Source organism: Jiella marina, assembly GCF_024359545.1.
Lineage (GTDB): Bacteria > Pseudomonadota > Alphaproteobacteria > Rhizobiales > Rhizobiaceae > Jiella.
This window is the reverse complement of sequence record NZ_JAKQZG010000013.1, coordinates 112570-164824: the sequence shown is the minus strand read 5'-3', so window position 1 is coordinate 164824 and position 52255 is coordinate 112570. Positions and strand designations below refer to the sequence as shown.

Sequence of the window (52255 nt, the reverse complement as noted above, 5' to 3'; positions counted from 1 at the left end):
CAGAAGGACGGAGACGGTCTTGCCCGCGTCGTTGAGAACGGTGATCTTGGTGCTAACGTTCTCGCAGATCTGCGTGCGCCGACCTGCAGCCAGGGGAGAGCCGAGGAATACCCGTTCGCCGCCGACGCTGCCGGCGATCCCTTCGCCCGGAATGGCTTCGGCGTCGAACGCCGGCGGGAGCGGCGCCTTCCTGGCCTTTGCCTCCTGCAGAATTGCCATAGCCAGCGGGTGGCTTGATCCCTGTTCCAGCGACGCGGCCAAGGAAAGTATGTCCCGCTCCGCTCGGCCGATCGCGATCACGTCGGTGACCTCGGGCTTTCCCATCGTGATTGTCCCGGTCTTGTCGAGCGCGACAGCGGTCACTCTGCCGAGGTTCTCCAGTACCGCACCGCCCTTCATGAGGAGACCTCGGCGGGCACCGGCGGACATTCCGGCAGCGATGGCCGCAGGGGTCGAGATGACGAGCGCGCAGGGGCAGCCGATCAAGAGGATGGCCAGACCCTTGTAGATCCAGTCGTTCCAAGGCTCGGCGAAAAGGAGCGGAGGCAGGATCGCCGTCAGCGCCGCGAATACCAGGACGCCAGGGGTGTAGTAACGGGAGAACCGGTCGATGAACCTCTCGGTTGGGGCCTTTGCCTCCTGGGCCTCCTCCACCAGCCGCACCACACGCGCGATGGTATTGTCGGAAGCGGCGGCAGTGACCTTGATCCGCAGCACACCGCTTGCATTGATCGTGCCCGCGAACACCGTGTCGCCGACGCTCTTGCGCTTTGGTACGCTCTCTCCTGTCACGGGCGCTTCGTCGACCTCGCCGGCTCCCTCGGCGATGACGCCGTCCGCCGCAACGCGATCGCCGGGGCGCACCAGAATTATGGAGCCGACGGCCAGTCCGTCGGCGGCTACCGCGACCGTCTCGCCGTCCCGCACCAGAAGCGCCGTCTTCGGCACGAGGTCCGTCAGGCCCTGAATATTCTTCCGTGCCCGACCGGCGGCCACGCCCTCCAGCATCTCGCCGATCAGAAACAGGAGGACCACGGCCGCTGCTTCTTCCGTCGCGCCGATGATCACCGCGCCGACGGCGGCAATCGTCATCAGCATCTCGATGGAAAACGGCGAGCCGTAGCGAGCTGCTGCGGCGGCGCGCCTTGCGATCGGAACGAGGCCAACGGCGAGTGCTAGCAGGAAGGCCCAGCTCTCAAACGCTGGAAAAGCCACGCCCGCCAGATAGGCAATTGCCAATGCGAGGCCGCACGTCAGCGTCAGAACCGCCTTGGGCGTTCTCCACCACGCTTCATCGCCAGCATGCTCGTGGGCATGCGAATGATGGTTCGGATTCTCGCCATCAGTGGGAGCCGCCGCATTGCCGGTTCCTCGGACGCCGCGGCTAACTTCTCCGATTCCGTAACCGAGGTTCTTTACCTGGCGGATGATTGCTGCCGGAGTGAGCGCCTTCTCGTGTGCCACCGTCATCGTGCCGGCCGCGACCGACACGGCTACGTCTCCGACGCCTTCCAGACGTCGCACAGCCTTGTCGATCTTCGACGCGCACGAGGCACAATCCATGCCGCTGACGCGGTAGCGTGTCTGCTGGAGTTCTGCCGCCATCGGTGGGTCCCATCTTCTGCCACCGGATGGCTACAACCTCCAGCGGCTAGAGGAGCAAGCCCCTGATCGTAGAAATGTTTCACAAGATATCAGCCGACCATCCCGGTGTGCATCAAAGGCGCCTTGAATGACAGGATGAGGCCCCCGCTTTGGCCCGCCGAACCCTTCCGATTCTGTCGCCCGGAGCTAGGTTCATTCAAGCCTTCGGATCGTTGAGCGCAGGGCAGGAAAGCCTGATGAGAGCAACAGAAGTTCATTATCTGCCATCGCACCATCGCCAACACGACAGCTCAGGGGACGCGGCATGAGTAGTTTCTGGCAGGTCTTCTTCCTGTCTCTCCTGCCGGGAGCGGGAAATTTCGCCGGGGCGCTCGTGGCAGAGTTCTGGAAGCCGTCTTCCCGACTACTGAACTGGGCGCTGCATGCCGCTTCCGGAATCGTCATCGCGATCGTCGCGGTCGAACTAATCCCCGAGGCCGTAGACGTTCTGGCCGGCTGGTGGCTCGCGGCAGCCTTCGCGGCGGGCGGCGTCTCCTATGTCATGATCGAGGCCCTCGTGGAGGGACTTCAGAAGGATGGCAGCCGCGGGAACCGAACGGGGATGTGGATGATCTACGTCGCCGTCGCGGTGGATCTCACCAGCGACGGCATGATGCTCGGAACGGGCTCGGCCGTATCCAGCAACCTTGCGATGGTTCTGGCGTTCGGCCAGGTATTGGCCGATGTCCCGGAAGGCTACGCCGCGATGGCCAACTTCCGGGACAAGGGGGTGCCCCGACGGCGTCGGCTGCTTCTTTCGGCGTCGTTCATCCTGTTTTGTGTCGGGTCCGCCCTCGTCGCATTCTTCATACTGCGAGGTGCGGGAGAGAGCGTGAAGATGGCAGCCCTTGTCTTCGTTGCCGGCTTGCTGACCGTGGCAGCCGTCGAGGATATGCTGGAAGAGGCGCACGAGGCGCGCGAGGACGACCGGGGATCCGTGCTTGCTTTCGTGGGGGGCTTCACCCTTTTCACGCTTGTGTCAGCCGGGTTGGAAACCGTGACGGGTGGCGAAGCCCGCGCAAGCGAACCTATCGACGCTCGTATTTTCGCAGGACAGCAAACCCAAACGATGCCTGATGCGGCGGCCTTTGCCGAAGGCTATCAAAATAGCCTCTTGTCGCTCTTGACCTTCCAGTGAGGGGAAGCCCCATCTGTTCACTGCGATGGTAATGGACCATCGTGACGCTAGCCGTGGGATGTCCAGGAGATCAGATGGTCTGCTCGCCATGATCCGGTCTGGCTTCAGGACAGATCGCCCATGTGCCGCGCTGGCAATTGGACAGAACGAGGAATAGCCTACGCTCATGCAGTTCATCGCCCGCCTGATATTTGTCGCACTCCTCGCCGCATTCGCGGCGAGTTCGGTTGCGCATGCGGCTGGCTCGGCAAAGATGGCCGCCGACATGGTGGCCATCGACGTCGCATCCATGGACATGGCGGACTGCGAGGCCTGTGATGGTCCCGAAGTTGGCGGTATGGGCCTCGCCTGCGATTTCCTTTGCGGCTCAGGCAGTCTTGCGGCCGTCCTCGGACCGCACGGCGATCGGTTCGTTCAGCCGACGGGCGGTCTATTGGACCCGGCGGTAACTGACGACCATTGTGGCCTGACGTGCCCTCCGACAGAGCAGCCCCCTCGAACTCTCATCTGATCTGACGCCCGGCGCTATCGCGTCGGGGCGTCTTTCCGTGACTATCGGTGCGTTGGCGCCGAAGCACGGTGGTGACCGATGCCGGATTATTTCCGGCTTTTCGGCAGACGACCAATCGATCAGTGACAGTTGAACAATGGCTCGAAATCCCGACCCGGCGCCTTCGGGCGCCACCATGTCCGCCTCCGGGAGCCCGCAGGGCTTCCTCCATCAGACCCGACGCGGATTTCTGTCTGCTTCCTTGACCGCAGTCGGACTTCTGGCGCTTCCGGTCGCGTTACGCCCGGCCATGTCGGCATCGTTCCCGGCCGTGGTTCTCGCATTCGACGGGAAGGCGCTGCTCGTCGCAGGAGCAACGCTCAGTCGCAGCGACGACGGGGGACGCACGCGAAGCACCTTGTCCGGGCCCGATGGCATCCTTGCGCTGGCAACGCATCCCGAACGGCCAGGCCGCATCGTCGCCGGGCTCGCTTCCGGCCGGGTTGCCATCTCGCAGGATGGAGGACGCACATGGAAAGATCGTGCTGTCGGAAACGGCGAAGGGGCCGTCGACACGGTCATCATGGCGGCTGGCCAGCCCGACATGATGTACGCCGCGATCCGCAGTGACGGCCTCTGGAAAAGCGAGGATGCCGGCAGGAACTGGAGCCTCGCGATGGACCGTCCGTGGCTCGATGATGCGGAGCGTGATCTTCGCTCGCTTGCCTCGGTCGATCTCGCGACCGGCATGGGCGGGATCTGGATCTACGCGGGCACCGACACCGGGATCACGCGCGTGCCGGATTGCTTCTGCCGTTGGCAGGACGTTCAGCCCGGCAACGCGATGGACGCTCTGGTAGCCGGCGATGCACCGCCTCCCGAAGCGCCGCTGCCGTCGGGCGAGCCGGTCCGTGCGCTGGTCAGCGTACATACCGCCCCGGAGACCCTCTACGCCGCGCTGCCGTCGGGTGTCTGGAATTCAAAGGACGCCGGCGTCGTCTGGTCCCGTTTGACGTCGGGTGACGCCTCCGCCGTGGCGGTGAACCCGATCGATCCTGAACACATCGTCGCCGCTCTGGATGGCGGCCTGAAACAGAGCCGCGACCGCGGCATCACCTGGTCCGCGCTTGCGGCATCCTGAAGGATTTTATCATGAAGAAAGCTTTTGCCATCACCTCGATTGCGGCCCTCGCGGTCGCTGGAGGTATTGCCTTCGGCACCTTGTCCTCGGCGCAGGATGCAAGCCGGGCGACCACCGCTGATGCCGCCCCCACGGAACAGACCATGCCGTCCAGGCAGGTCACGATCTGGCGGGACCCCAACTGCGGGTGCTGCGACACCTACGCCGAGTACCTCGAAAGCAAGGGCTATCATGTCACCCGCGTCGACGATCCGGGTTTCGATCGGCGCTCGGTCGAGGTCGGCGTGCCGCAGGACGGGATCGGCTGCCATCTCGCCGAGATCGACGGCTACTACGTCAGCGGCCTCGTGCCGGCGGAGATCATCGAGCGCCTGGTGACGGAGCGTCCGAAGATCGCCGGTATCACGCTCCCTGGCATGCCGGGCAATGCCCCCGGAATGGCACCGGAGAAGACCGGCACGTTGAAGACGTATGCCTTCGGCGAGGGCGGAATCTCCGTCTACTCCGATGAGTGAGTGCATGGGCGGAATGATGGGCGGGCCGATGATGGGCCTGATGATGGCCGGCGGCGGGCTTGTGCTCTTGCTCGTCGTGTCGGTTCTGGTCCTTGGCGTCGTGGCGCTGGCGAAATACGTCCGGGGGCAGAAATGAAGACAATGGCAGTCGTCCTCGCCACCGGTGCTGCGGCGACGGCTTTCGTGGTCGCCGCCGTGCTGGCGGAGCAGCGCGGCGGCGAGGCGGCTGCGCAGGACGTCACCTTCCTGGGCGAGCCGGTCACGGCGGAGGAGATCGCTCTTGGGCAGGACCTTTACGCCGCGAACTGCGCGTCTTGCCATGGCGACAATCTGGAGGGTCAAACCGACTGGATGCGGCGGCTCGATAACGGCCGAATGCCGGCGCCGCCGCATGACGAGACCGGGCACACCTGGCACCACGCGGATCGGCAGCTCTTCATCATTACAAGGCTGGGCGTTGGTGGGGTCGTGCCGGGCTACGACAGCGACATGCCCGCCTTCAAAGACGTGCTGACGGACGAACAGATCCGGACAGTGCTCGCCTTCATCAAGAGCACTTGGCCGGAGCGGCAGCGCACGTTTCAGGCCGACGTCACAGCGAACGACGAGGGTGACTCGTGAACACGGCTGTCGCTCGAGATCCTTGGCAGCGGGACAGCGCGGAGGGCATCGCGCTGTTCGGAAACATCATCGCAAACGGAAGGAACTGAACTTGACCGACACATCTCATCCGGCCCCGAGGCCGCGCTCCGCTGGGTTTCGCATGCCGCTGGGCCGCAGGGGGCTGGTGATCGCCACGATGGCGATCACCAGCGCGGGGATGGCGTTGAACTGGGGCTGGCTCACGGCGATCGGGGCCGCACCGTTGATCCTGGCGCTCGCCCCCTGCGCTGTGATGTGCGCCACCGGATACTGCGTCATGTGCAAGAGCAAAAGCTGTGACGCAGACAGGAGCCCGACCGACGTGCCGGGTACGACCAGGGACTGAAACCAAACCCAACTGAGGTAACGACCATGAAAACGAACACCAGACTTGGCCTTGCGATCGCGTTCGCGGCCATCATTGCCGCACCCGTGACCTTCGCGCAGGAGGATGCCGCGCCTGAGAAGATGATGCAGGGCGACACCATGAAGGGCAGTGACATGCAGGGCGGCGACATGTCCGGCATGCAAGGCATGATGGGCGGTGAGGAGTCCGGCATGCAGGGCATGCAAGGCATGCAAGGCATGATGCAGATGATGCAGCAGATGCGCCCGATGATGGAGGCCTGCACCGAGATGATGCAGGCAATGGCCGCCCAGCCTCACCACGCCGTCCCGAAAAACGACGGCTAATAGTCGCGCAGGCCCGCACCGACATTCGGGCCTGCGTCTCCCCGCTGAAAGAGACCCGATGAAATCAGCCTACCTCTCCCTGCCTCGCCTACGACTGCGGGCGCTGACGGATATCGGCGCGCTCGGTATTGGCGCTGCGCTTCCCAGGCGAGGGTGCGCAGCGCGGACTATCAGTCAGGCCCGTCACCGACGAGACGGCGCAACCGGGCCAAACCGCCCACGTCAAAGCTCGGGAGTTCTCGGTATCACGCCTGATCCCGGATCAGTTGACGAACCAACCAGTCGGAGCGAGAGAACACGGTCTCTCGCAGGCGCGTCGCGGCGCTCACCGGGAAGGTCACAGCCGGTGGCAGTCCGCCGACGGCTTGGAGGGCGGATAGCGGAACGTATCGTTCTCATCCTGGCGTTGATGCTCGCGCCCATTGGAAGCGCTTCCGCGCATAGTTCCGACGCCCCGATCGACGAACTCATGGCCGAGCGGGAGCCCGCCTTCGAGCATTCCGATGGACGCCTTGCGCCACCGCTGAATGGGACCGCTGCCGACGGATCGACGGTGCGTCTGGACGGGCTTCAGGACAAGATACTCGTGGTCAGCTTCGCACCCGCGGTCTGCGGTTCGCCTTGCATTGCGCAGCAGGCGCTTTTGCGCGCGGTGCAAGAGGGGGTGAACATCACGTCGATGCGCGATCGGGTCACCTTCCTCACGGTGGGTGTCGCCTCTGTCGCAGACTTGGACAGATCGAACTGGCTGCCCGTCACGGTGGGTGATGGCGCCGCCAAGGCGGCGGCGTCCTTCGCAGCCCTGTCCGCGCGTACGACCTACGCGCCAATGATCCATGTCATCGACCGCGGTGGACGCCATGCCGCCATCTTCCACGGCGCGGAATTCGCCCGCACGAACCTGATTGTCTACATCAACGCATTGACGAACACGCCACCGCCGGAGAGCGGCTGGCTCGACAGCATCCTTCGAGCGTTTCAATGATCGCGGCGCCGATGTCACATGTTGCGGAGCGGCGAAACTGGCTGGTCGCGCTGCGCCGTTATCTCGTATTCGCGGCCCTTGCGAACCTTTTGTGGGAGTTCTCCCACCTACCTTCTCTCCGCTCGTTCCCGCGTCCGAGGCGTTCATGAAGGAGGCGGCGTCCGGCAGGACTCCGGTCTGTGCTTCTCGAGAACCCACCGTCGACCGAGGTTGTTGTCGACCTCGGCCGCATGATGACCGTGGGCCGTGGTCTGGAGCTGGACGCGGCAGGAAGGTTTCCGGACTGACGAGGGGCGGGCCGGGTTCGGAAGCGCGCTTGAGCGCAAGCACGGGCGCTTCGTCTACCCGGACGCCTTCGTACGCGCACTATCCAGGTGGCGCAGCCGCATCGTTTCGAAGCACGAGAAGGATTCGGAACTCGGCCGCATCTATCGATCAATCCGGATGCTCCGCGTCACGGCGTACCCGCATTGGGAGGCGGGGGCTGTTGAAGTCCTGCTGTTCGCGGTCCTCGAGGACGGCGAACTTCCCGCCACAGAAAAGGAGTTGGCTGCGGAGCTGAATGCCCAGCTCGACCCCGTCGCCCTTCCGGAGGGGTACTCCTGGGTCGAGGGACGTCTTAAGGATCGGCACCCTCGACCAACTCACGGCGCGCGACCTGCACGAGAGCCAGGTCTTGGACCTGAATTTCCTCAGCGGGATCTGAAACATCGTTCCTGAGCGGCCGAGGGAGTTCGTCGGCACTCCGAAGGCGCCTCGTGGACTGCTTCGCCTTCGCTTAGTGACCTCTGACCCGTGCCGAGTCAACCTTTCGCGCACTCCTTTCGGATCGAGTCAGGTTCCGCGCCGACAGAGTCAAAGACCTAGTCGCAGTGGCGCACCTTAAATCAATATAAACAGAGACTTAGTCGATTCACTGAGTCATTTATCCGGGTGCGGCTACAGGAGAGGAGACGGCGCAGAGCGGGAGGACGATTGAGAAGCTGTCTTCTTCCGAGCCGTAAGCAGTATGCTTCCGAGCCGCCAAGGCTGCGGATTCATTTCAGTGACCGAAGCCCGTCCGACAAATTCCCCGGTGCGCAGTTCCGATTCTGACCCGTCGAAAACCGAGCCTCCGTGCGCACACTGCCTCGTGGATCTGACACCAACCATCATGGAATCGCGCTGTGGAGCCACGACTGGAGGTGGGATTATTCGCCAGAGCCGGGTTGAGGTGTCCGTTTACATCTGCCTCCCAACGCTGTCCGGCGCTCGTCAGAAATCACTTTTGCTGGGCCGAGTTTTCGGCAAGGAGAAGCAGACTCTGGAACTCGGTGCGGCCGGTCTCAATCATCCTCTTGCCGGCTAGGACGGGCGTCGTGGCCATACAGATCTGCGCTGCAATGCGACTGGTCCTCTCGCTCGAACTCGAGCGTTGAATGGGTGATGCCGAACTCGCTTTCGAGCATCCGCTTGATGGCTTGCTTGATGTCTTCGAGGCGATCCCAGGCTTTCTTCTCTATCACCACATGGGTGTCGAGAGCGGCAACATGCTCCTCCATCTGCCAAAAATGGGCATGATGGATGTCCGCGACACCGTCGACTCCGCGTAACGCATCGACAACGGAGTCGTTGTCGATGTCCGGCGGGCTGCCCAGCATCAGGGTCCGGATCGGGCCTCCAATCTCGGTGAAAGCGAGATAGAGGATGTAGAGCGCGATGCCGATCGTGATGGCCGGATCAACCCAGCGCATGTCGTAGAGAATGATGAGCGTACCGCCGATGATGACGGCAAGCGATGCCAGTGCGTCCGAGAGATTATGGAGGAAGAGCGCGCGGATATTCACGCTGCCTTTCTGCATGGAGTACGTGAGCAAAGCCGTTAACGTGTCGACCACAAGTGCCACGCCGCCCAGGATGACCACCGTCCAGCCCGCGACCTCGGGGGGATCGATCATCCGCATGCCGCCCTCGTAGATCAGGTAGAAGCCGACGAGGATCAGCGTGGTGTAGTTGATAAGCGCCGCAACGATTTCGATCCGGCCATAGCCGAAGGTCATACGTGCATCCGCCGGCCTCCGTGCGATCTTGCGTGCGGCAAAAGCAATTGCCAGCGACGCCATGTCGGAGAAATTGTGCAGTGCGTCGGCGACCAGCGCGAGGCTGCCGGACAGGATGCCTCCAAAAATCTGGGCGACTGTCAGTAAAGCGTTGGCCCAGATTGCAATCGAGACCCGGCGGTCGCCGGAATCCGGGTCGATATGCGCATGTCCATGATCGTGCGGCATCGGATGTTCCCTTTGGCCCATAGTGCTGAAGAATCGACGCCCATAACGGTCCGCGGACGCAGTCCAAGGATTTGCGGCCTATCACCCGTGTGCCATAGGTGCATTGGCGCATCGTGCGGATGGAGCGGTGCACCAACATCAGCCGAAGAATCGGTCGACGAGACGTGTAATCGCTCCAGCAACTGTAGCTTCAAGAGGAAAGATTCAGGCGCCACGCGGGGCGGCGAGTATGATCGCTGCGCCGAGTAGGCAGACTGTGGTACCGAGCACATCCCATCTGTCGGGGCGATGTGCTTCGGCGAGCCACATCCAGAGGACCGAGGCCGCGATATAGACCCCGCCATAGGCGGCGAAGGCTCGTCCCGCTGCGATGGTATCGACCTGTGCGAGAAGCCAGCCGAACGCCACAAGAGCGACCACACCCGGCGCGAGCCAAAGGGCAGATGCATCAAGGCGCCACCATGCCCAGATGGCAAAGCAGCCGGCGATCTCGGCCAGCGCGGCAAGCGGATAGACGAGTGCCGCGGGCATTCTAGGCGCCGATCTCGTTGTGGTCGGTCAGGCATTCAGAATGGTCGCGCAGTACCTCCAGCACGCGGCAATCGGCTGTTCGGCCACCGCTACATTCATGCACCATGCGTTCGAGTTCCGTACGCAAGGCTTCCAGCCGCGCGAGACGCTGCTCCACCTGCTTCAACTGCCGTCTCGCAATGGAGTCGGCTTCCTGGCACGGCTTATCTGGCTGATCGCTCAGATTCAGGAGTTCGCGGATCGCTTCCAGTCTGAAGCCGAGCTGTCGAGCATGACGGATGAAGGACAACCGGTCGAGTTCGGCGTCGCCGTAGCGCCGCTGTCCGCCCTCGGTTCGGCCCGGTTCGGGCATCAGCCCGATCTGCTCGTAGTAGCGGATCGTTTGCACCTTCGACCCAGTCTTCCTGGCAAGAGCGCCAATAGTCAGCATCCGCGTCTCCGCAATGTTCCAGTCTTGGTAGATACTGCTGCGCGGATCGGCAAGGGGAGCTCCCGAGTCACAGGCACGTGAAACCATCGTGGGTCTCAGGAAAGCAGCTTGAACCTCCAGTAGCTTGAGGATGTAGGAACGCAATGAACCGAGAATCGCGGTCAGGCCGATTGTATTGAAACTGACACCCTTCCGGAAATCGTGTGCGGGCGTCTCGGAGCACGCGTTCTTCATGCTGCTGGCCCGGACGGGAATTCCCGCTGGGGAGGCGCTCGCTGAGTTGAGAGGGTACATAGACGCATGACAACGAGAGTGACTGGCGAAGCAGCGTTGACTGCCGCATGGGTTGTAACGGTTGTGGCGTCGCTCTCGGTGCTGTTCATCGGCGAGGTGCTGGGCCGGATGCCCTGCCTGCTGTGCTGGTATCAGCGTGCCTTTATGTTTCCGCTACCAATCGTCCTAGGCCTTGGCCTCTGGTGGCAGGATGCCCGCGTCGGGCGCTACGGTGTAGCGCTCAGCCTCGGGGGGGGATGGTCGCGCTTTGGCATATCGGCCTCTACGCGGGCATCATCCCGGAGCCCGTCCAGCCATGCACCGCGACGGGACCTTCCTGCACCGACGACAACCAGGCAATCCTTGGCGTCCCCATCCCGCTTCTGTCGCTTCTGGCCTTCATTCTCACGGCGAGCTTATCGATTCTCTCTTTGAAGGAACCGCGTTCATGACCCGCCGACCATTGATTCTGTCCATTCTTGTCGTGGGCCTTGCGGTCTTCGCTGCGGCCTCGTGGTTCGCTACGCGCCCCGCGGCCATCACCGCCACTGCCACGGGGACCCTCCCGCCTGAGCAGGCTGAGGCATTGTTGCGACCGTATTCGCCGATCCTTGGACCGGAGCAAGCACCGGTCACTATTGTCGAGTTCTTTGATCCCGCCTGCGAGGCTTGCCGCGCCTTCTACCCGACTGTGAAGCAGATTATAGCCGAGCATGGCGCGGCGGTGCGCGTGGTCCTACGCTACACACCGTTCCATGGCGAGGGGTCCGAAGAAGCCATCCGCGTCCTTGAGGCGGCGAGGATGCAGGGCGTCTTCGAACCGGTGCTTCAAGCCATCATGCGCGAGCAGCCGCAATGGGCCTCGCATGGAGCTCCTGAGCCAGGGCTGGTCCTGCAGATCGCTGCAAGTGCGGGACTCGATGCCGATGCCGCTCGAACACAAATGCAGGCGCCTCAGACAACGGCAATCCTGAACCAGGATCGCGCCGATGTGGAAACCATGGGTGTAAGCCAGACTCCGACATTCTTCGTAAATGGGAGGCCGCTCGCGCCGTTCGGAAAAGCGGAACTGAGGACGAGAGTGGCCGAAGAGGTAGCCGCAAGTGGCTCGTGACTGAATTTTCCCCGATAGCTCTCGGATTTTTGGGCAGCCTTGCTGCCGGATCCCTGACCGCCTTCGGTGCCGTTCCGGTGCTCTTTGGACGACTTCCTTCGCAAGGAACGCGAGATCTCTCGCTCGGGTTCGCGGCGGGGGTGATGCTGGCCGCCTCGTTCTTCTCGCTGATCATTCCTGCGCTCGACGCTGCTGAGTTGCAATTCGACAACGAGGCGGCACCGGCTGCTATCGTCTGCCTGGCAATCCTGCTCGGCATGGGCGCCGTTGCACTGATGAATGAGAAGCTGCCGCATGAGCACTTTAGCGTGGGGCGCGAAGGGCCCGAGGCCGCCTCGCTCAGGCGCGTCTGGCTCTTCATCATCGCGATCACAATCCACAATTTCCCGGAGGGTCTTGCTGTCGGCGTTGGCTTCGGATCAGGCGGGCTGAAGGACGGATTGCCTTTGGCCATCGGGATCGGGTTGCAAAACGCCCCCGAGGGTCTTGCTGTGGCCGTGTCGCTTCTGGGGGAGGGGTATTCAAAGCGTCGTGCTTGGGGCATCGCCGCACTGACTGGGCTGGTGGAACCGATCGGCGGTCTGCTCGGCGCGGGTATCATTACGTTTTCGCAGCCGCTTCTGCCTTGGGGGTTAGCCTTCGCCGCGGGCGCGATGCTCTATGTGATCAGTCACGAGATCATACCTGAGACGCACCGTAGGGGGCATCAGGACAAGGCAACTCTGGGCCTGTCCATCGGTTTCGTCCTCATGCTGTTTCTGGATGTCTGGCTTGGTTAGACATCCTCTCATAACAGCAATTCATTGTGAAATACCGAAAATTCGGCGAGCTATATGTGATTGGTATCGTATATCTATGTAAATCGTGCAGAATCTGGTTAATATTATTATTTGATTATATGAAAGGAATGTAAATTGTTGAGGATTGGAACTCTTGGGGTTATGGCGATAGCTGTAGTATATGCCATGATCGCGTTTTTTGGAGCAATGGGTCTGGGTTACTTGGCTCTAATGATCGCTGGAATGTCAATTTCCATAGGAGACGGGTATTTAAATTTTGTTTACGCAATATTGTTTATGGGTTCGGCAGTAATCGCGATAATCGCCGGAAAAGGCTACCTCGATTCAAGAGATCGTAACGAATGAGTCTAATAATTTCTGCGGAGTTCGAGTAATAATTCCCGAATTTTCTTAGGATGTCTATTCGTCCACTGGCGGTCAGAAGATTGAGTTTGGCCACAATGCGAGAAAATATCAGTAAGCAGTAATCAGCGATCTGCTGACGAGCAGGATCGTGTCCGCCGCGAGGAGGGGAAGGCTGTCGAGTTGACCCGGCAAGCGGAATGGCCCGCGGCTTACATCCGGAAGGAGGCGGTGACGAGCCTCGGATACGAGAAGTGGCTGTCGACGTACCTTTTGGAACACCGGGCCACACGCCGGAAGAACTCGCCCGGCGTTCCGACCACTCCTCAGGTCGTGCTCGAGACGCACTGCGGGACGCGGTCGCACTGCGGAAGGACATGAACAGACCGGGCACGAGGCGCGGGGGGTAGCAGACTGACGGGCCGGCGCGCGCCGACCGCCTCAAAAATGCCGCTGCCACAGGCGCCTCGCGAAGAACGCGCCGACGCACAGTGCAGTCAGCATCCCGGTCGCCACAACAGCGGCCGCCTTCGCGCCCGGCACCTCCGCAAGCTGCCTCCGGTAGGTCGGAGAGCTGGCGAGATGGCCATCTCGCCCACGACGCCGCCGAAACGCCGGCAGCCACCACAAGTCCACGAACAGGCCGAGTGGGAAGCTGGCCGTGATGAGCATCGGCCTCGCCAGAGGAAGGACCGCCGCAGGCCTCCGTACTCCGGCCTTCGCCGGGTTGCCAGCCACCTGCGCGGTGCCCTGAAACAGAAAGGGGCGTCCCATCTTTGAGCCGCCCCCGCAAGCGTCATTCCATCACCAGTCGAGGCCCACCCGCCTTCCGGTGCCGCACCCGATCAGTGAAAGACTCGATCGCCGACGGCTCCTTTCGTCCGGCCAACTCCTCGGCCGACGGCTCCGCTTCCCGACGCCGACACGGTTCGACACCCAGAGCGCCGCCGCCCATCCCCCGCGCCAGCCGCCCGCAGACGAGGCCGCCGGCTGCCGCAAGGCGATTGAGGTCGTGCGGCCGGAGCCGGAGGAGCCAGCTCACCTGGTCCGGCGACAGCGCCGACAGGTCGACCTGCCGGCGGTCCGTCGCCGAAGCGCGGGCGTAGGCGTGAACGATCGCGGACACCGGGTCCGTTCCATCGGGGCGTGGCTCGAGGACGGACGGAAGCAAGCCAGGGAGTTCGCGGGCGCGACCGCGCTTGGCGACCAGCGCCGCGATGTCCTTCGCGGTGTCCGGCGCCGGTGCGGGCTCGGGCGGCATGGGGAGGGAGCCGCCTCCACCGCCGAGCATCCGGCCGGGTATGGACGCCAGCCAGTCGAGTGCGGTCCAGCACCAGCGGCCGGCGGCGGCGAGGCTGGAAGCGGCGGCGCGGAGTGCGGCGGCGATGGCTGCGAGCATGCGGGTGTCCTCCCTCTAAGTGCACCGAAGGATGGTGGCTAAAATTGCAAGCGGCGAATTGAGCCTCTGCGAACCGCATTTCGAGGACGGGCTCGACGCGCCGCCCGACTCCTGGGATGTATCCCGTCCCACATCAATGGACGTCCGATGATCCCCTCCGTCACCCTCATCTCCAGCACTGCCGCCACCGTCGCGGCCCGCCGCATAGGCGGCGTGTGGCTGCCGAGCATGAGGGTGTCTGGCACCGACCCGAACGGGTGCCGCAACGGAGGATCGGCATGTCCGACAACGACAACAGCATCATCAGCCTCGACGACCTGAACGCGACCCAGAAGAATTTCGGGATCGTTTACTCCGACGGCGGAGTCCCGGCCGACTTCGCGAAGGTCGCAATCATCGCACTGACGGTCCGCGAGCAGTTCGCGACCAACCCGGCCCTGTTCGGCGGGGCGCCGGAGATCTTCCCCGACCCCGAGGACCCGACCCGCCAATGCTTCGTCCTTCGCGGCGCTGCGGTGTGGGTATGTACGCAGACCGACTTCGGTCCGCACCTACTCGACTTGGTCAAGTCGACGGGCGCCTGCTTCCGCCGCCGGGATGGGATGGCGTTCCTGATCTCCGCGCTGGCCCGAGACGCGGCATTCGCGGAGCGATTCAACGCCCGCATCGACCCGGTGGAACTCCTCGAGGAGAAGCTGGTCGGTTACCTCGAGCAGCACGGCTACCGTCTCGTCTTCGAGGTGCTCGAGAAGGCCGGCACGCCGGAGGAGCCCTGCACGATGATGATGCACGAACTGCGCGAATTGATCCTCGAACACCACCTCGAAACCGTAGTGTGCACGCGCATGCCGATCTTGGGGCTCACCCGCCTCCAGCTCGGAGACGTGCTCGATGGTTGGATGGGGGCGCACGACAGCAGTGTTCAGCGCCTCCTTGGTGACATGCCGGAGTTCGGGGCGGAGCACGAATGATGGCCGAGGTCGTGAAGCTGAACCCCAAGCTGCGCGCCGAGGGGAACGCGCGGACCAGCGGAGGTGCCGAGGTGCGCGACTTCCCCGACCGCGAGCGCGAGGTAGAGAACGAGCGGCTCGACTTGCTGGCAGACTGGCTCGCGGAGAACGAGGACTGGCTCTTCGAGTTGGTCCTCGAGCGCTCGGACGAGCCGTTCCGGGACCACGACCACTTGTCCGAATGGGTCCAGCTCAACTGGGAAGGATCCGAAACCTTCAGCGGCGCGCCCCGCGAAGGCCTCCGGTGGCAGGCGGCGAACGACTTGCTCTTCCACTGCATGGAAGGCGAGGAGTATGACCTCGAGGCTCTCCGACCCGAATAGGGTCGCTCGACGCCAAGACGATCACGACAAAGGCCCCGGCACCACTGCCGAGGCCTCTTCGTTTCAGGCCCGCCACCCGCAGCGCACGATACCGAACCTGTTGTGCTCCAGCACCTGCCGCACATGGTCGTCCGCCGTCGGCCGGATCGCCTGCCACCCGTCGCAGCCGGACGGGCTACCCGTCGTCGCGCACCCAGCGAGGCAGCTCGTCGCGAGCGGCGCGATTATCGAGACGGTCAACTTGTTCATCGATCCGGTTCCTTTCACACAGCGCGTCGAGGAGGCTGGCGCTACCCGAGACTCCTCGGCTCGCCGCCCGGCGCCGTACACGCGGGCAAGGATGCCGAGGTCTACCAGTGCGCCGGCCCCGGCGGCCGCGAGCCAGCGGCCGGCGGGGGCGCAACCAAGCGAGGGCGGCGGTCATGCGGCGACGCCTTCGTAAGCCCACAACATCGCCGACCCCGATGACCTCGAGTACGAGATCGTCAGGGAATGCGTCGAGCGCGGCCGGGTTTGTATCGTCGCCGCTGACCTTCGGAAGAACGGCAAGTTCGCCGTCCTTGAAGGCGACTTCATGGACCACGTGAGCAAGAAGGTCGCGGAGATCGAAGAGGTGGACAAAAGGCATTGAGAGCGGCGTGCGTCGCTTCCGCCTTCGCTCCCTCCACTGTAGCTCATGGAGCCGCCCCATTCATCCTGGCCGCCGGCTGTAGCAAAGGGCACGGGTTGAACGAACTCATCGCCGCGCGGAACGTGTCAGCATCCGGCGTGCCATGAAGCGCCATCCGTAAACTGCCGTCGCAACAGCATACCGGATGGGCGCGCTCGAGGATCACGTCGAAGCCGTGCGCCGCCTCAACGGCCAGCATGCAAGACTCGAACGAGATGACGGATCCTTGGATCGTCGCCCAATCGGCGGGCACCGAACTGGGGTCACGGCACCGGACCAGTGCCGTTTCCGCTGTTCGGCGCGGCTCGAGAAAGCTCGAAAAGTAGCTGCTCTTGCGCAGCGGCGAGCGTGCACCCTTCACGGTGCCTACACTTCCATGTCGAGGTGGATTCGGCGGCGGCGTATGCACAAGACGCCACCTTCCTGATCAGCCGCAGGATAAATTCTCGGGATCATCTAAATCAAACACTTACAGGTGCGATCCTTCCTAAAAAACCATCAAAATCAATGGCTTGAAGATTTTCCAGTTTGACATTGAAGCAGAGTCATGAGATATTGGAGTTGTCTCAATCAAGAGGCGGCGTACTTCGAGGATACTGAAGCATGGCAGTTCGATCTAAGGCGGTTAATACCGCTGAATCAAAAGTAGTTCGCGAAAATCCAGCCGCAGAATTCCGCAAAGCGGTGAAAGCAGCGGGCGCGACCTATGAAATCAACCGCGACCGAAGCAGCTATTCGGACGCAATGAGCATCAGCTTTGCGGATGGTCGAACGCTCCACCTTCGACACATCCCAGCGGAGTGGTCCGATCACATCGACACGTTAGAGGCGTTCATCGCCGACCCGAGCTCGCGTCGCTTCATCGACTGTAAGGACGGTTCATTCGACGTCTGCGGATGAGCCTCGCGCCAACGGAGCTGACCGAACATGAGCAGGTCTAGGGCTCAATACCGGAGGTCCCGCAGTGATGCCGGGGCCTCTATGCTACAAGATCGGCATCAATAGACGGCGGTGCCAAGTCTATAGCGTTCGAGCCCTTGGCTGAAGAAGCCTCGAATGTGGTCGCCACGTCGGCTGCCGACGCCGGATGGTCCACCAGCCATCGCGCTTTCTTGGTCATCGGTGAGATTCCTGGATGCAGGGCTCCAACGCAGGATGACGGAGACAAGCACGAGCGCGTGCGGACGAGACGTGGGATCGGCACTGTTGGTCAACGCCTGAAGCGCCGAACGAACGAGGGGGCAAACCATGACCGCCACCGACCGCTACAGCGCCCTCCGCCGCCGTCTGCGCATGACGCAGCCGGAGATCGCCGTCGACCGCTTGGCGGCCCGGCTGCGCGGGCGCGCGCTGACTGACCTCGCGGAATTTGCAGAACTGATTCAATGACCCGGACCGACGCCGAACTGGAGGCCATCATAATGGCGAGGACCGCCGACATCTTATGCCAACAGCTCTCCGTCGTCGACGGCGTGTGCCGTGTCGAGATCTACGACCCGCCGGGCGCGGACGACGAGAACTGGGCCGTATCGCTCACAGCGTCGCCCGAGCGCGTCGAGGGGGAGTTCTATAGCAAGGGCGGCGCGCGCGGGACCGTCGTCTCGAACCCCGTCGACGCCCACGCCGCACGGGACGACTACGAACGGTTCCTGCGCGATCCCGCGTCCTGGTCGCGAGAGCTGTGGGCCGAGTTCGCCAAGTTCGACGACGTGCGGTGGGTCATCTTCGGCGAGACGTTGAAAATGTTGAGGGCATGATAGCCGACGCTCGCATGGGTCAGCGACCCTACACCTCAAAGTCTCTGGCTATTGTGGATCCGGTCCATCCTGAAAGTTCGAGGATGCCCGCCCTCCGTTTTGTCGATCGCGTGCAGGTATCGCCGGGTGTCGGCCTCTCGAGTGCGGCCTGAGCACCGCGGCGGGGACTGGAAGGTCTACGGTGCATTTGAGCACCGCCTCCCCGAGGGACTCGACCCGAAGAACGGGCGGCATGTCGAGGAGGTCCGGATCTCCCTGTCCGCCCCCGTGGACGACATACGGGCCGCCGAAGAAGCGGTCGCCAAGCGGCTCGCCGAACAGATGCCTTTCACGGAATACCCTGAATGGATTGCCAGCCCGCGCCGGCGACGGCAGGACCCAGAAGCACTGTCACCGCACCAAGGCGCAATCAGAACAAGGCGATGGCCGCACCGCAGAAGAGAAGGAGCGCGACGGGGTCGATGCTTGCCAGGCTCGGGACGTCGAGCGTGAGCGGTCCGACCCGAACCTGGTAGACCTCCCGGAACAGCACGTGCAGGCCGAACCAGAGGGCCAGATTGAGGATCTGTGAACTACGACACAAGCCCTCGTTCTCTCAGCTCACGAGGGCGGCGAGGTTCGTGCGGATCCGTTTTGCCATCTCGCCCTCGGGAATGCCGAATGACGACGCCAGCATTGAGGTGGCCCTGCCGACATCGGCTGGCCGGGCAGCGTCGTCTCCCTCTCGCGCGAACGGACCGTCTGTCTCCGTCAGGATCCGGTCGATCGGGACCACGGTCCTGACGATGGCCGACATCCGGTCGGACTGCATCATCGCCGCGTTGATCGAGAACCAGCATCCAAGGTCGACGGCTCGCCGCGCTTCGGCCTTGCTGCCGGAGAACCAGTGCAGGACGACGTTCGACCGTCCCCGGGGTAGGTGCGCCTCCACCATGTCCAGAACCAGCGTGGCCGCGCGGACACTGTGGACCGAGAGCACCTTGTCACCGGCAGACGCGCACGCCACTAGGACGCGTCGGAACACCTCGCGCTGGCGCTCCAGGGAACGGAAGTGGGCAGGTCCGGCGTCGAGGCCGACCTCTCCGACGTACCGTGTCTCGGGAAGCAGCGCCTCGAACAGGGCGATCTCGTCCCCGTGGTCCGCGACAAGCTGCGGGTGCAGGCCGAGTGCCGCCCTGACGTGTCGGGTCGCCGAAGCGAGATTGTGGTTGCGCCGCCAAGCGCGAGGCGTCGTCGTCACGGCGAGGGTGTAGAGCCCCGCCGCGTCGCACTCGCGCACGAGCTCCTCGAAGTCCGGGAAGAGGTCGAGGTGGCAGTGGAAGTCGACCAGGGCCTCAGCCATCGCGACCATCAAGCGGCCTCGCCTCGACGTCTTCGAGGACCTCGGCGACTTCCGCCATGCCGCGTCGGTAGACGCCGACGAGGTCTGGCACGATGGCGGCGTCCTCCAGCAGCGGGCCCGGCTTGTAGACCCATGTCTCGGGCAGTTCCGGCCTCTCCCGAAGGCGGGCGATCGCGTATTGGAAACCTCGCACCTGCCGTCCCTTAGCTTTGGTCGTATCGAGGACCTCGGAGGTGAGGTCGTCGAGTGCATACCCGGTTTCGTCCCTGCCGTCCCACGGCGTCCGCAGGAGCGAGGCGCGACGGATAATGCAGGGGAGGCAGTAGCCGCAATGGGCGTGGTCGCCCGCATACCAGCGCCTCGTCGACGGGTGCGCGCAGGACAGCGACCAGCGGCGCCAGCGCCTCGAGGGCGGCCGGGTTCGCGCATCCGTCGACCATCTCACCCTTGGTGCGGTCCCAGTAGGGGTTCACGACGCGGCCCCGGATGCCGACGGTCGCGAGCAGCTCGTTCCAGCGGTGGATGTAGAACGGATGCGTCGTCCGCGTGCTGTTGCTTCCCACCCGCGTGACGTCGAGCGGCACGTTCAGGAAGATCAGGCCGTTCTCCGGAACCCGGAGGTCGAACGGTCGGGCGAACGCCGACCCGGCGAACGCCGCGGCCGCGAAAAACAGGAAGGACCGCCCGCGGGTGGAGTTCTCGCCTCCGATTCCGGCGACGAGGTTGCTCGGGATGGTCATGGCCAGGCGGAGCCGGACCGGACGCGCGTGATCTGCCTGACGGGCCGCGAGCTCGCGGAACAGCCTGCCTTGGGGCGCGCTCACGCCGCCTTCGCCGCCGTGGCTGACGAAAAGGGGAACCCCCCCCTCGTGAAGTTCGTCGACTGCCCCGATGAGACTGTCGAGACCGCCGGAGAACAGGGAGACCCCCGTGAACGGATGTCGTGTCCGCGATCTCGGCTGACGCGACAGAGGCGGGCGGCCGGAGCGAGGCAGGGGCGGAAGCGGACCGCCCACAGGTCGCCGGTCAGGAACCGGAGCATGCGCTCTAGGGGGGCGGTCGCCCGATCCCAGACGGCGACGTCGGAGACGGGAACGACGATGCTGATCTCACGCATCCACCCGTCCTGTGAGGCCTGCACCCGGTTCAGCCGCGTGTCCGCGGCATGGACGTGGGCCGCCAACGTGATCAGGTCGATGCCGACCGCAGTGGGAGTCAGGTGCCAGCCAGCGAGGTGCTTCAGGGCGCGGTCCACACCGAAACGCAGGCTTCCCGCGGCGTCGAGGAGGTCGAGAGTGGTCGCGACCGTGTCCACGGCGCGCGGCGGCCGGAAGGCGTCGGCGGGCCCCAAGCGTCCGAAGATGATATGCTTGGTCATGCGTCGCCTCTCTCTGGACCGTCGGCGTAGCCTTCGAGTACGCCCATGGCCATTGTATAGATCCGTTCGATCGCCGAACGGACGCCGGCACCGGACATCAGTCGGCCGACCCCCGCCATCGCGGACCTCACCGCGCCGTCGACGAAGTCCCGGACGTCGGCCTCGGCCGACGCCGCGTCCTCGATGCTGTCGGGAAGGAGCACGATCCCATTGGCCACCGCGTTCTTCAGTCGGTTGTCGATCGTCCCGACGATGAACCGCTCGATTTATGCGCGGTATCCCAAATGAGGTTGATGCATATCGCTACTGCGGCGGCCATCAGCCTCGGCTTTGTCGGCCTCGCCGCGGCGCATGAGTTCAAAGCTGGAGGTCTCACGATCGACCATCCGTCATCCCGCCCGACACTGCCAACGGCGAGGGTCGGGCGGGGTACTCGTCCGTCAGCAGCAGCGATGGAAGTTGAGCAGATCGGCTACCGTCGCGGGCAGGTTCGCGAGCCACGAGTAGCCGGTGGAGGACGGCGTCGCACGGATGCGTCCTGTCAAGGACGAAATCCTCATCAGGCCAGATGCGACGGTCACGCTCGATCCCGGGAGAGGCGCCTACCCGTGGCGGTGAAACGCTGCGGGGTGAACGCAGCAGGACGAACTTAGCGCAGTCATGAGCCTTCGAGCGTTTCCAGAACCGCGCAGTCCGGCACATCACCTCCCGAACATCGGGCCGCCGCCGCCGCAAGCACTATCTCAATCCGTCTGAGGTCTGCAATCTTCGTCCGCACGTTCGAAAGGTGGCGTTCGGTACGCTCCTTGATCTCCGCACAAGTCTGGTCGCCGCCGTCAACGAGGTCGAGAAGCCCCCGAATCTCCTCGATCGAGAACCCAAGCTCTCTGGCGCGCAGGATGAATTTCAGCCGCGAGACATGATCCGAGCCGTAGACCCGGTAGCCTGCCGCCGTGCGCGGCGGATCGGGCATCATACCGATCTTCTCATAATAGCGGACGGTTTCGAGATTGCAGCCGGTTCGTCGCGCCAGCTCAGCGCGCCGCAGACCCCTCCCGGACGCGTGATCGCTCATCGCGAAAAACCCTCTTGAGCCTGTAGTTGCTACAGACCTTATAGAAGATCGAGCGGAGGATCGAAAGGCGAAGATGATGAGCATCACGAACCGGGAACGTTGGCATCCCGCGGAGGAAGTCGGAAGCCGCCGGAAGGACTGGTTCGCGGCCGGAGGTGTCACTGGGGCGGTCTTCGCGTCAAGCTGCTGCATTGGGCCGCTGGCCCTTCTCTCGCTCGGCGTCTCGGGCGCATGGATCGGCAATCTGACTGCGCTCGAGCCCCTGAAGCCCTTGTTCGCAGCTATCGCGCTCCTCTTCATCGGCCTCGGGTTCCGGCAGGTCTACTTCCAGCCGAACACGATCTGCGAGCCCGGCTCCGTCTGCGCCCGGTCGCGATCAGCACTTCTTACCAGGACAGCTCTCTGGTCCGCCACTGTCCTAGTGCTCGTCGCGATCACGATCGACTGGTGGGCGCCGCTTCTTTACTGAGCAAGGAGGCTTTTCATGAAATCCTATTTCGCTTCCACCGCCGCAGCCGCAGCCGTCCTATTGGGGGCGCCGGCGATCCTGGCGATTCAGAGTTTGCCAGCCGCCGGTCAGACGGCATCCGCGCAAGCCGAACTCAAGACCGTGGTGTTCGACGTGGAGAACATGACCTGCGCGACCTGTCCGATAACTGTCCGTCTGGCCATGGAGGCCGTCGAGGGCGTGCGCTCCGTCAAGATCGATTTCGAGGCGAAAACCGCCACCGTCGTCTTCGACCCCGCGATTTCCAATACCGCGGGGATCCGCGCCGCCTCGACGAACGCCGGGTATCCGGCAGCGGCGCAAAGCTGACGTGCGATGAAGGATCGCACCATCACCAGGTCCGGCATCGTTGGCGCCGTGGTCGCCGCGATCTGCTGCTTCACCCCAATCCTCGTCATTGGCGTTGGCGCAGTCGGCCTGTCGGCCTGTCGGCCTGGCTCGGTTGGCTCGACTATGTGCTCTTGCCGGTGCTTTTCGTCGCGCTGGGGCTGATCGCCTACGGTCTTTGGCTTCAGCGCCGGGCGGCAGATTGCTGCACGCCCCCACTCGATCGAATACCGAAGGACGATGACATGGATGCATGCTGCTCAATGCCCCGCCAGGGCAGCTACGATCTCGCGGTGGTCGGCGCGGGTTCGGCCGGATTTTCCGCCGCCATCACCGCCGCGGACCTCGGCGCGCGGGTTGCCCTCATCGGCCACGGAACGATCGGCGGCACCTGCGTGAATGTCGGCTGCGTGCCGTCCAAGACAATGATCCGAGCGGCGGAAGCGCTGCACGGCGCCAGTGCTGCTGAACGGTTCCTGGGGCTCACGTGCGGAGTTCGGGTAACCGACTGGCCGTCGCTCATCGCAGCGAAGGACGATCTCGTTGCAAGCTTGCGGCAGAAAAAGTACGCGGACCTGCTGCCGGACTACGAAGCCGTGGACTACATCGAAGGCCAGGTGCGCTTCGAGGGCGACGCCCTCCTGGTCGATGGTGCGCCGCTCAGTGCGGGAAAAGTCATCATCGCAACCGGGGCATCGCCGGTGATCCCGGACATCGCCGGCATCAGGGACGTGCCGGTCCTGACCAGCACAACGGCGCTGGAACTGACCGAGCAGCCTGCCTCGCTCCTCGTCATCGGCGGCGGTTACATAGGCTGCGAACTCGCGCAGATGTTCGCGCGTCTGGGAACTGCGGTGACGCTCGTGACGCGGTCCCGTCTCCTGCCCGAAGCCGAGCCCGAGGTTTCGGAGGCGCTGACGGCCTATCTTAGGGACGAGGGCGTAACGGTCCGGACCGGAGTCTTCTACCGTCGCATCGCGCGTCACGACGAAGGGGCCGTGCTCACCGTGCTCTCCGAAGGCAGGGAAGTGACACTGAGCGCCGCCCGCGTTCTGGCGACCACAGGCCGGCGTCCCAACGTGGAAATCCTGAACCTTACGGATGCCGGCGTCGAGCTCGACTGGCGCGGCGCGGTCGTCGTCGACAACCGCATGCGGACCACCCGGCCCGGCGTCTATGCCGCGGGCGACGTCACCGGGCGCGACCAGTTCGTCTACATGGCGGCCTACGGCGCGAAACTTGCGGCGAAGAATGCGCTGAACGGCGACAGCCTGGTCTACGACAATGGAGCCATGCCTTGGGTCGTGTTCACGGATCCTCAGGTGGCGGGCGTAGGGCTGACCGAGGCCGGTGCACGCGCCGCGGGATGTGACCCAAAGACCTCGGTCGTCCCGCTTGATCAGGTGCCGCGGGCACTGGTCGCCAGAGATACGCGCGGGCTGATCAAGCTCGTGGCCGACGCCAGGACCGACCGGCTGCTCGGTGGCCAGATCCTCGCGCCCGAGGGCGCCGACAGCATCCAGACACTTTCGATGGCGTTGCAGGTCGGCATGACGACGCGGGCGCTCGGTGAAACCATCTTCCCATATCTCACCACAGTGGAGGGCCTGAAGCTCGCCGCACAGGGATTCGGCAAGGATGTGGCTAAGCTATCCTGTTGCGCCGGTTGAAACATCGCGCCGCCCAAGACGTTTGCGACGCAGCGAAATGCAATGCCTCATGACCGCCCAGCACGCGCCCTGGGCGGTCTCGCCCGACGATACGGAACAGAGGGAGCAGCGTGTCCGACCGGACCCGCCCTTCCGGGCCGAGATATTCGCCGACTACGCAGGTCTCGATGTCGACGAACCGGAGACGATAGCCGCAGGCATGGCCCTCCACTACACCTCCAGCGTTGGCAGGGGACCGGTCTACTGCGTGATGCGCCGGACGGCCGGGATGGACTCGCTCGGAGCGGTTGCCGCCGGCGGCGTGAGAATGTCCGTCATCCTGCAGGGGTCAATGACCGACGCTCTCGGTCTCAGCCCGCCGGAAAGGGGGCGCGAGCTCCGGGATTGGCGACGGCCTCGCATGGACTTTCGCCGCGGCGGTGGCATCGGCCATTGTCAATTTCCGCTCTGACGAGGAGTCGGCCGAGCAAATCGTTCCCGAGATTCCGGGAGAATGGCGGCTGCGCCGGGCCGGTTCAGACCGACGTCCCGAAGCCGGAGAACTCTGGGACGCTCATCGAGACGGCGATCGGATGACGGATAGTCGCCCAGGAATGCCGCTCCCGACGCTGGGCGGAGCCGACGTCCTCTGCGACATCGGCGCTCCGTTCGGCTGGACAGCCTCGCGGCGGCGCGTCCGCCAACTTCAAGGAAAGGAATGAACCATGGCTATCAGCTACGATCTTCTGATTATCGGCACCGGGACGGCAGCGATGGTTGCCGCGATGCGTGTGCGCGCGGCGGGGTGGAGCGTGGCGGTGGCGGATTTCCGCTCCTTCGGCGGCACCTGTGCCTTGAGAGGCTGCGACCCCAAGAAGATGATGATCGGCGGCACCGATGCGGCCGACCACGCCTGGCGCATGCAGGGCCATGGCGTGGAAGGAGATACCCATCTCGAGTGGCCAGGTCTCCTCGCCTTCAAGCGCAGCTTCACCGTTCCGATTCCGGACAAGCACGAGCAGCGTTACGAAGAGAAGGGCATCGACACCTTTCACGGACGGGCGCGGTTTACCGGACCGAACACGCTCGACATCGGAGGCACGCCGGTCGAAGCGCGACACGTCCTGATCGCTGCCGGTGCGGAGCCGCTGCGGCTCGGAATCCCGGGCGAGGAGCACCTCATCGACAACGAGGGTTTTCTGGAGCTCGAGAGGCTGCCCAAGCGGATCGTGCTCGTCGGCGGCGGCTACATCGCTGCGGAGTTCTCCCACATCGCCGCCCGCGCCGGCGCCAAGGTGACGATCTTCCAGCATGGCGAGCGCATGCTGAAGCACTTCGATCCGGACCTCGTCGGCTGGCTGATGGACAAGTTTCGCGACCTTGGCATCGACGTTCGGACAGATGCAGAGGTGACCGCGATCGAGAAATCCGGAGAAGGCTATCGAGTTTCGGCGATGGACCTTGACGGCGAACTGACCGTAGAGGCCGATCTCGTCGTGCACGCCGCCGGGCGCAAGCCGGCTCTCACCGACCTCGATCTCGCCGCCGCCGGGATCAAGCACGAGAACGGGCGGCTCGTCCTGAACGCGCACCTTCAAAGCGTATCCAATCCGACGGTCTACGCCGCCGGCGACGCCGCTCAGATGGGACCGCCGCTCACCCCTGTTTCGAGCCATGACGCCAAGGTCGCTGCCGCCAATCTGCTCGAAGGCAACAAGCAGAGGCCAAACTACGACGGCGTGCCGAGCGTCGCCTTCACGATTCCGCCGATCGCCGCTGTGGGGCTCACCGAGGCCGAAGCGCGGGATAAGGGCATGAAGTTCGGGATGAAGAGCGCCCGCGCTGAGGGGTGGTTCACGGCGCGTCAGGCGGCGGAGAAGATCTACGGCTTCAAGGTGCTGGTGGACAAAGAGACCGACCTCGTCCTCGGGGCGCACTTGGTCGGTCCGCATGCCGATGAGGTCATCAATATCTTCGCACTTGCGATCCGCCACGGGATCACGGCCGAGAAGCTCAAGTCGACCATGTTCGCCTATCCCAGCGGGGCGTCCGATATTGGATCCATGCTATAGACGTCGAGGGGGCGGGGCTGTCGCGGCCTATCCGGCGGGAAAGTTCACCCTAAGGTATCAACACTCCCGCTAAGCGTCTCGACGCCGGAATTGGCGTCCTTCAGCGCCGCAATGTAATTACGCGGGAAGAGCAAGTGGTTGACCGTTTCCATGCCCATAAAGTCAGCGATCTTGTTCGTGAAAGTCGAGCAGTTATAGGCGACGGCGTGCCAGAGCGGGCTGTTGCCCTGAAGCTGCCGGATCCGGCCAAGGATACGCTGATACTCTTCCGGTGTGAGTGCAATGGTCATCTCGTTCTGAAGATATCTAATCTCGGTGTCGCCGTCCGAGAAGCCGGTCTCGGATGGGACCGGGGCGATATGGCCCATGGTATAGACAGCGTTGCCGCCTGCGGGGTGAAGACCGGCGATCTCGGTCATGTTCGAGATGAGGACTCCCCCATTGTCGTAGGGGACGTTACCGCGCGAATCGAGTTCGCCGAAGGCGACGAACGAATGGCCGTAGCTTTCAGCATTACGGGCACGGAAAGAGATGAAATAGGGCTTCGCCAACTGGCCAACGGCGCTTTGCCCCGACCAGGGTGTGAACCGAACCTGCTGATCGGTCCCGGCGAAGCTCGTGGCAGGAGCACCGACCGTCATGTTCGAATTCGAAGAAGTTGATGAGCAACCGGCAAAGGCCGCGATCAAGATTGCGATCGCAGTGAATTTCGCAAGAAACTTTGCCATGTCGGTCGATCCCAAACGCGTCGTTGTTCAGCCACTCCGGCCTGAGCATTCACGACTTGCTGTGAAAATATGGGTGAGGAGCAAACCCCTAGTGGCTGACTAAGGCCTAAGTAGGGTGGCGTCTAGGAAGCGGAGCGTGAGAGGACGACTTTCTTGAGTTTTCCGGTCCGTATTCTGGGGATGAGATTGAGAAGGCCCGCTTCCTTTGGCATCTCCGCCGCGCGCTCGCGCATCCCGAAGTGTCTTGGCCGGCAGCTCGAGGGTAGCGTGACGAGCGAGAACGCTGATCCGTTTGCATCCAAGAGCAAGGTGACGCCTTTCTTGAGTGGACGGTGCGCCCATCGGAAAAATTTTCCGATTTCATTGCCGCCATGCCTTCCGGGTACGTCGCATCAAACCAGGATACCGGACTCGAGTATGGACGTCTCTCTGAGATCATGATATCGATACCTCAATGACGTTGCACCGATCCCATGCTTGGATGCCAGCTCGGCTGCTGACCGCTTTTGCGGTTGTGCTGAGCATGCTGTTTGCGTCAGTCGGATCGGTTGGGGCGGATATCCCCACAATGTCCACGCAGCCTCCTGCCTTGTCGATGTCCGCTCAATTGGATGTCAGTGGGATGAGGGAGCATGTGCGCGATGGCGACCATGCTCCGTCCAAGGCTCATGACCACAAGGCTGTCGGCGGAAGTGACTGTGCGACGCACTGCGTTACGGCCGTCCCGCAGGCCGTCGGGCCGACCGACGCCGTGCCGGTCAGCCGCAGTCTGTCCTACCCGCTCCTCTCGGCGGATCTGACCGGACAGTCCGGACCCACCACCGAGCGTCCTCCTCGAATCTGATCGTCCAGGGCTTTTCTCAGCCTTATTGCGTCTTCCGGCCATTCCTTGGTCGCAAGAAGCGTGGACGTCAGGAATTCGCCCACGGCGAAGCCTGATCCTCTTCCTCCATGACCGGTTCCGCGAGGCGCATCTCGCGGCGAACGGTATGGCGTTCAGGTTCAACAATGAGATTCTCCATCATTGCCGGCATCCTGCCCGGCCTGCTTCTGGCGGGCTGTGCGGACGCTGCTCGGGGTCTGCCCGAAACAACCGTATTCCCGTCGCCTGAGGACCCGAGCATTCCCGGCGGAACACTTGGCCAAGCTTCCGTCGTCGGTGCCTATACCCATCGCATTGTCCGCGAGCCGGCAGGCTTTCGCGGTACGGGCGTAGATATGGCGCCCGTTGCCGGCCGGGAGCCGGCACTATGAGGCCGCTGTTCAAGGTGAGCAGCGTCCTTCTCCTGCCGCTGATCATGTCCGGCTGCGTCGCGGCTTCGGAGACATTCGAGCCGGATCTCGGCTTCAGTGTCGTGTCGGCAGACGCCGGACGCCGTCTGGGAAAGCAGACGGTCTGGGTCCAGGATCAGGCGCAGGCTGCGGCGGCCAACGAGCGGGTCCGGAACCTGCTCGCGGCAAAATATATCGGCGCCGACGCGGCCGTGCAGGTCGCCCTTCTCAGCAACAAGGCGTTGCAGGCGGACTATGCAGAGGTCGGATTGTCGGTTGCCGAACTCTGGCAGGAAGGGCTCGCCGTCAATCCGAGGCTTTCGCTCTCCTACAGCGGGATTGGCGTCGGACGGACGATCGAGGGGCTGATCGCCGCCAACATCATCCGGATGATGACCCGGGAACGGCGCCTCGACGTCGCCGAGGTCCGGGTCCTCCAAGCGCAATTGCGGGCCGTCGATGCAACGCTGGCGCTTGCGGCCAGAACGCGTGAGGCTTGGATCGAGGCTGTCGCGGCCTGGGAGACGGTCGCCTATCTGAACCGTGCGAAGGTCGCCGCGGACGCTGCCGCGGAACTGGCCAGCGAACTGGGCCGGACCGGAGCGATGCCGAAGGTCGAGCAGGCCCGCGAACAGGCCTTCTATGCCGAGCTGACCGGGCGGACAGCCGAAGCGCGATTGGCCGCGCAACTGGCGAAGGAAAAGCTCTTCCGGGTGATGGGCGTATGGGGGAAGAATCTCGATTTCGAGGTTCCGAACGCATTGCCCGCACTGCCCGGCAAGCTGAAGGCCTTCAAGGCGATCGAGGCGGAGGCTCTTCGCAACCGGGTCGACCTTCAGGTCGCGCGTCTCGAACTCGAGGCGCTGGCGCGGTCCTACGGCCTGACCGAGGCCACGCGATACGTGTCGGACCTGGAACTGGCTGCCGGCCTGGAAGTGGAGAAGGAAGTCGAAGAGCAGGAGGACGGAACTGAAGAAACGAATAACGTTGTTTCGGGTGTCATCGAAGTTGGGCTCGAAATCCCGATCTTCGACAGCGGGCAGGCCCGGCTTCGAAAGGCGGAATTCCAGTACCTGAAGGCCGCCAACCAGTTGGCAGCCAAAGCCGTCGATATCCGGTCGCAGGCACGCGCTGCCTACAAGGCCTATCGCGGCCGCAGCGAGATCGCCCGACACTACCGTTCTCGCGTCGTGCCATTGCGGACGACGGTCGAGAAGGAAGCTCTTCTCACCTACAACGGGATGATCACGAGCACCTTCGATCTCCTCGCCGATACGCGGGCGAAGCTCGACGCGATCCTGCTCTCCCTCAACGCAAAGCGCGAATTCCACCTCGCCGACGCCGCTCTCACCGCGGCCGTCTACGGCGGTGGCGAAGATGCGCCCGAAGCCGCTGGTGACGCCGAGATGGCGTCCGCCTCCGGCGACGATTGATCGAAAGGATCCGAACGATGGTTTCGAGACGACAATTCATCGGGGCCGGAGCGGCTCTTGCAGGTGTCGCTGCCTGGTCGAAGACGTCGGCCATGGGGCTTCCGGAAGCGCCGATCATGGAAACGGCGGCCACGCAGCCGCCGGTGATGCCGACGGCCGGGCCGGACTACAATCCCGTGGTCACGCTGAACGGCTGGTCGCTGCCCTTTCGCATGAACAACGGCGTCAAGGAGTTCCACCTCGTTGCCGAACCGGTGGAGCGGGAGATGGGCGAGGGCATGACCGCCTATCTGTGGGGCTACAACGGCCAGGCGCCGGGACCGACCATCGAATGCGTCGAAGGCGACCGGGTGCGGATCTTCGTATCGAACAGATTGAGGGAGCACACGACCGTTCACTGGCACGGCGTGATCCTGCCCTGCGGCATGGACGGCGTGACCGGACTGACCCAGCCGGGAATCCCGCCGGGCAAGACGTTCGTCTACGAGTTCGACGCCGTGAAGAGCGGGACCTTCATGTACCATCCGCATGGCGACGAGATGGTCCAGATGGCCATGGGGATGATGGGCATGTTCATCATCCATCCGAAGGATCCAACCTTCATGCCGGTCGATCGCGACTTCGTTTTCATGCTGTCGGCCTACGACATCGATCCCGGTGCGTATTTGCCGAAGGTCATGGAGATGACCGATTTCAATCTGTGGGCGATCAATGCCCGGGTTTTCCCGGATGTCGCACCTCTCGTCGCGGCCACCGGCGACCGGGTGCGGGTGCGGGTCGGAAACCTAACGATGACCAATCATCCGATCCACATGCACGGTTACGACTTCGAGGTGACCTGCACGGACGGAGGATGGGTGAGGCCCGAGGCACGCTGGCCGGAGGTCTCGATCGACATTCCCGTGGGGGCAATGCGGGCCTACGAGTTCGACGCGGTCTATCCGGGCGACTGGGCCCTGCACTGCCACAAGTCGCACCACACGATGAACGCGATGGGACACGATATCCCGACGCCGATGAATGCCGACAAGGCCAGGATTGCGGCGAAGATACGCCAGATCCAACCGGACTACATGCCGATGGGCGAAACCGGGATGGCCGAAATGGCCGAGATGGCGATGCCGTTGCCAGACAACACGATCCCGATGATGGCCGGCTGGGGGCAGTTCGGCGCCCTCGAGATGGGCGGCATGTTCACCGTGATGAAGGTTCGGGACGGGCTTGCGGCCGACGATTACGCCGATCCGGGCGATTACGAATTTCCCGCCGGAACGGTGGCCTACGAATGGACCGGATCGCTCCCTGAAGCGCCTGTCGCGCCGGCAGGCAGCGCCGACGGTGCCGCACTACCCCACACGCCATCCGCCAGACGCGTCATGCCGGCCGGCGGCGATCATTCCGGCCATTGAGGCCGGGACGCAAGGGACATCAACCACAACCAAAGAGGACCATTCATGCGCAAACTTACGACGCTGCTGCTCGCCGCCATGTTGCCACTGGCTCCTGCCGCCGCCTTGGCGGCCGGGAGCCATTCGGGCGGGCACCACGACGAGATGATGCTCGGCAAGCCGGCGGAGCCCGCGCAAGCGGAGCGGACCATCGCCGTGCGGATGCTGGAGACCGACGACGGCGAGATGCTGTTCGAGCCATCATCGATCGCGGTCAAGCGGGGCGAGACCGTGCTTCTCGACATCCGCAACGATGGCGAGCTTGAGCACGAGTTCGTCATGGACGGGCAGGAGGCGATCCAGGAGCACAAGGCGCTCATGGAGAAGTTCCCGGAGATGGAGCACGCCGATCCGAACTCCGTGCGTCTGGAGCCCGGCGAGAGTGGCCAGATCGCCTGGACCTTCACGAATGACGGCAGCTTCGAGTTCGCCTGTCTGATCCCCGGCCACTACGAATCCGGCATGCACGGTCCGCTAGACGTGGCCGCCAAGTAATCTCAAACACTGAATACGAGGAATGTAACAAATGAAAAAGATTATCATCGCGGCTATTGCGAGCACGCTGATCACCTCATCTGCCTTCGCCGGCGGGCTAGTGCCCGGATCGGAAGCTGGAATCGAAAGTCATGAGACTGCCGAACGCCTTGCGATAGCGAAAGGAGGAGGGCATATCCCGGCAAATTCGGTGGATCATACCATATTTAGTCATCCGCCTCAGACGTTCGGCTACAGCGTTCCAGATGCAGGCGTAAGCAACCACAACATCATTCCCGGCTCTGAATATGGGATTGAGAAGCTGGAGGAGACCAGAAGAGATCAGGTGCAGTCTGGGAGTTTCGCGACCGGGAAGGCAACTGCCCCGACCCCTCTCGGCTGGAACTTCCTCGTTCCCGGATCCGAGTATGGCCTGCTGTAATGCTGGTTATCGTTGGCCAGATGGAAGAGCGTCTGGCTAGCGACACTCGCGACCAAACAAATCAAATCTTATGAAGGAAAAATACGATGAAATTGACCAAAATCGCGACATTCGCGTTCCTTTCGTTCTCTGTGGCGAGTCCTTCGATAGCCGCTGAATTCACCAAAGGAACCGTGCAGAAGGTCGACGCCAAGGCCAAGAAGCTGACGATCAGGCATGAGGAACTGGTCAATCTCGACATGCCGGCAATGACGATGGTGTTCGTCGTCGCCGATCCCGCGATGCTGGAAACGGCAAAGGAAGGTCAGGCGATCGAGTTCGTTGCGGAACGAGTTCGCGGCAAGTTGACCGTCGTTGAGATGAAATAAGCAACATTCCCGCCGGGCGGCGCCAACCGCCCAGCGGGACCACGTCCCAAGTCCCACCATCCAGAGACCCGCCTCATGAAATACTCGACCTTCGGCGCGATGATCGCGACCTCCACCATCGTGATGTTCGGACTGATGTATCTGAACACCTACAGCCTCGATCACATCCTCTTCAGCGAAACCCGGGCATGGATGGCGATCGTCATGGGGGCGACAATGGCCGTCATCATGCTTGCCTTCATGCTCGGCATGTACCGAAACCGAACGGCCAATGTCGCGATCTTCGCCGCTGCAATCATCGCCTTCGCCGGCTCGCTCTATCTCGTGCGCAGCCAGGACACGATCGCGGACGTCGCCTGGATGAAGGCGATGATCCCGCATCATTCGATCGCCATACTGACCAGCGAGCGTGCCAACATCTCCGATCCGCGCGTCCGCAAGCTCGCCGACGAGATCATCGAGGCGCAGCGCCGGGAGATCGGCGAGATGAAGGCTCTGATTGCCGATCTCGAGGGCCAGGACTGATTCGCTGAGTGACCTTCAAGATCGAAAACGGGAATCGTTTGCGGCGGAGCGCAATTCACACCGATGGCAGTAGTTGACTTTGCAGGGGAGGAACTTGATCGGACGATCATCCGGGTGGAATCCCGCAATGAGATGCGGACCGTCATCTGGCGGTTCTTCGCATTGGCGGTCTTTGCGATTTCGGTGGCTTTGGAACCGGACATCGAAAGCCATGGGATCCATCTGATACTGCTCGCCGCTTACACCGGCACGTCCTTCACCGCAGTGCTTCTCGTCGCGACAGGCGCGTTCCGAGCGAGTTTCAACTGGGTTTACGTGTTCATCGACGCGGTGCTTGTCGTCTACCTCGCGGCAGAGCACATGTTCATCCCGGGAATCTCGGTCTCCGATGCGCTGGCCACGCCAAGTCTCGCCATCGCGTTCGTCCTCCTGGCGCATGCCAGCATGCGAATGCGTGTCGGACCCGTCCTCTTCTTCGCAGCGATCGTGTCGCTCGGGTCCATCGTAACTGGGGCGATGTCACTCTTCGCTGACCCCTACCGATTGGGCCTCGCGCAGGAAGATCTTCAGGCGGCGAGTGTTCGGCTTCTGGCATTCGCCGCTGTTGCGGCCATCCAGATCATGCTGGTCGTGGACATCAAACGCTTGGTGAGATCAACTCTGTCGAAGTCGAGTGAACGTGCCAACCTCGCTCGCTTCTTTTCTCCAGGGACAGCCGAACTCCTCGCTTCGAAAGGGTTGGGCGTTGGCCTGGGACGCCACGAGGCGGCCGTCATGTTCCTGGATATCCGCGGGTTCACCAGCCTCGCAGAGAAGATGCCCCTTGAGGAGGTCGCATCACTGCTATCGGACTTCAGGTACCGCGTCGTCGCGATGGTCTCTGAATACGGTGGCACCATCGACAAGTTCATCGGCGATGGGGTCATGGTCGTATTTGGCTTTCCCGCATCCAGCCAGCAGGACACCGCGAATGCATTCGACTGTTCCCAGCAGTTGATTCAGCAGCTTGACGCGTGGAGTGACCGACGTGTCGGCTCCGGTGAAGCTGCGCTGTCTTTTGGTATAGGTCTGCATCACGGGAGCGTCATCGGAGGCGTGATCGCCGCCGGGGCTCATAACGAATGCACTGTACTCGGCGACGCCGTAAACCTTGCGAGCCGGCTTCAGGCGATGTGTCGAAGCCTCGACGCGGATATCGTGATGTCGCGAGCCATGGCCGAGCGGTTGCATGAGCACCGGTTGGACGAACGCTGGACCGTGAAGTCCCGTGCAAGGATCCCTGGTCGGACTGGAATGTCGGATGTCGTCTACCTTCCATCTAGTCGAGCACGTCCCGCAGTGCCTGAAATGGCGGGCAGGGGAAAGGTTTCATGACATCTGCCGCCGCTGCGGCAATCAATCCGAGCCAGACGGTCGCACCGGCGCGCGATGAAGGCTTCTGCGGCTGGGGAGGGCCAGCACGATGACATGTTCGATCAGTCGCCGGAGCTTCCTGCTCGGATCGAGCGCGATGCTTGCAACGACTGGAATATCGAGGGCATCCGCCGCCACACAGCACCTTCTCGTCGCTGCCGTAGGCCAGGCGCAGATCGTGCCCGAGACATTCGCAGGCCCCACGCCTGTCTGGGCATTCAACGGTACCGCGCCAGGGCCGGTGGTGCGGGTGCGTGCAGGCGAACGTCTGGCCGTCGATGTCGAGAACGGCCTCGATCAGCCGACCAGCGTGCACTGGCACGGCATCCGGATCGACAACGCGATGGATGGCGTGCCTGGCCTCACGCAGGCGGCGATCGCGCCCGGTGAGCAATTCTCCTACGATTTCGTCGCGCCGGATCCGGGGACCTACTGGTACCACTCCCACAATCGATCCTGGGAGCAGAATGCCCGCGGGCTTCACGGGGCGCTGATCGTCGACGAGCCTGAGCCGTGGCGGGGTGCCGACCGCGACCTCGTTCTGGTCCTCGACGACTGGCGTCTCGTCCAGGACGGCTCCATCGCAGACGGCTTCGGCCAGATGATGGAGTGGGCACATGGCGGCCGCATCGGCAACACGCCGACGGTTAATGGACGCCTGGGCTCAAAGATCGCGGTCCGGCCGAACGAGTGGGTCCGGGTGCGCCATTGCCACATGCTGGAGCATGCCGCCGGCGGAATGATGACCTGGTTCGAAGTGACATGAGGAGACGCCGATGACGGCATCGAAAGCGACCATCTCAGCCATCGCCGGCGCGCTCGCAATCGGCGCGTTCCTTCTCTGGTGGACCCCGTCCGGAGGACCGGCATCCGACGAGCATATCGTGGCCGTGACAGTCCCACAGCTCTCCGTCCGGGCGGAGCGTGGACAGGAACTCTTCGCCGCGAACTGTGCTGCCTGCCACGGGGATAACGCCGGCGGCACCGAACAGGGGCCGCCGCTGATCCATCGGATCTACGAGCCGAGCCACCATGGCGATCAGGCATTCCTGATCGCGGCGACGCAAGGCGCCCGTGCCCACCACTGGGGCTTCGGAAACATGCCGCCGGTTGAGGGCGTGAGTGAGCGCCAAGTCGTCGACATCGTCGCCTATATTCGCGAGGTCCAGAAGGCCAACGGCATCTTCTGAACCCGCCACGATCACCGTCGCAGGTATTTCACCAGCGCCGCGATCACCAGCACGAAGACTACAAGGACGAAAATGCCCCAGAGTCCCATGCCAAAAGGCATCCATCCCATATCGCCAGAGTGTTCGCCCATCATCGTTGTTCTCCCTGCTGAAGGTGGCTTTTCCGTCGGGTAGTCTTGAAAGCCAACGGCGGAGTTCTTGTCGAAGACGAGGAGCGTCCCCGATCCCGGTCCGCAGTGTTGGCACATGGTTGGAACGAGGAGGCTTCAGCCTCCCCCGATCATGCGAAGGGGCATCCACAGACCCATGCCGATCATGACAAGGTTCTCGGTCAGCGACACGAAGCCCAGCGGCACGTTCGAGCCGCCGCCGACGCAGGCGCATTTGAGTTCGCGCTTCTGCACATAGACCGCATAGAAGACCGACACGGCGCCGATCGTCCCGATGACCAGCGCGATCGGCGCCGACAGCCAGGTGAGGGTGCCGGCAATCATCAGCACGCCGGCCAGCGTCTCGCCGAACGGGTAGATCTTGCCGTAGCGCACCCATCGCTTCGCCAGAAGGTCGTAGTTCAGGAACATGGTCGAGAAGCTCTCGACGTCCTGCAGCTTCTGAATGCCGAGCAGGCACATGGAGATGGCGAAGAACCACTCGATCGCCCGCACGGTGAAGATCGTCTCATAGGCGGCAAAGGAGACCGCCAGCGCCATCAGGAAGGCAACCGAGAAGATGGCGATCACCGGCTGGTAGGTGGTCTCGTCCTTAGACTGGACCGACTTGCCGAAATGTTCGCGCAGATCGGTGTAGCCGCCGACGCGATCGCCGCCGATGAAGGTCTGCGGCGTCGTCTCGACGCCATGCTTTGCCTTGAAGGCGTCGGTCTCGTCGCGGGTCGTCAGCCAGTTGTCGTCGACCGCGAACCCTTCGCGCTCGAGAAGGTCCTTCGACTTCAGCCCGTAGGGACAGACATGCTCCTCCATGACCATCCGGTAGAGGACGGCCTTCTTTTCTGGGGATGATGGCAGTACCGCACTCATGAGAACCTCCTGTCTATGGGGAGCGCAACGACAATCACGCTCGTCGCAAACCGTTGCTCTCTGGATCGAATGAGGGGTCCTGTAGCTGGGACGGTCAACCCAGAACTGATATGAGTATCGGTCTCCAACAACTGTCCGATGAGTATAGAATGGTCGGGTTGAGAAAAGACAGCAGAAGGAGTTAATGGCTGAGCCGTTTTCAACTATGCTCGTGGCCGCCTCTGCTAACTTGGCCTCGTGCCAAGAAAATTCCCACAAATAGGAACACCAATGCCATGCCGACAATGCCGATCACGACGATCATCGGATCTGACTGCCACTTCATCCCGGTGAATGCAGCCAGTACCCCGGCATCGAGCGCGATGGCCGTCAGCAGCATCCAGCCATGCGCGCCGATCTCTTGGCGTAAGTGCCGGAACACGCCCCAGTGAATGATGATGTCCATCACCAGGTAAAAGAAGGCGCCAAGCGAGGCGATCCGGCTGAGGTCGAAGAATACTGTGAGAAAGCCAGCGATCACGACTGTGTAGATGAGCGTGTGGTCCTTGATTGTGCCCGACATTCCGAAATGACTGTGCGGGATCATTTTCATGTTGGTCAGCATCGCCAGCATCCGCGAGACCGCGAAAACGCTCGCGATCAGACCCGATGCTGTCGCGATCAACGCGAGTGCCGCGGTCAGGTAGAAGCCGGTCTGACCAAGGGCGGGCTGGGCAGCTTCGGCCAGCGCGTAGTCCTTTGCTGCCACGATGCGGTCGAGCGAAAGGCTGGAGCTGACCGCAAAGGCGACCAGGAGATAGACGACGATGCAGATCGCGATCGACCAGACGATGGCCCGGCCAACATTGCGATGCGGGTCGGTGATCTCGGCGCCGCTGTTCGTGATGGTAGTGAAGCCCTTAAAGGCGAGTATCGACAGCGCGACCGAGGCGATGAAACCGCCCGCGCCCATCTCGCCGCCGGTGGCCTCGAAGGTGATGCCGCTCGCCCAGAGTCCCGCAACTCCGAACAGCGCGATCCCGCCCACCTTGAGCACCGCCATGACGATGGAGAACATCCCAACCGACCGCGTGCCCGAGGCATTCAGAAGAAAGGCGAATACAATCAGCCCTACGCCGAGGATCGGCACGAGAACACTATCCGGATCGCCTCCGAAGGCCTGAAGGGAATATGTGCCGAAGGTGCGCGCGACAAGACTTTCGCTGATAACCATTGACAGCGCCATCAGCAGAGAGGCGCCTGCCGCGACCGTCGTCGGCCCGTAAGCTTTCTTCAGGATCATGGCGACGCCGCCCGCAGACGGAAACGCATTCGACATCTTGATGTAAGTGTAGGCGCTGAACGCGGTCACGATCGCACCGACAACGAACGAGAGCGGGAAGAGCGGACCGGCGAGTTCGGCAATCTGGCCCGTCAGCGCAAAGATACCGGCCCCAATCATCACACCGGTGCCCATGGCCACAGCCCCCGACAGGGTGATGCTGTTCTTCTGGTATTCGCTCGTCATCAATTCCTCTTTCAGGCTTTGGTCGCGTTGCCCTCTGGAAAAGCCGCAATCCCTTACGAGCCCTATGCGAGAAGTGCCCAATGTCTGCCGTCGCTGATTTTCTCACCGTCGAAGACCGCACCGGCAAAACTCGCTGAAACTTCCGGCCACTGCGGCCGTGGCCAGAGACCGCAGCGGGCATTGGGCAGTCGACCCTTCATGCATTGGCCTCGCGTATGGCCTGCGCGCCGAGGAGATGGCGGCGGGTCAGCCAGATCACGAGCAGCGGAACGACGACCCATTGGAGGAGCGGACTCAGACCAGTGCCTAACGGCGGTACGAGCGGCATCAGTTCCGAATAGGACCAGCGTAAGCTGATGTTGGTATAGTAGTACTCGAACCCTACGGTCAGGACGATACCGACAGCGACAAAGAGTCCGGCCGGAAAGCGGGTTGGCCGAAGGAGCCAGTCACGGCTACGTGCCGCCAGACAGGCAGCCCAAAATGCAGTCAGCGCGAACCCGACATCGCCAAAAGTTGCCGACATGCAAAGCTTGATCGCCTCCCAGTGAGGCATCTCGGCCATGCCGGTATAGGTCGGAACCTGAACGAACTCCCAGACGAAATGCAGGACGAACGAGAAGTAGGCGACGGGAAGTTCGGGCGCCTCCCACAGGCCAGCAGGGCGTGCGCGGTCTTCGGAAAAGGCGCGCGCGTTCGTCTCATTGGTATATCCCATCAAATCGCGTCGACGGCTTTCGCCAGAAGGTCCCGCACCTCACCCGCCACGGCTGTCAGTTCGGCGTTTTCGATCGCCTGCATAGACGCCACCGGGTCGATCGCACTGATTTCCACGCCGCCCTCGACTTCGCGCAGGATGACATTGCAGGGCAGCATCGCGCCTACCCGTGGCTCGATTCCGATCGCCTGATGCGCCATCTTCGGATTACAGGCGCCGAGGATGCGATACGCCGACATCTCGACATCGAGCTTTTTCTTCATCGTCGCCTTGACGTCAATTTCGGTCAGTATGCCGAAGCCATGGTTCGCTAACGCCTTGCGCGTTCGGGCGGCAATGTCATCGATACCCCAGCCAGCAATCGTTCGATTAATTGTATAGGTCATCCTCAGTTCCTTTGATCTTCCCGAAATGCCGTCATGATCGAACCACAAATACTGGAGCAAACCCGCCTCCAGGTGTTCTGAAATTCGTGGTTTGTCCTTGATAGAGGCGCGCAGCAACCAGAAGCACCTGTCCATCATAGGTATAGAGCCTGATGTCCATCTTGCGCGGCTGGAATGCGTCATCGATCCTGATCATGCGCTCGCTCGGCCTGACCAGGGTCTGGGCAACGTAGCCACCCCCCTTGATCTCTGCCCAGACGCCTTTCGTCACCTTGTCGCCGCGATACACTGCCTTTCCACCGTGTCCGCCCGTCGGCTTGAAAAACAGGGCCTTCCGCGACTTCCAAAGGTCCTCGGCATTTTCGGGAGTGACAAGGACAGTGCGCGGAACAGAGCGGAGCTGCGCCAGAAGTTTCGGTTCCAAGCCCCAGGACTCGATCAATGCCGGATCTGAGAGGATCGAAAGGTTCCGTTTGTCGGCGAGCAGCGCGTGGTTGTAGGAATTCGGCGTGACGACCACGGCGCCGTCTCGGTAGGCGTCTCGTAACGCTTTGTGTTCTGGCCGATCGAACGCAAAATCGGTGACCCGGTTGTAAACAAGGTCGATCGGCTTTCCCTCGAGGCTGAGCCGACCGGCCTCAACGCGAAGCTGGCTGGCGTCCGCGATGACTGCGTCCACGCCGCGAGCGGCCAAGGCTTGCCTCGCCAGCACGAACTCAGGATAAAGATACTGTTCCTCCGGCCTGTCGTCGACGATAGCAATCCGACGTATTGCACCGTTTCCCCGCTGGCGCATCCATTCGTTTTGGAACATGCGAAACGCCGCATCCTCAAAGGCGTGCGGCTTAATTGGTAGGTCCATTTCCGCACAGCAAGTGCGCTGCGCTCTTGCAAGAAGAGCGTTGAGGAATGCCCCACCGGCGTTGGTATTAATCTCGATAAGTCGGGGGCCGTCTTCACCAAGATGGAAGTCGTAGCCCATCAGGGCGCCAGCCGGGCCGTGATCCTCCCGCGAGATTTTGGGGGCCCAAGAGAAAACCGCGGCCTTGTACGCTGTGAGCCGGGCCGTCTGCTCGATAGCTGCGACCACCTTCTGCATCTCGGCTACCTGGCTGGCAGAAAGGAATACCGGCACGTTCGAGAACAAGTGAGCCTTAGGGCGGATGAACCTTTCGCAGAATTCCGGATCGCCAGCTTCTTGCTCTAGTGCCTCGCACAGCGATCGACGGTCGAGCGTGACGCAGAAGCAGTTCTGGTTGAGCCGATCCGAGAGGACACGCGTCGGATCAGAGGACGTCAAGTTTGAATTGCTCATTGCTCGCCACACCATGACTGCGTCGGAAACCGACGCGCTTTGAGCTTGAGGGAAGCCTGGATCACAGGTCGACCCGCCTGAGCCGAAGTGCATTGCTGATGACTGATACCGAAGACAGGCTCATCGCCGCTGCCGCGATCATGGGGGAGAGCAGAAGCCCGGTGACGGGGTAGAGCAGCCCTGCCGCGACCGGTACGCCGAGGGCGTTGTAGGCGAAGGCGAAGAACAGGTTCTGCTTGATGTTGCGCAGGGTGGCGCGCGCCAGCTTGCGCGCCCGGACAATGCCCATCAGGTCACCGCCCAGGAGGGTAATCCCCGCACTTTCCATCGCCACGTCTGCGCCCGTTCCCATGGCGATGCCAACATCGGCGGCGGCAAGCGCGGGCGCGTCGTTGACGCCGTCGCCTGCCATCGCGATCTTGTGGCCATCGCGGCGCAACTGGTCGATCAGGTCCTTCTTGGCCTCGGGCAGCACGCCCGCGCGGACCTCGTCGATGCCGAGCCGCCCCGCGACCGCCTGCGCCGTGCGTTCGTTGTCGCCCGTCGCCATGATGACGCGTAGCCCCTGGCCGTGGAGTTCCCTGATTGCCTGCGCCGTTGATTCCTTGATCGGGTCGGCCACCGCCACGATGCCTGCCAGCGCGCCCTCAACCGCAATGAACATCGCCGTCTTGCCTTCAGCGCGCAGCGTGTCGGCCTTCCCTTCGGCCCGCGTCACATCCAGCCCCATCTCCCGCATCATAGCGGAGTTGCCGAGCGCAACCGCGCGCCCGCCGACGTTGCCGCGCACGCCCTTGCCGGTGACTGCTTCGAAGTCCGCGGCTTCCTGACGCGGGGCACCCTGCGCCTCAGCTCCCTCGACGATCGCTTCGGCCAGCGGGTGTTCCGAGCCGCGCTCCAGCGCTGCCGCCAGTGATAGGAGGTCGGGCTCCGTCAGGTTTCCGAGCGCGAGCGTATCGGTCAGCTTCGGCTTACCCATGGTCAGCGTGCCGGTCTTGTCGACTATCAGTGTATCAACGGCCGCCATGCGCTCCAGCGCCTCCGCGTCCTTGATTAGAACGCCAGCCTGCGCCCCGCGCCCCGCCGCCGTGGTGATGGAGATCGGTGTTGCCAGTCCCAGGGCGCAAGGACACGCGATGATCAGCACGGACACGGCCGAGGCTATGGCGAAAACAAGCGCGGGTTCCGGGCCAAAGGTCAGCCAGACACCGAAGGCGAAAACGGCGATGGCCACGACCGCCGGGACAAACACCGCCGACACCCTGTCCGCCAGTCCCTGGATCGGGGCGCGGGAACGGCGTGCATTCGATACCATCGTCACGATCTGTGCCAGCACCGTGTCGGATCCGACCTTACCCGCCTCCATCACCAGCGAGCCGTTCTTGTTGATCGTAGCCCCGGTCACGGCATCGCCCGGACCCTTTTCCACCGGCATCGACTCGCCGGTGAGCATGCTTTCGTCCAAGGATGATCGGCCCTCGATAACCGTCCCGTCGACCGGCACCGCATCTCCCGGGCGCACACGCAAACGGTCGCCTTCCATGATGTTGTCCAGCGGCGCGTCATATTCCGAGCCATCAGGCAAGATGCGGCGCGCGGTCTTGGGCGCTAGGTCCAGAAGCGCGCGGATCGCGTCGCCAGTGCGTTCGCGCGCACGCAGTTCCAGGACCTGCCCGACGAATACCAGCGCGACGATCACCACGGCCGCTTCGTAATAGGTGCCGACACCCTCGCCCATCCGATAAGCATCGGGAAAGACGCCCGGCAGGAATGTCGCGACCAACGAGTAGAGATAGGCTGCCGCTACGCCGAGGCTGATCAGTGTCCACATGTTAGGGCTACGGTTCACCACCGAGTCCCAGCCACGCTGAAAGAACGGCAGAGCCGCCCAGAGAATGATCGGCGTCGCCAGCACGAATTCGAGATAGCTGGCGGTCTGGTGACCGATCCAATCGCGCACGGGTAGCGCCACCAGTTCGCCCATGGTCAGCACGATCAGCGGTACCGCCGCCGCCGCCGAAATCCACATCCGGCGGGTGAAGTCGGTCAACTCCTCGCTGGGCTCGTCGGAAGGCAGCATCGGCTCCAGCGCCATGCCACAGATCGGGCAGGCCCCCGGAGCGTCGGTGACGATCTCAGGGTGCATCGGGCATGTGTATTGAATATTGACCGGCACAGCCTGCTTCGGTCCTGCTGCTCGACCCGAGCCGTAAAACCAGGGATCGATGGTGAACTTCGTCTGGCAATTCTCGGAACAGAAATGGAAGGTGTTGCCCCCAAACTCAGCGTGACGCCCGTTGGGCTTGACTGCGACCGTCATCCCACAAACCGGGTCTCTCGCCGTCTCGGTCCCCGCCTGGATGTCAGGTGCCGCGTGATGATGATCATGGTCCATGGCCTGCCAACCTCCGGTCTGTCTTCTCATCATCGAGCTTCCAGTGGCTGGAAGCTCAAGCCAATTTTCAATGATAGTCGTGAGGGCTCCTTCTGACAGGACTGGCGCGGATCTCCAGTAAGCCGATAGCCACCTGATAATGGAATCGACGGGGAGGTGGCGGCGAGCGGAGATACTGAGGTTACGCCAGATATTTGATCTTGAGTGCCTACCAAGCTCTCGATGTAGGATGCCGCTGAAACGCGCCGGGTTTCCCAGAGACCGTTTAGCTTTAGTCCTAGGCAGCGATCGGCATTGCCTCAAGCTCGGCGTAGTATGCGGCTTCTGCTTCACGGGTGTGATGTTGCCAATTGGCTCGACAAGCCGGCGATTGTTGAACGAGCCGACCCATTCGAGGGTGGCGAACTCGACGGCTCCGAAGCTGCGCCACGGCCCCCGCCAATGGATGGCCTCGGCCTTGAACAACCTGACGCCATGAAGCTGAAGGTTTGCAATCTTGATCTCTTCTACCGTTCGCATCAGCCGACGGGGGTTAGAAAGGCCGGTTGGTTGCGTTACGGTGGGCCGCTCATGCTCAGCGAACGCTGGCGCCGTCGACGCGAGATGAGGATTCGGGCATATTGGCTGAAACGTCGACTGACATGCGTCGCGCATGGATCCTTGGAGCGAATGCTGGAACGTCAGTCTGGAGGTAAGGCGGACAGGAATGGGACCCGACTGGAGCGATCCGGATTGCAAGGATTCGCCTTGCCTGAGTATCCGCCCATCGATGGCATCGCATGCCGGGGCGCACGAGCAATGCTTGGCATCAGCCAAGGCAAGCTGTGCGAGCGAGCGGGTTGCGGGCGCAGCCTGCTGAACGATTTCGAAAACGGTCTGAGGGTCCCGAAGGCTAGTAGCGCCGCAAGGATCCGCGAAGCTCTCGAGGCTCTCGGAGCGGTGTTCATCGCCCATGGCGAGCGCTATGCGGTTGGTGTTCGGCTTGCGACCGCTTCGGAGAAGACCGCAAGGGGGCAGTCGATAGCAGACGGACGCGGCCGTGTGTCCCGACTGGCGAGGTCTGATCGGGCGGATTGTTAGGGCCGGTCAACCGAATTCGCCCGGAACCCGAGCCGGGGTCGCGTCGGCCCGACCGGATCGCGTCGCTCAGACGCTGAGAAATCGAGGATTGCCTCACTAAGTAACTTTGGGAGATCCAGTGTGGTCACCGGAGCTGTCGAAAGTTCATGTGTTCGGCAATCCCCATCGAACAAATGCACTACAGCAAGGCACTAAACCGATACGCTCGTGCACATCTGGACAACCTGATTTGCTCGATTGCAGACGCCCTTTGTTCCGTCGGCGCGCCGATGGTGTCGCGAACGCTGTCTCCCTCGCATTCGAACTGAGGCTGCCATCCGCCAAGACCGCCGATCGACTTCGTGGCAGATCGATCGAAAGCGCCGAGGCCGGCGAGTTTGAGTGGGATGCGAAGTGCTGGCTGCAACGGCTCGAGCGGAAGATGATCACGTCGGAATACACTCGCTGCGAACGTTCGCCGGCTACCCGGCGGGAGGTTAGCTTCCGGCCAGCCGTGTCCCTTGCGTACTTCGCCCGTAGCCTGATCGTGCATCAGGGAGGACCATATGAGCCAGGAGCGCCTCAAAATCTCGTGGCAGCATTTCACTCAGGAAGACGCAGATCTTTTGTCGGTCTGGCGGATCGACGCTCCGATCACGGTCATGAATGATGACGATGGCTTCACGGTAGGCACCGGCGGGTGGTGGCGACCAGGAATTATCCTGGAGGACAGGTTGCAGAAGCTTCGCGACGCCGGTCACTCTAAGGCATTCGTCGAGGCCGTCAGATGGGCGGGCGGCAAGGAGGCGTGGAGCGTTCGCTTCTGCGAGGAGGGCGAACTGCAACCTGACATTCCGCTCGGCGGATATGGCACCGGGCCGCCACCGCGGTAGCGGCGGCGATGGAACTCGCGCCACGGCACCCCTTAGGCTATGTCAAAGAGTAGATGCGGTAGGGCAAAGACGGTCAGTCACTCTAACTGCTTCAATCGGGCGATCTTAGGAGGCCGAAGTCATTGCAGGGATCGCGCAATCCCTTGCGGACATCCCAGTAACGTATTGTTATCACTGAGGCGTCAGAAAGCCTTTTTGAAAGCGGGCACAATCGTGGCTGGTCCTCGAAGAGGAGAAACGAAGAGGGGCGGCCCGTCTCCGGACCGCCCCTCGTTTAGACCCTTCCGGTATCCCGCATGGGGAGCAAGCTTCATCGTAATGTCGCCACCGACCGTGTGATGCCAGTCACGCCGGCGGGCTTGCCCCAGACAAGCCCCCAGCGACATCCGTCACCCCATGACGAGCCGAGGCCCGCCCGCCCTTCGACGCCGCACCCGCTCGGCGAACCCCTCGACCACCGGCACCTCCTCCCGGCCGGAGACCTCCGCCTCCGTCAGCTCCGGCTCCCGACGCCTGCACGGTTCGACACCCAGCGCCCCACCGCCCAGTCCGCGCGCTAGGCGCCCACACACCAAGCCGCCCGCTGCCGCGAGGCGGTCGAGGTCGTGCGGCTGGAGCCGAAGCAGCCACGACACTTGGTCCGGCGACAGGGCCTCAAGGGACACCTGCCGGCGGTCGGTCGCCGACGCGCGGGCGTAAGCGTGCACCGTTGCTGACACCGGGTCGGTGCCGTCGGGCGCCGGGTCGAGATCGGACGGCAGCGCGCCGGGCAGGGCGCGCCCCTTGCCGCGCTTGGCGACCATCGCGGCGATCTCGCCTGCCGTGTCCGGCGGTGGGGCTGCATCGGGCGGCAGGGGGAGGGAGCCGCCTCCGCCACCGCTGAGCATGCGGCCGGGGAGGGAAACCGTCCACTCGACGGCCCACCAAGCGTAGCGGAAACCCTGCGCGGCGAGGTGGGCGGCGGCGGATGCCATAGCGCGCATGGCGGACAGGATGGCGGCGAGCATGGGGGTGTCCCTCCTTCTGGGTGTCGGAGGATGGTGGACGTCTAAAATGCAAGGGACGACGTAAGGCGCGCGAGAACCGAGTTTCGACACCGTTTCGGCCTGGGCTAGACTCCCCCGGGCGACTCCTGTCATCCAGGCCGTCCACTTCAACGAGGCCATCATGTCCGCCGCCGCCCTCCTTTCCTTCCGCCCCGAGCACGATGCCGAGGTCCGCCTGATAGGCGGCTCGAATTCGTCGGACTCGCGGGACACGCGCCCCTATGCGCGATTTGGAAGGAACTGCGGACAACATGATCAGTAACGACAACAACGACGGCGCGGCGCGCGCCGCTAGCATCGAAGGGGAGCGCCAGCAGGTGCTCCGCCTCCTCGACTGGCTTGAGGAGGGTGCTGGCCTGGCGATCGTCGCCATCACGGTCTTCAAGGCGCGCCCGCAGCCGCAGCCGTTCGGCTCCACCGAGCGCCTCGCCGCCTTCATGGAGGCGAACATCGACAAGATGCTGGCGGTCACGCCCGAGGTGAAGGTGCCCATCGAGGGCATGCCGGCATCGGTGGTCCGGTCGACGCTCTCCCACTGGCTCTCGCACACCACGGTCAACGTCCTCTGGCAGGTCGACTTCGTCCTGAAGAACCGCTGAACGACCGAGGCCCCGGCCGGCACCATCAGCCGGGGCCTCGGTGCCCAACCCAACCCCTAAGAAGGCTCATCATGCATCCCGCCGCCATTCTCTCCTTCCGCCCAGAGCACGCAGTCGAGGTCCGCCGCATAGGCGGCACGACGGCGTCCGACTCGCGGGCAATCGGGTGCCCCTCAGCACCTCAACGGAAGGAAAACAGGAATGGCCAAGATCTTGAAGTTCACGCCGAAGGCACACCTCGACACTGAGACGCTGGACCGCATGGCGGCGGTCGCCGCTGAGCGGTTCCGCAGCTTGCCGTCGGCGATCCGCAAGGGGCAGGAGCCGCCCAGCCAGATGGTCTGCGGCCTCATCAAGGGCGCCCAAGCCGCCGACGTCGCCCGCTGGCTCTATCAGAACCTGACGCTGCCGAAGAAGCAGTTCGCCGAGTTCCGAAAGGTCGTGACGGACGCGGGCATCGCCAACAACATCACGGGGGGCACGGCCCTCGACGCGCTGATCGAGCGCACGGTCGCGACCCAAAAGCCGACGCTGGAGGCGATCGCAGAGCGCTTCGGCGCCACGCTGGTCGAGGGAGAGGTGTCTGGAGCCGAGGATGTCGCGGACGAACTCGAGGCCCGCGAGCGCGCTATCGAGGACGCGCGCCGGGAAGCCGAGGACGTGGACATCGGCTTGCTTCGCGAGTGGATGGACGACTTTGGCTGGCTCAGCCTGATGATCCTCGCCGACGAGCGTGGGCGGGCGTTGTTCAAGGACCAGTACGACTTCTCCCGGTGGGCGCAGGAGAACTGGCACGGCTCCACGGCCTTTCGGGCGGCTCCGCTTGGGGTCCTGGACTGGCAGGGCGCCAACGACGCGATCTTCCACTGGATGGAGGAATGCGAGTTCGACCTGGAGCATCTCAACCGGATCGTCGCCAATGCGATGGCGCGTCGCTGAACAATGGAGGTCCCGGCATCACTCGCCGGGGCCTCTTTGTTTCAAGCCCGCCATCCGCACCGCGCGGCGCCGTGCCGATTGTGCTCGACGACCTGCCGCACGAGCTCGTCCGACGTGCTCGCGACGTCGGCCGCCGTCGGCCGCCGTCGGCCGGATCGCGCGCCAGCCGTCGCAGCCGGAGCTAGGCGCGGTCGTCGCGCACCCAGCCAGCGAACTCATCGCGGCGAGCGCGAGCACTGAGAGCGTCAACCTGGTCATCGGTCCGGTTCCTTTCGCGCAGGGCGTCGAGGGAGTCTCGCGTCTGCCGAGACTCCTCGGCGCGCTGCCCGGCGCCGTACACGCGGGCGACGATGCCGAGGGCGACGAGGGCGCCCGCCCCGGCGGCGGCCAGCCAGTGGCCCACGCGGGTGCCGGCGAACCAGGCGAGGACGGTGGTCATGCGGCGACACCTTCGTACGTCCGGCGCGACCGGAGCCACTCGTAGCCGGCATAGGGCAGCGCGGCGACGCCCACGAGGCCGGCGACGGCGACCACGCCGGATGCCAGCGCCTCCGCGGCGTCGGCGAGCCTCGGGATGCCGGCGACCTGACCGGCGAGGCCACCGACCTGAGCGGCAGCCGCCTCGAGCTGCGCCTTCGCCTGGCCGAGCGAGACGGCGGCGGCCGTGGCGGTGGCGACCTTGCCGACGTTGGGCAGCTCGGCAACGGGCGTCTTGCCGAGGTTCTCGCGCTCTCCCGGGAGCTGCTTCTCCAAGTGGCTCCACGTCTCCGGCCCCACGACGCCGTCCGCCTTCGCGCCGTGCGCCTTCTGGTAGGCGACCACCGCGCGCTTCACGTTCGGGCCGAAGTCGCCGTCCACCGCGAGCCGGGCACCGGCCGGGCGCTCGGCTTGGTGAGGCGATCGGTCAGCGCCGGGGCGCGTTCCCCATCACCAGGCGCGGTTGCGCCGCAACTTTCGAGGTCCGGATGCCAAAAAGTGTTGCCCATCAGCGCGCAAAGGACAAGCTGGCCGAGCTGCTCGGATCCACCTACGACGCCCAGGCGATGGCCGAAATCCTGCACCGGGACAACCGCGACCCGGCGCTCGCGTCGGCGATGCGTCGGCTTGCCGAGGCCGCCGAGGATTTGGAGCGGGCGGCGACGAGGGCGGGGCGGCCGCTACTGAGTGTCGTCAGGTAATTCTGGAGTCACTTGAACTGGCGTGGTAGCCCATCCTCCCATGGACAAGGACGATAGGACATCCGGACATCTACGCTGGCGCTAGCCATCAACAAGATGTCCGCATGTTGCGTTCGACGGGTGCTCGGATGGTGGATGTATGGCTGATTTGACGGCAGAGAGGGCCCTGATCTTCCGGATCGTACATCGGGACAATGTCGAATGGATTTTGGACAACGGCCTGCACTGCAAGAAGGCCCACGTCTCGGACCCAAACTACGTCGCTATCGGCAACCTCGAGCTGATCGATAGGCGAACCAATCACCCGGTTCCGTGTCATCCAAACGGCACGCTGGGCGACTACGTACCGTTCTACTTCACCCCATTCTCTCCGATGATGCTCAACATCAAAACTGGATATGGCGGGATCCGGAAGAGGGCCAATGAGGAGATCGTCGTTCTCGTCTCGTCGCTACACAAGCTTAATGAAGCTGGGTTACCAATCGTCTTCACGGATCGGCATGCATATCTACAGGCTGCAAGATTCTATACGGACATGCAAAGGTTGAATGAAATAGACTGGGCAATATTGCGGGCGAAGGACTTCAAGAGAAATGCGGAGGATCCCGGCAAGTTCGAGCGATATCAAGCAGAAGCACTTGTCCACAGGTCGCTTCCGTGTGCTGGTCTATTGGGTATCGCATGCTATAATGAGGCCGTCATGGCTTCTGTGAAGCGCCAGACCGAGCGCCGGGGGTTAAATATGCGGGTCATCGCACAGCGGAAATACTACTTCTGATGATTAGATTTGTTTCAGGCAATCTACTCAACTCGGGTGCTGAAGCCCTCGTCAACACGGTCAACACTGTGGGCGTGATGGGAAAAGGCATTGCCCTCATGTTCAAGGAGGCGTTCCCGGCTAATTTTCGGGCTTATGCTGCAGCCTGCAAGAACGAAGAAATCAAGGTCGGCCAGATCTTCGTTACAGAGCGAACCGACTGGGTCGGCGGACCACGCTGGATCGTCAATTTCCCCACCAAAAAGCATTGGCGAAACCCGTCGAAAATCGAGTGGATCGATCAAGGATTGGAAGATCTCAAGCGGTTCGTGATTGCGAACGGCGTACGGTCGATTGCTCTGCCGCCACTCGGCAGCGGAAACGGGGGCTTGGACTGGCGGGAAGTGAGGCCGCGTATCGAGCAGGCTCTGGGTGATTTGATTGATGTTGATGTGATCGTCTACGAGCCGACTGATGTCTATCAGAACGTCGCCAAACGAGAGGGCGTCGAGAAACTCACTCCTGCGCGTGCTCTGGTTGCAGAGTTGGTGCGTCGGTATTGGATCTTAGGCATCGAATGCACAATGCTGGAAATCCAGAAACTGACCTACTTGCTTGATCGAAATGTGAAAGCGACTGGGGTAGATAGTCCGTTGAAGCTAGCCTACAAGGCGGAGCGGTATGGCCCCTATGCGCAGAACCTGCAACACCTGCTGAACAGTTTGGACGGTAGCTACCTGCACTGCGAGCGGCGGATTGCTGATGCTGGACCCTTGGATATTGTATGGTTTGAGGACAGTAAGCGCGACCACGTTGCAGCCTACTTGAAGTCGGCAGACGCTCGTCCCTATCTGGCAGCCCTACACGCAACATCGGACACCATTGATGGCTTCGAGTCCCCCTTGGGTATGGAGCTGCTAGGGACGATCGATTGGCTCCTCGATCACGGGGCTGAGGCCAACGTTCCTGCGGTGCGGGAAGGTCTTCGCAACTGGGCGGGCGGGATCGAAGCTGGCGAGCGTAAGCAGCGTCTGTTCGATGACCGGATGCTTCAGCTCGCCCTTGAGAGGCTAACCGGACGGATAGCCGAGGAAGCCTAACCGGAAGGTACGTCTTCATTCGGCTCCGCATCCGGCACCGACACGCTGACGAACGCCGCCGACACATCGATCTTGGTGCCCGGCGCGCTCCGATGACGGTGAACTCCTGCGCGCTCTCCCCGCGACCCGCGCGGATATCCGCCGCCCGCAGGACGCGGGTGCTGATGGGCCGGGTCGCCTTCTTGAGCGCGCGGACGAGCTGACGGGTGGACGAGCTGCTCATGCCTCGGACTCCAAGTCGATCTGCCTCGGCAGCGCCAACGGCCGGCACGTAACCCGCAGCCTCCTTGAAAGCAGGTCCTCCTGTCGCAAGGCGTCGTAGCCGACGACAAGCTGCGTCACCCGCGTTGCCAACTCCTTCTCCGGGTCGTCGGCGACGAACATCGCGGCGAGCTGCGACGCCGCTTGGTTCGACCACTCGAACACGCGCGGCGTCGCAATCCGAAGGGACATCGCGTTGACGGGCGTCGAAGCCGACTTGCCCGTCACCTTGTAGACGAGGGCGCCCGTCACCTCATCGAACTCGTCATCGGGCGGGATCGCCGTCGCCCGGCACGCAGCCGGTGGTGAAGCTCGCGACACGGTTGCCGTCCCCGTCGGCGGACAGCTCTAGGTCCATGATTTTCCCGACCGGCGCGGCGCCCGAGATGTAGCGGCCCGCGACCCGGATCTCGTCGTCCACCGTGAGCTCGCGGGCCAACTCCCAAGGGATTTCGCCGCTGAAGCGCACGCACTGTGCCTGTAGGAGGGCTTCGCGCTCCAGCATGTGCAGCGCGCAGTTCACCGTTCGCGCGCCCCGGTCGGTATCGACGTAGCTAGACCGCCGCGCATCGAGAGGGACGTCTTTCTCGGCTCGCTCCCACAGCACGACGCCCCCGTCGTCTTCGTGCAGAAGGCTTTCGCCTTGACGGTGTGCGCCTTCTTGCAGGACCACGCCTTGCCGTTCGCCAGCACCCGGTCTCCATCTCGCTGTCGCTGTCGCTGTCGCTGTCGCTGCCGAAGGCGCGGACCGACTGCACCTCTGTGGCGAGGATCGAGTCGTAGAGCGGGTAGTGCGGCACCGGGAGAGCCTTCGCCCGGCGGGTGTCCCGCCTGACCGATTGCGGCGCCGCGCGGCTGTGACTGGACCAGCCCGATGACGCCGTCGCGCTCCTCGATCGCCGTGAGCGTGCTGATGCCCTGGGCGTGCCACTTGAACCAGCGGCCGAGGTCGTCGGGTGCGTTGGGGTCCTTGTTGATGGCCGTCGTCAGGCTGGTGAAGGTGAAGAGGTCGGAATGGTTGAGCACGGTGTGCGTCTCCAAGGGATGTGGGGAGGACCGCGCTCAGCGGGCCTTAATGCCGTTCACGGCGAGTGCCGCGATGGCGGAAGCGGCGGCCGCTGGGACGGTCGGTAGCGTGAGCTCGAACCGCTTGACCTCGTCGCTATCGATGACCGCAGCCTCGACCCCCACCAGCGGGGCGGCGTCCGTCGCGTCGACGTGGCGGCACAGGATGACGGCGGTCTCGGCGCCGACGTA

Annotated in this window: 69 protein-coding genes and 1 pseudogene (2 of these 70 running past the window's edge); 37 read left to right on the top strand and 33 right to left on the bottom strand. The window is 63.2% G+C overall.

The features are described 5' to 3' along the window. A protein-coding gene (locus tag MF134_RS20015) for a heavy metal translocating P-type ATPase (protein WP_009209144.1) crosses the window boundary here: on the bottom strand, positions 1 to 1605 show its 5' portion. 570 nt of this gene lie to the left of the window's left edge; the window shows 1605 of its 2175 coding nt (coding positions 1-1605); it begins with the start codon at positions 1603 to 1605; its stop codon lies off the left edge, out of view. A gap of 373 nt (positions 1606 to 1978) precedes the next feature. Between MF134_RS20015 and MF134_RS20010 the strand changes: the two genes are divergently transcribed. The 6 genes from MF134_RS20010 to MF134_RS19985 all read left to right on the top strand — a co-directional run bounded on the left by MF134_RS20010 (position 1979) and on the right by MF134_RS19985 (position 5549). Continuing rightward, positions 1979 to 2782: a ZIP family metal transporter gene (locus MF134_RS20010; RefSeq protein WP_255341187.1), complete on the top strand. Its 804-nt coding sequence runs from the start codon at positions 1979 to 1981 to the stop codon at positions 2780 to 2782. A 166-nt stretch (positions 2783 to 2948) separates the two neighbouring features. Further along, positions 2949 to 3293, top strand: coding sequence for a hypothetical protein (locus tag MF134_RS20005; RefSeq protein WP_009209146.1), 345 nt, complete (start codon positions 2949 to 2951; stop codon positions 3291 to 3293). A gap of 562 nt (positions 3294 to 3855) precedes the next feature. After that, positions 3856 to 4413 (top strand): WD40/YVTN/BNR-like repeat-containing protein, encoded by a 558-nt coding sequence (locus tag MF134_RS20000; RefSeq protein WP_255341186.1) that lies wholly within the window; start codon positions 3856 to 3858, stop codon positions 4411 to 4413. Between the two features lie 11 nt (positions 4414 to 4424). Next, the gene (locus tag MF134_RS19995) at positions 4425 to 4928 is read left to right on the top strand and encodes a DUF411 domain-containing protein (protein ID WP_024352265.1); all 504 of its coding nucleotides are present in this window, start codon (positions 4425 to 4427) and stop codon (positions 4926 to 4928) included. Between the two features lie 4 nt (positions 4929 to 4932). Further along, positions 4933 to 5064, top strand: coding sequence for a hypothetical protein (locus MF134_RS19990; protein WP_255341185.1), 132 nt, complete (start codon positions 4933 to 4935; stop codon positions 5062 to 5064). Then, positions 5061 to 5549 (top strand): c-type cytochrome, encoded by a 489-nt coding sequence (locus MF134_RS19985; protein WP_009209148.1) that lies wholly within the window; start codon positions 5061 to 5063, stop codon positions 5547 to 5549. Before MF134_RS19990 ends, MF134_RS19985 begins: the two co-directional genes overlap by 4 nt. Before the next feature lie 105 nt (positions 5550 to 5654). Here MF134_RS19985 and MF134_RS19980 read toward each other — a convergent pair whose 3' ends face one another. Continuing rightward, on the bottom strand, positions 5655 to 5834 hold the full coding sequence (locus tag MF134_RS19980) for a hypothetical protein (RefSeq protein ID WP_192844236.1): 180 nt from the start codon (positions 5832 to 5834) through the stop codon (positions 5655 to 5657). A 108-nt stretch (positions 5835 to 5942) separates the two neighbouring features. Here MF134_RS19980 and MF134_RS19975 point away from each other — a divergent pair, with 108 nt between their 5' ends. Together MF134_RS19975 and MF134_RS19970 are read left to right on the top strand one after the other, a co-directional pair. Continuing rightward, positions 5943 to 6263 (top strand): hypothetical protein, encoded by a 321-nt coding sequence (locus MF134_RS19975; protein WP_050767471.1) that lies wholly within the window; start codon positions 5943 to 5945, stop codon positions 6261 to 6263. Positions 6264 to 6732: 469 nt separating this feature from the next. Further along, entirely contained in the window at positions 6733 to 7248 is a 516-nt protein-coding gene (locus MF134_RS19970) for a cytochrome-c oxidase (protein WP_148233765.1), read from the top strand. Positions 7249 to 8573: 1325 nt separating this feature from the next. On the opposite strand, the gene MF134_RS19965 is transcribed toward MF134_RS19970, so the two are convergent. The 3 genes from MF134_RS19965 to MF134_RS19955 all read right to left on the bottom strand — a co-directional run bounded on the left by MF134_RS19965 (position 8574) and on the right by MF134_RS19955 (position 10476). Next, positions 8574 to 9515 (bottom strand): cation diffusion facilitator family transporter, encoded by a 942-nt coding sequence (locus MF134_RS19965; protein WP_024352270.1) that lies wholly within the window; start codon positions 9513 to 9515, stop codon positions 8574 to 8576. 204 nt (positions 9516 to 9719) lie between these two features. Continuing rightward, a complete protein-coding gene (locus tag MF134_RS19960) occupies positions 9720 to 10046 on the bottom strand; it encodes a YnfA family protein (RefSeq protein ID WP_009209152.1) in 327 nt (108 codons plus the stop codon). 1 nt (position 10047) lies between these two features. After that, positions 10048 to 10476, bottom strand: a complete 429-nt coding sequence (locus MF134_RS19955) for a MerR family transcriptional regulator (protein ID WP_009209153.1) — start codon at positions 10474 to 10476, stop codon at positions 10048 to 10050. Positions 10477 to 10776: 300 nt separating this feature from the next. Here MF134_RS19955 and MF134_RS19950 point away from each other — a divergent pair, with 300 nt between their 5' ends. Genes MF134_RS19950 through MF134_RS19940 form a run of 3 tightly spaced genes read left to right on the top strand, consistent with a single transcriptional unit; the run spans position 10777 to position 12642 of the window. Then, positions 10777 to 11184 carry a disulfide bond formation protein B gene (locus tag MF134_RS19950; protein ID WP_255341184.1) on the top strand — a complete coding sequence of 136 codons (408 nt, stop codon included), beginning with the start codon at positions 10777 to 10779 and terminating at the stop codon, positions 11182 to 11184. Beyond that, positions 11066 to 11863, top strand: coding sequence for a thioredoxin domain-containing protein (locus MF134_RS19945; protein ID WP_255341183.1), 798 nt, complete (start codon positions 11066 to 11068; stop codon positions 11861 to 11863). The genes MF134_RS19950 and MF134_RS19945 overlap by 119 nt, the downstream gene beginning before the upstream one ends. Further along, positions 11860 to 12642: a ZIP family metal transporter gene (locus tag MF134_RS19940; protein ID WP_009209156.1), complete on the top strand. Its 783-nt coding sequence runs from the start codon at positions 11860 to 11862 to the stop codon at positions 12640 to 12642. Before MF134_RS19945 ends, MF134_RS19940 begins: the two co-directional genes overlap by 4 nt. 804 nt (positions 12643 to 13446) lie before the next feature. Here the strand turns inward: MF134_RS19940 and MF134_RS19935 are convergent. Together MF134_RS19935 and MF134_RS19930 are read right to left on the bottom strand one after the other, a co-directional pair. Further along, entirely contained in the window at positions 13447 to 13677 is a 231-nt protein-coding gene (locus MF134_RS19935) for a hypothetical protein (protein ID WP_148233766.1), read from the bottom strand. A gap of 124 nt (positions 13678 to 13801) precedes the next feature. Next, complete coding sequence (locus MF134_RS19930) at positions 13802 to 14404, bottom strand: hypothetical protein (RefSeq protein WP_024352272.1); 603 nt, start codon at positions 14402 to 14404, stop codon at positions 13802 to 13804. 278 nt (positions 14405 to 14682) lie between these two features. On the opposite strand from MF134_RS19930, the gene MF134_RS19925 reads away from it, so the two are divergent. Together MF134_RS19925 and MF134_RS19920 are read left to right on the top strand one after the other, a co-directional pair. Beyond that, the gene (locus MF134_RS19925) at positions 14683 to 15375 is read left to right on the top strand and encodes a hypothetical protein (RefSeq protein WP_024352273.1); all 693 of its coding nucleotides are present in this window, start codon (positions 14683 to 14685) and stop codon (positions 15373 to 15375) included. Beyond that, positions 15375 to 15737 (top strand): hypothetical protein, encoded by a 363-nt coding sequence (locus MF134_RS19920; RefSeq protein ID WP_060576944.1) that lies wholly within the window; start codon positions 15375 to 15377, stop codon positions 15735 to 15737. The genes MF134_RS19925 and MF134_RS19920 overlap by 1 nt, the downstream gene beginning before the upstream one ends. Before the next feature lie 63 nt (positions 15738 to 15800). On the opposite strand, the gene MF134_RS19915 is transcribed toward MF134_RS19920, so the two are convergent. Next, positions 15801 to 15986 (bottom strand): hypothetical protein, encoded by a 186-nt coding sequence (locus MF134_RS19915; protein ID WP_024352275.1) that lies wholly within the window; start codon positions 15984 to 15986, stop codon positions 15801 to 15803. Positions 15987 to 16411: 425 nt separating this feature from the next. Continuing rightward, positions 16412 to 16768 carry a hypothetical protein gene (locus MF134_RS19910; RefSeq protein ID WP_148233767.1) on the bottom strand — a complete coding sequence of 119 codons (357 nt, stop codon included), beginning with the start codon at positions 16766 to 16768 and terminating at the stop codon, positions 16412 to 16414. Positions 16769 to 17010: 242 nt separating this feature from the next. Here MF134_RS19910 and MF134_RS19905 point away from each other — a divergent pair, with 242 nt between their 5' ends. Further along, the gene (locus MF134_RS19905; protein WP_148233768.1) at positions 17011 to 17307 is read left to right on the top strand and encodes a hypothetical protein; all 297 of its coding nucleotides are present in this window, start codon (positions 17011 to 17013) and stop codon (positions 17305 to 17307) included. 79 nt (positions 17308 to 17386) lie between these two features. On the opposite strand, the gene MF134_RS19900 is transcribed toward MF134_RS19905, so the two are convergent. After that, positions 17387 to 17527 (bottom strand): hypothetical protein, encoded by a 141-nt coding sequence (locus tag MF134_RS19900; RefSeq protein ID WP_154653361.1) that lies wholly within the window; start codon positions 17525 to 17527, stop codon positions 17387 to 17389. A 128-nt stretch (positions 17528 to 17655) separates the two neighbouring features. On the opposite strand from MF134_RS19900, the gene MF134_RS19895 reads away from it, so the two are divergent. After that, positions 17656 to 17796, top strand: coding sequence for a hypothetical protein (locus tag MF134_RS19895; RefSeq protein WP_255341182.1), 141 nt, complete (start codon positions 17656 to 17658; stop codon positions 17794 to 17796). Next, positions 17793 to 18164, top strand: a complete 372-nt coding sequence (locus MF134_RS19890; protein WP_009209162.1) for a hypothetical protein — start codon at positions 17793 to 17795, stop codon at positions 18162 to 18164. The genes MF134_RS19895 and MF134_RS19890 overlap by 4 nt, the downstream gene beginning before the upstream one ends. A gap of 409 nt (positions 18165 to 18573) precedes the next feature. Here the strand turns inward: MF134_RS19890 and MF134_RS19885 are convergent, their stop codons facing one another. The 7 genes from MF134_RS19885 to MF134_RS19855 form a co-directional block, all read right to left on the bottom strand. Further along, positions 18574 to 18747: a hypothetical protein gene (locus MF134_RS19885; RefSeq protein ID WP_154653363.1), complete on the bottom strand. Its 174-nt coding sequence runs from the start codon at positions 18745 to 18747 to the stop codon at positions 18574 to 18576. 12 nt (positions 18748 to 18759) lie between these two features. Further along, entirely contained in the window at positions 18760 to 19515 is a 756-nt protein-coding gene (gene qatD / locus MF134_RS19880; protein ID WP_009209164.1) for a Qat anti-phage system TatD family nuclease QatD, read from the bottom strand. Continuing rightward, positions 19499 to 19699: a hypothetical protein gene (locus tag MF134_RS19875; RefSeq protein ID WP_024352277.1), complete on the bottom strand. Its 201-nt coding sequence runs from the start codon at positions 19697 to 19699 to the stop codon at positions 19499 to 19501. The genes qatD and MF134_RS19875 overlap by 17 nt, the downstream gene beginning before the upstream one ends. Positions 19700 to 19709: 10 nt before the next feature. Beyond that, positions 19710 to 20330 (bottom strand): hypothetical protein, encoded by a 621-nt coding sequence (locus MF134_RS19870; protein WP_009209165.1) that lies wholly within the window; start codon positions 20328 to 20330, stop codon positions 19710 to 19712. Then, the gene (locus tag MF134_RS19865) at positions 20327 to 20884 is read right to left on the bottom strand and encodes a hypothetical protein (protein WP_009209166.1); all 558 of its coding nucleotides are present in this window, start codon (positions 20882 to 20884) and stop codon (positions 20327 to 20329) included. The genes MF134_RS19870 and MF134_RS19865 overlap by 4 nt, the downstream gene beginning before the upstream one ends. Beyond that, the gene (locus MF134_RS19860) at positions 20881 to 21102 is read right to left on the bottom strand and encodes a hypothetical protein (protein WP_024352278.1); all 222 of its coding nucleotides are present in this window, start codon (positions 21100 to 21102) and stop codon (positions 20881 to 20883) included. The genes MF134_RS19865 and MF134_RS19860 overlap by 4 nt, the downstream gene beginning before the upstream one ends. A gap of 440 nt (positions 21103 to 21542) precedes the next feature. Continuing rightward, positions 21543 to 21959 (bottom strand): MerR family transcriptional regulator, encoded by a 417-nt coding sequence (locus MF134_RS19855; RefSeq protein WP_009209168.1) that lies wholly within the window; start codon positions 21957 to 21959, stop codon positions 21543 to 21545. A 76-nt stretch (positions 21960 to 22035) separates the two neighbouring features. On the opposite strand from MF134_RS19855, the gene MF134_RS19850 reads away from it, so the two are divergent. The 5 genes from MF134_RS19850 (at position 22036) to MF134_RS19830 (ending at position 26515) form a co-directional block, all read left to right on the top strand. Then, positions 22036 to 22428: a mercuric transporter MerT family protein gene (locus MF134_RS19850; protein ID WP_148233769.1), complete on the top strand. Its 393-nt coding sequence runs from the start codon at positions 22036 to 22038 to the stop codon at positions 22426 to 22428. A gap of 15 nt (positions 22429 to 22443) precedes the next feature. Continuing rightward, on the top strand, positions 22444 to 22776 hold the full coding sequence (locus tag MF134_RS19845) for a heavy-metal-associated domain-containing protein (RefSeq protein WP_024352279.1): 333 nt from the start codon (positions 22444 to 22446) through the stop codon (positions 22774 to 22776). Positions 22777 to 22922: 146 nt separating this feature from the next. Next, positions 22923 to 24464 carry a mercury(II) reductase gene (gene merA, locus MF134_RS19840; protein WP_009209170.1) on the top strand — a complete coding sequence of 514 codons (1542 nt, stop codon included), beginning with the start codon at positions 22923 to 22925 and terminating at the stop codon, positions 24462 to 24464. A gap of 49 nt (positions 24465 to 24513) precedes the next feature. After that, on the top strand, positions 24514 to 24915 hold the full coding sequence (locus MF134_RS19835; RefSeq protein ID WP_024352281.1) for a hypothetical protein: 402 nt from the start codon (positions 24514 to 24516) through the stop codon (positions 24913 to 24915). A gap of 253 nt (positions 24916 to 25168) precedes the next feature. Beyond that, positions 25169 to 26515 carry a dihydrolipoyl dehydrogenase family protein gene (locus MF134_RS19830; protein ID WP_009209172.1) on the top strand — a complete coding sequence of 449 codons (1347 nt, stop codon included), beginning with the start codon at positions 25169 to 25171 and terminating at the stop codon, positions 26513 to 26515. 44 nt (positions 26516 to 26559) lie between these two features. Here the strand turns inward: MF134_RS19830 and MF134_RS19825 are convergent, their stop codons facing one another. Continuing rightward, positions 26560 to 27243, bottom strand: coding sequence for a hypothetical protein (locus MF134_RS19825; RefSeq protein WP_035695289.1), 684 nt, complete (start codon positions 27241 to 27243; stop codon positions 26560 to 26562). Positions 27244 to 28493: 1250 nt separating this feature from the next. Between MF134_RS19825 and MF134_RS19820 the strand changes: the two genes are divergently transcribed. From MF134_RS19820 to MF134_RS19780, 9 genes are all read left to right on the top strand, one after another. Beyond that, positions 28494 to 29948, top strand: coding sequence for a TolC family protein (locus tag MF134_RS19820; RefSeq protein ID WP_009209175.1), 1455 nt, complete (start codon positions 28494 to 28496; stop codon positions 29946 to 29948). Between the two features lie 17 nt (positions 29949 to 29965). Next, positions 29966 to 31357, top strand: a complete 1392-nt coding sequence (locus MF134_RS19815) for a multicopper oxidase family protein (protein WP_009209176.1) — start codon at positions 29966 to 29968, stop codon at positions 31355 to 31357. Positions 31358 to 31402: 45 nt separating this feature from the next. After that, positions 31403 to 31891, top strand: a complete 489-nt coding sequence (locus MF134_RS19810) for a cupredoxin domain-containing protein (protein WP_009209177.1) — start codon at positions 31403 to 31405, stop codon at positions 31889 to 31891. A gap of 31 nt (positions 31892 to 31922) precedes the next feature. Next, positions 31923 to 32312 (top strand): hypothetical protein, encoded by a 390-nt coding sequence (locus MF134_RS19805; RefSeq protein WP_009209178.1) that lies wholly within the window; start codon positions 31923 to 31925, stop codon positions 32310 to 32312. 86 nt (positions 32313 to 32398) lie between these two features. Continuing rightward, positions 32399 to 32680 (top strand): copper-binding protein, encoded by a 282-nt coding sequence (locus MF134_RS19800; protein ID WP_024352283.1) that lies wholly within the window; start codon positions 32399 to 32401, stop codon positions 32678 to 32680. A gap of 75 nt (positions 32681 to 32755) precedes the next feature. After that, positions 32756 to 33205, top strand: coding sequence for a DUF305 domain-containing protein (locus tag MF134_RS19795; protein ID WP_009209179.1), 450 nt, complete (start codon positions 32756 to 32758; stop codon positions 33203 to 33205). A gap of 63 nt (positions 33206 to 33268) precedes the next feature. After that, the gene (locus tag MF134_RS19790; RefSeq protein WP_009209180.1) at positions 33269 to 34579 is read left to right on the top strand and encodes an adenylate/guanylate cyclase domain-containing protein; all 1311 of its coding nucleotides are present in this window, start codon (positions 33269 to 33271) and stop codon (positions 34577 to 34579) included. Positions 34580 to 34667: 88 nt separating this feature from the next. Beyond that, positions 34668 to 35384 (top strand): multicopper oxidase domain-containing protein, encoded by a 717-nt coding sequence (locus MF134_RS19785; RefSeq protein WP_009209181.1) that lies wholly within the window; start codon positions 34668 to 34670, stop codon positions 35382 to 35384. A gap of 10 nt (positions 35385 to 35394) precedes the next feature. Further along, positions 35395 to 35808 (top strand): c-type cytochrome, encoded by a 414-nt coding sequence (locus MF134_RS19780; RefSeq protein ID WP_009209182.1) that lies wholly within the window; start codon positions 35395 to 35397, stop codon positions 35806 to 35808. 11 nt (positions 35809 to 35819) lie between these two features. Here MF134_RS19780 and MF134_RS19775 read toward each other — a convergent pair whose 3' ends face one another. The 8 genes and pseudogenes from MF134_RS19775 to MF134_RS19740 form a co-directional block, all read right to left on the bottom strand. After that, entirely contained in the window at positions 35820 to 35942 is a 123-nt protein-coding gene (locus MF134_RS19775; RefSeq protein ID WP_255341181.1) for a hypothetical protein, read from the bottom strand. 132 nt (positions 35943 to 36074) lie between these two features. Beyond that, the gene (locus MF134_RS19770) at positions 36075 to 36845 is read right to left on the bottom strand and encodes a MauE/DoxX family redox-associated membrane protein (RefSeq protein WP_009209183.1); all 771 of its coding nucleotides are present in this window, start codon (positions 36843 to 36845) and stop codon (positions 36075 to 36077) included. A 199-nt stretch (positions 36846 to 37044) separates the two neighbouring features. Next, positions 37045 to 38352: an APC family permease gene (locus tag MF134_RS19765; RefSeq protein WP_024351539.1), complete on the bottom strand. Its 1308-nt coding sequence runs from the start codon at positions 38350 to 38352 to the stop codon at positions 37045 to 37047. Positions 38353 to 38548: 196 nt separating this feature from the next. Continuing rightward, entirely contained in the window at positions 38549 to 39070 is a 522-nt protein-coding gene (locus MF134_RS19760) for a hypothetical protein (protein WP_024351538.1), read from the bottom strand. After that, positions 39070 to 39456 (bottom strand): DUF302 domain-containing protein, encoded by a 387-nt coding sequence (locus MF134_RS19755; RefSeq protein ID WP_009209186.1) that lies wholly within the window; start codon positions 39454 to 39456, stop codon positions 39070 to 39072. The genes MF134_RS19760 and MF134_RS19755 overlap by 1 nt, the downstream gene beginning before the upstream one ends. Positions 39457 to 39487: 31 nt before the next feature. Next, the gene (locus MF134_RS19750; RefSeq protein WP_060576939.1) at positions 39488 to 40771 is read right to left on the bottom strand and encodes an ATP-grasp domain-containing protein; all 1284 of its coding nucleotides are present in this window, start codon (positions 40769 to 40771) and stop codon (positions 39488 to 39490) included. Between the two features lie 61 nt (positions 40772 to 40832). Beyond that, a complete protein-coding gene (locus MF134_RS19745; protein ID WP_009209188.1) occupies positions 40833 to 43166 on the bottom strand; it encodes a heavy metal translocating P-type ATPase in 2334 nt (777 codons plus the stop codon). Between the two features lie 277 nt (positions 43167 to 43443). Further along, a pseudogene (locus MF134_RS19740) lies at positions 43444 to 43631 on the bottom strand (IS3 family transposase); the annotation flags it as partial. Here MF134_RS19740 and MF134_RS24110 point away from each other — a divergent pair. Both MF134_RS24110 and MF134_RS19735 read left to right on the top strand, forming a co-directional pair. Further along, a complete protein-coding gene (locus MF134_RS24110; RefSeq protein ID WP_369695443.1) occupies positions 43608 to 44246 on the top strand; it encodes a helix-turn-helix domain-containing protein in 639 nt (212 codons plus the stop codon). The pseudogene MF134_RS19740 and the gene MF134_RS24110 overlap by 24 nt on opposite strands. A 545-nt stretch (positions 44247 to 44791) precedes the next feature. Then, positions 44792 to 45118 carry a hypothetical protein gene (locus MF134_RS19735; RefSeq protein WP_024351535.1) on the top strand — a complete coding sequence of 109 codons (327 nt, stop codon included), beginning with the start codon at positions 44792 to 44794 and terminating at the stop codon, positions 45116 to 45118. A 389-nt stretch (positions 45119 to 45507) separates the two neighbouring features. Here the strand turns inward: MF134_RS19735 and MF134_RS19730 are convergent, their stop codons facing one another. Next, positions 45508 to 46125 (bottom strand): hypothetical protein, encoded by a 618-nt coding sequence (locus MF134_RS19730; RefSeq protein WP_060576937.1) that lies wholly within the window; start codon positions 46123 to 46125, stop codon positions 45508 to 45510. A 290-nt stretch (positions 46126 to 46415) separates the two neighbouring features. Between MF134_RS19730 and MF134_RS19725 the strand changes: the two genes are divergently transcribed. Together MF134_RS19725 and MF134_RS19720 are read left to right on the top strand one after the other, a co-directional pair. Next, entirely contained in the window at positions 46416 to 46763 is a 348-nt protein-coding gene (locus MF134_RS19725) for a hypothetical protein (RefSeq protein ID WP_024351533.1), read from the top strand. 201 nt (positions 46764 to 46964) lie between these two features. Beyond that, entirely contained in the window at positions 46965 to 47702 is a 738-nt protein-coding gene (locus MF134_RS19720; protein WP_009209192.1) for a hypothetical protein, read from the top strand. Positions 47703 to 47883: 181 nt separating this feature from the next. Here the strand turns inward: MF134_RS19720 and MF134_RS19715 are convergent, their stop codons facing one another. Beyond that, positions 47884 to 48141: a hypothetical protein gene (locus MF134_RS19715; RefSeq protein ID WP_024351532.1), complete on the bottom strand. Its 258-nt coding sequence runs from the start codon at positions 48139 to 48141 to the stop codon at positions 47884 to 47886. Further along, positions 48138 to 48560 (bottom strand): peptidoglycan-binding domain-containing protein, encoded by a 423-nt coding sequence (locus MF134_RS19710; protein WP_024351531.1) that lies wholly within the window; start codon positions 48558 to 48560, stop codon positions 48138 to 48140. The genes MF134_RS19715 and MF134_RS19710 overlap by 4 nt, the downstream gene beginning before the upstream one ends. Before the next feature lie 107 nt (positions 48561 to 48667). Here MF134_RS19710 and MF134_RS19705 point away from each other — a divergent pair, with 107 nt between their 5' ends. The 3 genes from MF134_RS19705 to darG all read left to right on the top strand — a co-directional run bounded on the left by MF134_RS19705 (position 48668) and on the right by darG (position 50737). Further along, entirely contained in the window at positions 48668 to 48880 is a 213-nt protein-coding gene (locus tag MF134_RS19705) for a hypothetical protein (protein ID WP_024351530.1), read from the top strand. A 139-nt stretch (positions 48881 to 49019) separates the two neighbouring features. Beyond that, the gene (darT, locus tag MF134_RS19700) at positions 49020 to 49658 is read left to right on the top strand and encodes a type II toxin-antitoxin system toxin DNA ADP-ribosyl transferase DarT (RefSeq protein WP_009209194.1); all 639 of its coding nucleotides are present in this window, start codon (positions 49020 to 49022) and stop codon (positions 49656 to 49658) included. Further along, positions 49658 to 50737, top strand: coding sequence for a type II toxin-antitoxin system antitoxin DNA ADP-ribosyl glycohydrolase DarG (darG, locus tag MF134_RS19695; RefSeq protein ID WP_009209195.1), 1080 nt, complete (start codon positions 49658 to 49660; stop codon positions 50735 to 50737). Before darT ends, darG begins: the two co-directional genes overlap by 1 nt. Positions 50738 to 50956: 219 nt before the next feature. On the opposite strand, the gene MF134_RS19690 is transcribed toward darG, so the two are convergent. The 4 genes in view from MF134_RS19690 to MF134_RS19675 are tightly spaced (at most 36 nt apart) and all read right to left on the bottom strand, a layout consistent with a single transcriptional unit that may run on beyond the window. Next, positions 50957 to 51250 (bottom strand): hypothetical protein, encoded by a 294-nt coding sequence (locus MF134_RS19690; RefSeq protein WP_024351529.1) that lies wholly within the window; start codon positions 51248 to 51250, stop codon positions 50957 to 50959. Positions 51251 to 51263: 13 nt separating this feature from the next. Next, positions 51264 to 51503 (bottom strand): hypothetical protein, encoded by a 240-nt coding sequence (locus tag MF134_RS19685; RefSeq protein WP_148233770.1) that lies wholly within the window; start codon positions 51501 to 51503, stop codon positions 51264 to 51266. A gap of 14 nt (positions 51504 to 51517) precedes the next feature. Beyond that, complete coding sequence (locus MF134_RS24220; protein ID WP_255341180.1) at positions 51518 to 52024, bottom strand: major capsid protein; 507 nt, start codon at positions 52022 to 52024, stop codon at positions 51518 to 51520. Positions 52025 to 52060: 36 nt separating this feature from the next. Then, positions 52061 to 52255, bottom strand: the 3' portion of a protein-coding gene (locus MF134_RS19675; RefSeq protein WP_024351527.1) for a hypothetical protein. Its footprint extends 87 nt past the window's final position; 195 of the gene's 282 nt are visible here — the last part of the coding sequence; the start codon falls outside the window, past its right edge; it ends in the stop codon at positions 52061 to 52063.

What these genes read in the sequence shown, in the direction of transcription:
- MF134_RS24110 (WP_369695443.1), top strand. Translation starts at nt 43,608, where the DNA reads ATGGATGGCCTCGGCCTTGAACAACCTGACGCCATGAAGCTGAAGGTT.
- MF134_RS19890 (WP_009209162.1), top strand. Translation starts at nt 17,793, where the DNA reads ATGACCCGGACCGACGCCGAACTGGAGGCCATCATAATGGCGAGGACC.
- MF134_RS19855 (WP_009209168.1), bottom strand. Translation starts at nt 21,959, where the DNA reads ATGAGCGATCACGCGTCCGGGAGGGGTCTGCGGCGCGCTGAGCTGGCG.
- MF134_RS19805 (WP_009209178.1), top strand. Translation starts at nt 31,923, where the DNA reads ATGAAAAAGATTATCATCGCGGCTATTGCGAGCACGCTGATCACCTCA.
- MF134_RS19920 (WP_060576944.1), top strand. Translation starts at nt 15,375, where the DNA reads ATGGCCGAGGTCGTGAAGCTGAACCCCAAGCTGCGCGCCGAGGGGAAC.
- MF134_RS19990 (WP_255341185.1), top strand. Translation starts at nt 4,933, where the DNA reads ATGGGCGGAATGATGGGCGGGCCGATGATGGGCCTGATGATGGCCGGC.
- MF134_RS19795 (WP_009209179.1), top strand. Translation starts at nt 32,756, where the DNA reads ATGAAATACTCGACCTTCGGCGCGATGATCGCGACCTCCACCATCGTG.
- MF134_RS19945 (WP_255341183.1), top strand. Translation starts at nt 11,066, where the DNA reads ATGCACCGCGACGGGACCTTCCTGCACCGACGACAACCAGGCAATCCT.
- MF134_RS19755 (WP_009209186.1), bottom strand. Translation starts at nt 39,456, where the DNA reads ATGACCTATACAATTAATCGAACGATTGCTGGCTGGGGTATCGATGAC.
- qatD (WP_009209164.1), bottom strand. Translation starts at nt 19,515, where the DNA reads ATGGTCGCGATGGCTGAGGCCCTGGTCGACTTCCACTGCCACCTCGAC.
- MF134_RS19815 (WP_009209176.1), top strand. Translation starts at nt 29,966, where the DNA reads ATGGTTTCGAGACGACAATTCATCGGGGCCGGAGCGGCTCTTGCAGGT.
- darG (WP_009209195.1), top strand. Translation starts at nt 49,658, where the DNA reads ATGATTAGATTTGTTTCAGGCAATCTACTCAACTCGGGTGCTGAAGCC.
- MF134_RS19915 (WP_024352275.1), bottom strand. Translation starts at nt 15,986, where the DNA reads ATGAACAAGTTGACCGTCTCGATAATCGCGCCGCTCGCGACGAGCTGC.
- MF134_RS19790 (WP_009209180.1), top strand. Translation starts at nt 33,269, where the DNA reads ATGGCAGTAGTTGACTTTGCAGGGGAGGAACTTGATCGGACGATCATC.
- MF134_RS19865 (WP_009209166.1), bottom strand. Translation starts at nt 20,884, where the DNA reads ATGACCAAGCATATCATCTTCGGACGCTTGGGGCCCGCCGACGCCTTC.
- MF134_RS19725 (WP_024351533.1), top strand. Translation starts at nt 46,416, where the DNA reads ATGATCAGTAACGACAACAACGACGGCGCGGCGCGCGCCGCTAGCATC.
- MF134_RS19800 (WP_024352283.1), top strand. Translation starts at nt 32,399, where the DNA reads ATGAAATTGACCAAAATCGCGACATTCGCGTTCCTTTCGTTCTCTGTG.
- MF134_RS19830 (WP_009209172.1), top strand. Translation starts at nt 25,169, where the DNA reads ATGGCTATCAGCTACGATCTTCTGATTATCGGCACCGGGACGGCAGCG.
- MF134_RS19735 (WP_024351535.1), top strand. Translation starts at nt 44,792, where the DNA reads ATGAGCCAGGAGCGCCTCAAAATCTCGTGGCAGCATTTCACTCAGGAA.
- MF134_RS19750 (WP_060576939.1), bottom strand. Translation starts at nt 40,771, where the DNA reads ATGAGCAATTCAAACTTGACGTCCTCTGATCCGACGCGTGTCCTCTCG.
- MF134_RS19900 (WP_154653361.1), bottom strand. Translation starts at nt 17,527, where the DNA reads ATGACCAAGAAAGCGCGATGGCTGGTGGACCATCCGGCGTCGGCAGCC.
- MF134_RS19760 (WP_024351538.1), bottom strand. Translation starts at nt 39,070, where the DNA reads ATGGGATATACCAATGAGACGAACGCGCGCGCCTTTTCCGAAGACCGC.
- MF134_RS19970 (WP_148233765.1), top strand. Translation starts at nt 6,733, where the DNA reads ATGGCCGAGCGGGAGCCCGCCTTCGAGCATTCCGATGGACGCCTTGCG.
- MF134_RS19720 (WP_009209192.1), top strand. Translation starts at nt 46,965, where the DNA reads ATGGCCAAGATCTTGAAGTTCACGCCGAAGGCACACCTCGACACTGAG.
- MF134_RS19965 (WP_024352270.1), bottom strand. Translation starts at nt 9,515, where the DNA reads ATGCCGCACGATCATGGACATGCGCATATCGACCCGGATTCCGGCGAC.
- MF134_RS19785 (WP_009209181.1), top strand. Translation starts at nt 34,668, where the DNA reads ATGACATGTTCGATCAGTCGCCGGAGCTTCCTGCTCGGATCGAGCGCG.
- MF134_RS19685 (WP_148233770.1), bottom strand. Translation starts at nt 51,503, where the DNA reads ATGCTGGAGCGCGAAGCCCTCCTACAGGCACAGTGCGTGCGCTTCAGC.
- MF134_RS20000 (WP_255341186.1), top strand. Translation starts at nt 3,856, where the DNA reads ATGGCGGCTGGCCAGCCCGACATGATGTACGCCGCGATCCGCAGTGAC.
- MF134_RS19950 (WP_255341184.1), top strand. Translation starts at nt 10,777, where the DNA reads ATGACAACGAGAGTGACTGGCGAAGCAGCGTTGACTGCCGCATGGGTT.
- MF134_RS19905 (WP_148233768.1), top strand. Translation starts at nt 17,011, where the DNA reads ATGGCAGTTCGATCTAAGGCGGTTAATACCGCTGAATCAAAAGTAGTT.
- MF134_RS19895 (WP_255341182.1), top strand. Translation starts at nt 17,656, where the DNA reads ATGACCGCCACCGACCGCTACAGCGCCCTCCGCCGCCGTCTGCGCATG.
- MF134_RS19820 (WP_009209175.1), top strand. Translation starts at nt 28,494, where the DNA reads ATGAGGCCGCTGTTCAAGGTGAGCAGCGTCCTTCTCCTGCCGCTGATC.
- MF134_RS19825 (WP_035695289.1), bottom strand. Translation starts at nt 27,243, where the DNA reads ATGGCAAAGTTTCTTGCGAAATTCACTGCGATCGCAATCTTGATCGCG.
- MF134_RS19985 (WP_009209148.1), top strand. Translation starts at nt 5,061, where the DNA reads ATGAAGACAATGGCAGTCGTCCTCGCCACCGGTGCTGCGGCGACGGCT.
- MF134_RS19810 (WP_009209177.1), top strand. Translation starts at nt 31,403, where the DNA reads ATGCGCAAACTTACGACGCTGCTGCTCGCCGCCATGTTGCCACTGGCT.
- MF134_RS19745 (WP_009209188.1), bottom strand. Translation starts at nt 43,166, where the DNA reads ATGGACCATGATCATCATCACGCGGCACCTGACATCCAGGCGGGGACC.
- MF134_RS19925 (WP_024352273.1), top strand. Translation starts at nt 14,683, where the DNA reads ATGTCCGACAACGACAACAGCATCATCAGCCTCGACGACCTGAACGCG.
- MF134_RS19770 (WP_009209183.1), bottom strand. Translation starts at nt 36,845, where the DNA reads ATGAGTGCGGTACTGCCATCATCCCCAGAAAAGAAGGCCGTCCTCTAC.
- MF134_RS20005 (WP_009209146.1), top strand. Translation starts at nt 2,949, where the DNA reads ATGCAGTTCATCGCCCGCCTGATATTTGTCGCACTCCTCGCCGCATTC.
- MF134_RS19715 (WP_024351532.1), bottom strand. Translation starts at nt 48,141, where the DNA reads ATGACCACCGTCCTCGCCTGGTTCGCCGGCACCCGCGTGGGCCACTGG.
- MF134_RS19935 (WP_148233766.1), bottom strand. Translation starts at nt 13,677, where the DNA reads ATGCTCATCACGGCCAGCTTCCCACTCGGCCTGTTCGTGGACTTGTGG.
- MF134_RS19835 (WP_024352281.1), top strand. Translation starts at nt 24,514, where the DNA reads ATGACCGCCCAGCACGCGCCCTGGGCGGTCTCGCCCGACGATACGGAA.
- MF134_RS19730 (WP_060576937.1), bottom strand. Translation starts at nt 46,125, where the DNA reads ATGCTCGCCGCCATCCTGTCCGCCATGCGCGCTATGGCATCCGCCGCC.
- MF134_RS19765 (WP_024351539.1), bottom strand. Translation starts at nt 38,352, where the DNA reads ATGACGAGCGAATACCAGAAGAACAGCATCACCCTGTCGGGGGCTGTG.
- MF134_RS19780 (WP_009209182.1), top strand. Translation starts at nt 35,395, where the DNA reads ATGACGGCATCGAAAGCGACCATCTCAGCCATCGCCGGCGCGCTCGCA.
- MF134_RS19960 (WP_009209152.1), bottom strand. Translation starts at nt 10,046, where the DNA reads ATGCCCGCGGCACTCGTCTATCCGCTTGCCGCGCTGGCCGAGATCGCC.
- MF134_RS19775 (WP_255341181.1), bottom strand. Translation starts at nt 35,942, where the DNA reads ATGATGGGCGAACACTCTGGCGATATGGGATGGATGCCTTTTGGCATG.
- MF134_RS19995 (WP_024352265.1), top strand. Translation starts at nt 4,425, where the DNA reads ATGAAGAAAGCTTTTGCCATCACCTCGATTGCGGCCCTCGCGGTCGCT.
- MF134_RS19850 (WP_148233769.1), top strand. Translation starts at nt 22,036, where the DNA reads ATGAGCATCACGAACCGGGAACGTTGGCATCCCGCGGAGGAAGTCGGA.
- darT (WP_009209194.1), top strand. Translation starts at nt 49,020, where the DNA reads ATGGCTGATTTGACGGCAGAGAGGGCCCTGATCTTCCGGATCGTACAT.
- MF134_RS19975 (WP_050767471.1), top strand. Translation starts at nt 5,943, where the DNA reads ATGAAAACGAACACCAGACTTGGCCTTGCGATCGCGTTCGCGGCCATC.
- MF134_RS19955 (WP_009209153.1), bottom strand. Translation starts at nt 10,476, where the DNA reads ATGCTGACTATTGGCGCTCTTGCCAGGAAGACTGGGTCGAAGGTGCAA.
- MF134_RS19705 (WP_024351530.1), top strand. Translation starts at nt 48,668, where the DNA reads ATGCCAAAAAGTGTTGCCCATCAGCGCGCAAAGGACAAGCTGGCCGAG.
- MF134_RS19930 (WP_024352272.1), bottom strand. Translation starts at nt 14,404, where the DNA reads ATGCTCGCAGCCATCGCCGCCGCACTCCGCGCCGCCGCTTCCAGCCTC.
- MF134_RS19845 (WP_024352279.1), top strand. Translation starts at nt 22,444, where the DNA reads ATGAAATCCTATTTCGCTTCCACCGCCGCAGCCGCAGCCGTCCTATTG.